The 57,671-nt window shown below is 38.4% G+C and carries 50 protein-coding genes and 1 pseudogene (2 of these 51 running past the window's edge); 24 read left to right on the plus strand and 27 right to left on the minus strand.

Annotated features, from left to right (window positions below; all coding sequences use genetic code 11):
• Nucleotides 1-380: the 3' portion of a GNAT family N-acetyltransferase gene (locus tag AC1M9A_RS05835; RefSeq protein WP_481609828.1), read on the plus strand. It extends 64 nt beyond the left edge of the window; the window shows 380 of its 444 coding nt (coding positions 65-444); its start codon lies off the left edge, out of view; it ends in the stop codon at nt 378-380.
• 15 nt (nt 381-395) lie between these two features.
• Nucleotides 396-923: a hypothetical protein gene (locus AC1M9A_RS05840; RefSeq protein ID WP_481609829.1), complete on the plus strand. Its 528-nt coding sequence runs from the start codon at nt 396-398 to the stop codon at nt 921-923.
• 48 nt (nt 924-971) lie between these two features.
• Here the strand turns inward: AC1M9A_RS05840 and AC1M9A_RS05845 are convergent, their stop codons facing one another.
• The gene (locus tag AC1M9A_RS05845; protein ID WP_481609830.1) at nt 972-2,423 is read right to left on the minus strand and encodes a capsule assembly Wzi family protein; all 1,452 of its coding nucleotides are present in this window, start codon (nt 2,421-2,423) and stop codon (nt 972-974) included.
• Between the two features lie 301 nt (nt 2,424-2,724).
• The gene (lysS, locus tag AC1M9A_RS05850; protein ID WP_092766879.1) at nt 2,725-4,254 is read right to left on the minus strand and encodes a lysine--tRNA ligase; all 1,530 of its coding nucleotides are present in this window, start codon (nt 4,252-4,254) and stop codon (nt 2,725-2,727) included.
• 249 nt (nt 4,255-4,503) lie between these two features.
• On the opposite strand from lysS, the gene AC1M9A_RS05855 reads away from it, so the two are divergent.
• Entirely contained in the window at nt 4,504-5,016 is a 513-nt protein-coding gene (locus AC1M9A_RS05855) for a YqiA/YcfP family alpha/beta fold hydrolase (protein WP_179997703.1), read from the plus strand.
• Nucleotides 5,017-5,047: 31 nt separating this feature from the next.
• Here the strand turns inward: AC1M9A_RS05855 and AC1M9A_RS05860 are convergent, their stop codons facing one another.
• Entirely contained in the window at nt 5,048-5,584 is a 537-nt protein-coding gene (locus AC1M9A_RS05860; RefSeq protein WP_481609831.1) for an adenine phosphoribosyltransferase, read from the minus strand.
• A 492-nt stretch (nt 5,585-6,076) separates the two neighbouring features.
• Between AC1M9A_RS05860 and rubA the strand changes: the two genes are divergently transcribed.
• From rubA to oxyR, 4 genes are all read left to right on the plus strand, one after another.
• Nucleotides 6,077-6,241, plus strand: a complete 165-nt coding sequence (gene rubA, locus AC1M9A_RS05865) for a rubredoxin RubA (RefSeq protein ID WP_000760495.1) — start codon at nt 6,077-6,079, stop codon at nt 6,239-6,241.
• 79 nt (nt 6,242-6,320) lie between these two features.
• Nucleotides 6,321-7,499 (plus strand): NAD(P)/FAD-dependent oxidoreductase, encoded by a 1,179-nt coding sequence (locus AC1M9A_RS05870; protein WP_481609832.1) that lies wholly within the window; start codon nt 6,321-6,323, stop codon nt 7,497-7,499.
• 61 nt (nt 7,500-7,560) lie between these two features.
• Nucleotides 7,561-8,496 carry an alpha/beta fold hydrolase gene (locus AC1M9A_RS05875; protein WP_092766881.1) on the plus strand — a complete coding sequence of 312 codons (936 nt, stop codon included), beginning with the start codon at nt 7,561-7,563 and terminating at the stop codon, nt 8,494-8,496.
• A gap of 16 nt (nt 8,497-8,512) precedes the next feature.
• The gene (gene oxyR / locus AC1M9A_RS05880; protein ID WP_035266662.1) at nt 8,513-9,418 is read left to right on the plus strand and encodes a LysR family transcriptional regulator OxyR; all 906 of its coding nucleotides are present in this window, start codon (nt 8,513-8,515) and stop codon (nt 9,416-9,418) included.
• A 51-nt stretch (nt 9,419-9,469) separates the two neighbouring features.
• Here oxyR and ppk1 read toward each other — a convergent pair whose 3' ends face one another.
• A complete protein-coding gene (gene ppk1, locus AC1M9A_RS05885; protein WP_035266707.1) occupies nt 9,470-11,548 on the minus strand; it encodes a polyphosphate kinase 1 in 2,079 nt (692 codons plus the stop codon).
• A gap of 124 nt (nt 11,549-11,672) precedes the next feature.
• A complete protein-coding gene (gene mtgA, locus AC1M9A_RS05890) occupies nt 11,673-12,347 on the minus strand; it encodes a monofunctional biosynthetic peptidoglycan transglycosylase (protein ID WP_035266660.1) in 675 nt (224 codons plus the stop codon).
• 76 nt (nt 12,348-12,423) lie between these two features.
• Here mtgA and AC1M9A_RS05895 point away from each other — a divergent pair, with 76 nt between their 5' ends.
• Complete coding sequence (locus AC1M9A_RS05895) at nt 12,424-13,236, plus strand: rhomboid family intramembrane serine protease (protein ID WP_481609833.1); 813 nt, start codon at nt 12,424-12,426, stop codon at nt 13,234-13,236.
• A gap of 31 nt (nt 13,237-13,267) precedes the next feature.
• Here AC1M9A_RS05895 and AC1M9A_RS05900 read toward each other — a convergent pair whose 3' ends face one another.
• A complete protein-coding gene (locus AC1M9A_RS05900; protein ID WP_481609834.1) occupies nt 13,268-15,754 on the minus strand; it encodes an ABC transporter permease in 2,487 nt (828 codons plus the stop codon).
• A complete protein-coding gene (locus AC1M9A_RS05905) occupies nt 15,751-16,464 on the minus strand; it encodes an ABC transporter ATP-binding protein (protein ID WP_416224319.1) in 714 nt (237 codons plus the stop codon). The genes AC1M9A_RS05900 and AC1M9A_RS05905 overlap by 4 nt, the downstream gene beginning before the upstream one ends.
• A gap of 41 nt (nt 16,465-16,505) precedes the next feature.
• On the opposite strand from AC1M9A_RS05905, the gene AC1M9A_RS05910 reads away from it, so the two are divergent.
• Nucleotides 16,506-17,150 (plus strand): arylesterase, encoded by a 645-nt coding sequence (locus tag AC1M9A_RS05910; protein WP_092766885.1) that lies wholly within the window; start codon nt 16,506-16,508, stop codon nt 17,148-17,150.
• A 76-nt stretch (nt 17,151-17,226) separates the two neighbouring features.
• Here the strand turns inward: AC1M9A_RS05910 and AC1M9A_RS05915 are convergent, their stop codons facing one another.
• Entirely contained in the window at nt 17,227-17,841 is a 615-nt protein-coding gene (locus AC1M9A_RS05915) for a carbonic anhydrase (protein WP_035266649.1), read from the minus strand.
• Nucleotides 17,842-18,162: 321 nt separating this feature from the next.
• Between AC1M9A_RS05915 and AC1M9A_RS05920 the strand changes: the two genes are divergently transcribed.
• Both AC1M9A_RS05920 and AC1M9A_RS05925 read left to right on the plus strand, forming a co-directional pair.
• Nucleotides 18,163-19,173, plus strand: coding sequence for an alpha/beta fold hydrolase (locus tag AC1M9A_RS05920; protein WP_481609835.1), 1,011 nt, complete (start codon nt 18,163-18,165; stop codon nt 19,171-19,173).
• A 17-nt stretch (nt 19,174-19,190) separates the two neighbouring features.
• On the plus strand, nt 19,191-20,192 hold the full coding sequence (locus tag AC1M9A_RS05925) for a hypothetical protein (RefSeq protein ID WP_481609836.1): 1,002 nt from the start codon (nt 19,191-19,193) through the stop codon (nt 20,190-20,192).
• 28 nt (nt 20,193-20,220) lie between these two features.
• On the opposite strand, the gene AC1M9A_RS05930 is transcribed toward AC1M9A_RS05925, so the two are convergent.
• The 3 genes from AC1M9A_RS05930 to nfuA all read right to left on the minus strand — a co-directional run bounded on the left by AC1M9A_RS05930 (nt 20,221) and on the right by nfuA (nt 24,681).
• Nucleotides 20,221-21,471: a class I SAM-dependent methyltransferase gene (locus AC1M9A_RS05930; protein ID WP_481609837.1), complete on the minus strand. Its 1,251-nt coding sequence runs from the start codon at nt 21,469-21,471 to the stop codon at nt 20,221-20,223.
• Between the two features lie 91 nt (nt 21,472-21,562).
• Nucleotides 21,563-23,821 (minus strand): TonB-dependent receptor domain-containing protein, encoded by a 2,259-nt coding sequence (locus AC1M9A_RS05935; RefSeq protein ID WP_481608769.1) that lies wholly within the window; start codon nt 23,819-23,821, stop codon nt 21,563-21,565.
• A gap of 221 nt (nt 23,822-24,042) precedes the next feature.
• Nucleotides 24,043-24,681: a Fe-S biogenesis protein NfuA gene (nfuA, locus tag AC1M9A_RS05940; protein WP_035269609.1), complete on the minus strand. Its 639-nt coding sequence runs from the start codon at nt 24,679-24,681 to the stop codon at nt 24,043-24,045.
• 159 nt (nt 24,682-24,840) lie between these two features.
• On the opposite strand from nfuA, the gene AC1M9A_RS05945 reads away from it, so the two are divergent.
• From AC1M9A_RS05945 to AC1M9A_RS05955, 3 genes are all read left to right on the plus strand, one after another.
• Nucleotides 24,841-25,458, plus strand: a complete 618-nt coding sequence (locus AC1M9A_RS05945) for a rhomboid family intramembrane serine protease (protein ID WP_035269610.1) — start codon at nt 24,841-24,843, stop codon at nt 25,456-25,458.
• A 156-nt stretch (nt 25,459-25,614) separates the two neighbouring features.
• Nucleotides 25,615-26,568: an ABC transporter substrate-binding protein gene (locus AC1M9A_RS05950; RefSeq protein ID WP_481609838.1), complete on the plus strand. Its 954-nt coding sequence runs from the start codon at nt 25,615-25,617 to the stop codon at nt 26,566-26,568.
• A 159-nt stretch (nt 26,569-26,727) separates the two neighbouring features.
• On the plus strand, nt 26,728-28,269 hold the full coding sequence (locus AC1M9A_RS05955; RefSeq protein WP_481609839.1) for a hypothetical protein: 1,542 nt from the start codon (nt 26,728-26,730) through the stop codon (nt 28,267-28,269).
• A gap of 74 nt (nt 28,270-28,343) precedes the next feature.
• Here AC1M9A_RS05955 and AC1M9A_RS05960 read toward each other — a convergent pair whose 3' ends face one another.
• The gene (locus AC1M9A_RS05960) at nt 28,344-29,966 is read right to left on the minus strand and encodes an inorganic phosphate transporter (protein WP_180027990.1); all 1,623 of its coding nucleotides are present in this window, start codon (nt 29,964-29,966) and stop codon (nt 28,344-28,346) included.
• A gap of 458 nt (nt 29,967-30,424) precedes the next feature.
• Here AC1M9A_RS05960 and metH point away from each other — a divergent pair, with 458 nt between their 5' ends.
• Nucleotides 30,425-34,111 (plus strand): methionine synthase, encoded by a 3,687-nt coding sequence (gene metH, locus AC1M9A_RS05965; RefSeq protein WP_481609840.1) that lies wholly within the window; start codon nt 30,425-30,427, stop codon nt 34,109-34,111.
• An 89-nt stretch (nt 34,112-34,200) separates the two neighbouring features.
• Here the strand turns inward: metH and AC1M9A_RS05970 are convergent, their stop codons facing one another.
• The 3 genes and pseudogenes from AC1M9A_RS05970 to AC1M9A_RS05980 form a co-directional block, all read right to left on the minus strand.
• On the minus strand, nt 34,201-34,845 hold the full coding sequence (locus AC1M9A_RS05970; protein ID WP_481609841.1) for an HNH endonuclease: 645 nt from the start codon (nt 34,843-34,845) through the stop codon (nt 34,201-34,203).
• Between the two features lie 3 nt (nt 34,846-34,848).
• Nucleotides 34,849-35,997, minus strand: a complete 1,149-nt coding sequence (locus tag AC1M9A_RS05975) for an AAA family ATPase (RefSeq protein ID WP_481609842.1) — start codon at nt 35,995-35,997, stop codon at nt 34,849-34,851.
• A 178-nt stretch (nt 35,998-36,175) separates the two neighbouring features.
• Nucleotides 36,176-36,411: pseudogene (locus AC1M9A_RS05980) on the minus strand (endonuclease domain-containing protein); the annotation flags it as partial.
• Nucleotides 36,412-36,600: 189 nt separating this feature from the next.
• Between AC1M9A_RS05980 and dhaK the strand changes: the two are divergent.
• Entirely contained in the window at nt 36,601-38,331 is a 1,731-nt protein-coding gene (gene dhaK / locus AC1M9A_RS05985) for a dihydroxyacetone kinase subunit DhaK (RefSeq protein WP_481609843.1), read from the plus strand.
• Nucleotides 38,332-38,403: 72 nt separating this feature from the next.
• Here the strand turns inward: dhaK and AC1M9A_RS05990 are convergent, their stop codons facing one another.
• The 8 genes from AC1M9A_RS05990 to pnuC form a co-directional block, all read right to left on the minus strand.
• Nucleotides 38,404-38,697: a cold shock domain-containing protein gene (locus AC1M9A_RS05990; protein WP_481586536.1), complete on the minus strand. Its 294-nt coding sequence runs from the start codon at nt 38,695-38,697 to the stop codon at nt 38,404-38,406.
• Between the two features lie 70 nt (nt 38,698-38,767).
• Nucleotides 38,768-40,027, minus strand: coding sequence for a glutaminase (locus AC1M9A_RS05995; RefSeq protein ID WP_481609844.1), 1,260 nt, complete (start codon nt 40,025-40,027; stop codon nt 38,768-38,770).
• Between the two features lie 41 nt (nt 40,028-40,068).
• On the minus strand, nt 40,069-41,289 hold the full coding sequence (locus AC1M9A_RS06000; RefSeq protein ID WP_481609845.1) for a GGDEF domain-containing protein: 1,221 nt from the start codon (nt 41,287-41,289) through the stop codon (nt 40,069-40,071).
• A gap of 224 nt (nt 41,290-41,513) precedes the next feature.
• Nucleotides 41,514-42,674, minus strand: a complete 1,161-nt coding sequence (locus AC1M9A_RS06005) for a GGDEF domain-containing protein (protein ID WP_179997681.1) — start codon at nt 42,672-42,674, stop codon at nt 41,514-41,516.
• 56 nt (nt 42,675-42,730) lie between these two features.
• Nucleotides 42,731-43,219 (minus strand): peptide deformylase, encoded by a 489-nt coding sequence (gene def, locus AC1M9A_RS06010; protein ID WP_155756994.1) that lies wholly within the window; start codon nt 43,217-43,219, stop codon nt 42,731-42,733.
• 151 nt (nt 43,220-43,370) lie between these two features.
• Nucleotides 43,371-44,504 (minus strand): GGDEF domain-containing protein, encoded by a 1,134-nt coding sequence (locus AC1M9A_RS06015; protein ID WP_481609846.1) that lies wholly within the window; start codon nt 44,502-44,504, stop codon nt 43,371-43,373.
• Between the two features lie 358 nt (nt 44,505-44,862).
• Nucleotides 44,863-45,129: a hypothetical protein gene (locus AC1M9A_RS06020; RefSeq protein ID WP_035269101.1), complete on the minus strand. Its 267-nt coding sequence runs from the start codon at nt 45,127-45,129 to the stop codon at nt 44,863-44,865.
• A 101-nt stretch (nt 45,130-45,230) separates the two neighbouring features.
• Nucleotides 45,231-45,812: a nicotinamide riboside transporter PnuC gene (gene pnuC / locus AC1M9A_RS06025; protein WP_481609847.1), complete on the minus strand. Its 582-nt coding sequence runs from the start codon at nt 45,810-45,812 to the stop codon at nt 45,231-45,233.
• Nucleotides 45,813-45,985: 173 nt separating this feature from the next.
• On the opposite strand from pnuC, the gene AC1M9A_RS06030 reads away from it, so the two are divergent.
• The gene (locus AC1M9A_RS06030) at nt 45,986-46,777 is read left to right on the plus strand and encodes a crotonase/enoyl-CoA hydratase family protein (protein ID WP_481588868.1); all 792 of its coding nucleotides are present in this window, start codon (nt 45,986-45,988) and stop codon (nt 46,775-46,777) included.
• 22 nt (nt 46,778-46,799) lie between these two features.
• The gene (locus tag AC1M9A_RS06035; RefSeq protein WP_481607520.1) at nt 46,800-47,699 is read left to right on the plus strand and encodes an alpha/beta hydrolase family protein; all 900 of its coding nucleotides are present in this window, start codon (nt 46,800-46,802) and stop codon (nt 47,697-47,699) included.
• A gap of 8 nt (nt 47,700-47,707) precedes the next feature.
• Here AC1M9A_RS06035 and AC1M9A_RS06040 read toward each other — a convergent pair whose 3' ends face one another.
• Nucleotides 47,708-48,157, minus strand: coding sequence for a hypothetical protein (locus AC1M9A_RS06040; RefSeq protein WP_051586611.1), 450 nt, complete (start codon nt 48,155-48,157; stop codon nt 47,708-47,710).
• Nucleotides 48,158-48,509: 352 nt separating this feature from the next.
• Here AC1M9A_RS06040 and AC1M9A_RS06045 point away from each other — a divergent pair, with 352 nt between their 5' ends.
• The 3 genes from AC1M9A_RS06045 (at nt 48,510) to AC1M9A_RS06055 (ending at nt 51,035) form a co-directional block, all read left to right on the plus strand.
• Entirely contained in the window at nt 48,510-48,710 is a 201-nt protein-coding gene (locus AC1M9A_RS06045; protein ID WP_035269110.1) for a hypothetical protein, read from the plus strand.
• A 267-nt stretch (nt 48,711-48,977) separates the two neighbouring features.
• A complete protein-coding gene (locus AC1M9A_RS06050; protein ID WP_035269112.1) occupies nt 48,978-50,042 on the plus strand; it encodes an aromatic ring-hydroxylating dioxygenase subunit alpha in 1,065 nt (354 codons plus the stop codon).
• Between the two features lie 51 nt (nt 50,043-50,093).
• Nucleotides 50,094-51,035 (plus strand): PDR/VanB family oxidoreductase, encoded by a 942-nt coding sequence (locus AC1M9A_RS06055; protein WP_481595800.1) that lies wholly within the window; start codon nt 50,094-50,096, stop codon nt 51,033-51,035.
• 50 nt (nt 51,036-51,085) lie between these two features.
• Here the strand turns inward: AC1M9A_RS06055 and AC1M9A_RS06060 are convergent, their stop codons facing one another.
• From AC1M9A_RS06060 to mhpT, 3 genes are all read right to left on the minus strand, one after another.
• Complete coding sequence (locus tag AC1M9A_RS06060) at nt 51,086-51,775, minus strand: GntR family transcriptional regulator (RefSeq protein ID WP_035269117.1); 690 nt, start codon at nt 51,773-51,775, stop codon at nt 51,086-51,088.
• A 126-nt stretch (nt 51,776-51,901) separates the two neighbouring features.
• Nucleotides 51,902-52,360 (minus strand): MarR family winged helix-turn-helix transcriptional regulator, encoded by a 459-nt coding sequence (locus AC1M9A_RS06065; protein WP_092766907.1) that lies wholly within the window; start codon nt 52,358-52,360, stop codon nt 51,902-51,904.
• 64 nt (nt 52,361-52,424) lie between these two features.
• Nucleotides 52,425-53,657, minus strand: a complete 1,233-nt coding sequence (gene mhpT / locus AC1M9A_RS06070) for a 3-(3-hydroxy-phenyl)propionate transporter MhpT (protein ID WP_481607516.1) — start codon at nt 53,655-53,657, stop codon at nt 52,425-52,427.
• A gap of 271 nt (nt 53,658-53,928) precedes the next feature.
• On the opposite strand from mhpT, the gene AC1M9A_RS06075 reads away from it, so the two are divergent.
• The 3 genes from AC1M9A_RS06075 to AC1M9A_RS06085 all read left to right on the plus strand — a co-directional run.
• The gene (locus tag AC1M9A_RS06075; protein WP_035270071.1) at nt 53,929-54,762 is read left to right on the plus strand and encodes a p-hydroxycinnamoyl CoA hydratase/lyase; all 834 of its coding nucleotides are present in this window, start codon (nt 53,929-53,931) and stop codon (nt 54,760-54,762) included.
• 49 nt (nt 54,763-54,811) lie between these two features.
• Nucleotides 54,812-56,263, plus strand: coding sequence for an aldehyde dehydrogenase (locus tag AC1M9A_RS06080; protein WP_481588861.1), 1,452 nt, complete (start codon nt 54,812-54,814; stop codon nt 56,261-56,263).
• A 78-nt stretch (nt 56,264-56,341) separates the two neighbouring features.
• On the plus strand, nt 56,342-57,671 hold the 5' portion of the coding sequence (locus AC1M9A_RS06085) for a feruloyl-CoA synthase (RefSeq protein WP_481609848.1). Its footprint extends 557 nt past the window's final position; the window shows 1,330 of its 1,887 coding nt (coding positions 1-1,330); it begins with the start codon at nt 56,342-56,344; the stop codon falls past the right edge of the window.

Raw genomic sequence — 57,671 nt, forward strand, 5'->3', positions numbered from 1 at the left:
ACCTTGAATTCTACAAGACCGAATTGAATCCTCAACAAGCGGCTCTGACTTTCAAACGATTATCTGATGCGTCGCAAACCGATATGTTTGGCTATGCCATTATAAAAAATCAAAATGTCGTCGGAATTGTACATCTCATTTCTCACGCAAGCACTTGGACTACACTCCCTTATTGTTATCTCCAAGATTTGTTTATTGATGCAAATTACAGGAATCAAGGCTTAGCCAGGAAATTAATAGAATTTAGCTATGATGAATGTAAAAATAATTATGATAGAATGTACTGGCTAACCCATAAAAGCAATGATAACGCTAGACTTTTGTATAATCGTGTTGCAACCGAGACAGGATTCATTCAATATAAAAAATCTCTAAATTAGTTATTTTTATCTCCCATGCTTAGCCTTGAATCTCTTAAACAACATTTAGAGCGAGCTCAAATTGCTGGTCATATTTATCAGCATCATCAAATTCTAGTGTTACAAGAACCGTTTACTGAAAATGGTTCTGCTTTAAATATTTTTGTTCAGCACGAGTTAACTGCTGATCAAATTGGCTTACAGTTTGCTGTTGAACATACTGATCAAAAACTAAAGTTCTTGATTGGCGTTACACATAGCAATCAAGATCATAGAAGTGAAATTAGTATTGGTCATTTAAAAGGCAATCAAAAAGCTTTTAATTTGTGCTACGCCTTTTACAATTATCCAAAACATTTTTTTGTAGTTGAAACAGATTTATATGCGAACGCTGAGCAATTTAAAGACTGCTTAGAAAAGCAATTATTCAGTCAGCCTGAGCTTAGTTTTTTAGACACAGCCATTAAAGTAAATCCAATGGGACAGAATTACCCATGGATGAAGGATTATATCGCGCAACTTAGCTTAGAAATGAAAGTTCGGATACAAACAAGTCTCATGTAAAAAAAGCCACCTTTTTAGGTGGCTTTTTCAATTGCTAATCTAAGAATATTAACGTCCCAGTTTTTTGACATCTAAAGGTATTTCAATACCAACAGAAGCACCTGCATCATTACCATGACGATCTGAATCTGCAATCCAACCATTAATCTTTAATGGCAAATTCGGCTTCACAAAATGCGTCCAAGTTAAATCCAATGCTTGAATATCATCATTTTCAGAAAATGCAGCATTGGTATCTCGATTTGATTGATTTACTTTTGCAAATAATACGCGACCTGAAAGTCTATTCATGGCATCAAAACGAATATTTCCACCCACAGAAATCATCTCACCATCTCCTCCAATCGCATGTGCAAGAGGATAGCCATGTTGATAATATCCATCTGTGTAAATATGATGATTATAAGATATCCCTCGCGCCTTACCATTTGTAGTGGTGTCTACCCACTCCGCATAAACCTGATAAGGCATTTTTTTTAAAGATGAAGAATAATCCACCCCAGCCTGATACATTTTCTTAGCAGGTAAGCCACCAGCTTCATCTTCCCCCACGTATTGCGCATAAACGCCGATTGGCTGGTTCAATAAATAGCTTAGATTCAAACGCGCATCAAATCCTGCAATCTGGTTAGATGGATCAGGCTCACCTGTACCGCCGTTATCCTTATTACCTAACCAAGCATCCCATAGGCTACTTAAACTTTCAGGGCGACCTTCACCACCCCATTGAATAATGCGTGATGCTCCGAACTCTAAATAAGGTAGTGGTTGTGCGGTCAAACGTAAACCAATAATTTTAGCATCAGGAACTGCTTTATAATCATCTACCTGGCCGCCAAAAGCTTGGTATTGCCAAGGCCCGATCCATGATAGCCATTTATGATCAAAAGCAGACTGTTCAGCACGCTGTAGAGTGAAACCATATACTGGTCGACTTGCATCTCCACGTATCAAACTACCATCGTGTCCAGGTCCCCAGTAGGTTGGAATCTGACCAGCAATGAGCCATTGATTCCAAAGTTTACCCGCAAGATATGAGCCTTCTAGGTTAACGTCTTGCCCATTGTCTATCTGAGGGTCTTTTTCACCTCTAACTTTGAGCTTCGCATCCCAATTTTGCCCCCCAAGATTTAACTCTGCACCAAGCGCATATTGTGCTTTTTGATGATCGGCAAAAGATTGTGGGATTTTCTTTTGATCACTCTCCGCGAAAGCATCAACTTTTAATGTTTCATTTTGCTGCTTAATAGCTCTTTCGACTTCCTGAATAACCTTTTGTTGTTCAATGGAGTTAATTTTAGCATTGGTGAGGGCACGTTGGACTTCATCACCACTTAGCGGCCATGTCGAGGTGCTTATTTGAATCACACCTTGTTGATTCAGCCAATTTAAATCATCTCTCAGGTTTTCATCGTTGAGGAGAATACCATTGGCAAACACCAGTGGACTAGAAAATAGTAAGCTCGATGATAGGATTTTTATAAGTCTATTCGGGTTCATCACAAATCAATTTAGGATTATATCTTATTGATTATTTGAATTTTTAATTTATAAATCCATTAACTTTACATTAAGCATTTAATTAGATACATTTAATAACATTGTATAAATATTTTGATAAACATACAGCTGGTTAAACAGATTAGCCTTAATGATAATTTTCTATATTTTTTATCACCTTAATTAAATATTTTGTGATTAAAATCTCAAAATACACTCACACTAAAAAACATTTAAATTTAATTTTATGTTAAGAAAAATTAAAAAAGCCCTTCAAAGAAGGGCTTTTTTAATTTCACTATTACGCATTTTTGTGACGCATATGTGGGAATAAGATCACATCGCGAATACTTGGCGCATTGGCAAATAGCATTACCAGACGATCAATACCAATCCCTTCACCTGCTGTAGGAGGTAATCCATATTCAAGCGCCTCAACGAAGTCGGCATCATAGTGCATTGCTTCATCATCACCCGCATCTTTTTCAGCTACCTGTGCTTGGAAACGCTCAGCCTGGTCAATTGGGTCATTTAACTCTGAGAAGCCATTTGCAAGCTCACGACCACCAATGAAGAATTCAAAACGGTCAGTAATGTGCGGGTTGTCATCGTTACGACGTGCCAATGGAGAGGTTTCCGCAGGATATTCAGTAATGAAGGTCGGTTGACGAAGTTTCGTTTCAACAGTTTCCTCAAATACAATCGTTTGAAGCTTACCTAGACCAAAACCTGGCTTCACTTGCTCTTTAAGTTCATTCTTAACAAACTCAGCTAAGAACTCGCGATCATTTACATTTTCAGGTGTAAATTGTGGGTTATGTTCAAGAATTGCATCAAACATTGAGATTTTCTTGAATGGACCTTTGAAGCTATACACTTCTTCGCCATAAGGTACATCTGTCGAACCTAAGATATCAATTGCTAGTTTTTCTAGCATTTGCTCTGTCAGTTCCATCAAGTCTTTGTAGTCTGCATAAGCTTGGTAGAATTCGATCATGGTGAATTCTGGGTTGTGACGTGTAGACACACCTTCATTACGGAAGTTACGGTTAATCTCAAACACACGTTCAAAACCACCTACAACCAAACGCTTTAAGTAAAGTTCTGGTGCAATACGTAAGAATAATGGCATGTCTAAGGCATTGTGATGCGTTTCAAATGGACGCGCAGAAGCACCACCTGGAATCACATGCATCATTGGCGTTTCAACTTCCATATAACGTTTTTCAGTCAAGAAGTTACGAATACCAGCAACTACTTTTGCTCGAATTTCAAAAGTCTTACGCGTTTCTTCGTTAACGATCAGATCAAGATAACGTTTACGGTATTTTACTTCTGTATCTGTTAGACCGTGGAACTTATCTGGAAGAGGACGGAGTGATTTAGTGAGGAGTTCAAAATGTTCAATATGCACATAAAGATCACCTTTGCCTGAACGTCCAATGTAACCTTCAACGGCAATAATATCACCTAGATCAAGACCTTTAATGGTGTCTAAAGTCTCTGCAGATAATTCTTTACGTGCAACATAAAGCTGAATACGGCCGGTCATGTCTTGGATCACCATGAACGAACCGCGGTTCAACATCACCCGACCCGCAACTTTGACATAAACTTTTTCACTGCCTTCAATTTCTTCTTTTGATTTATCAGCAAACTGATCCTGAAGGTCTTGTGCATAATGTTCACGCTTAAACGTGTTTGGCCAAGGGCTCGTACCCTGCTCTTGAGCCTTATCTTGAATCTGTTTTAACTTGGCATGACGCTGTGCGATTAAATCGTTTTCGGAAATGGCTTGTTCAGAAGTCGATTGAGCGTTTTGTTGCGTCATCTCTGCCTCGTAATTTTATTTAAAAAAGAAGTTGCATAGCATAGCAGAATTCAAAGTACTTGAGCATTAGAAAAAATAATCAGCCATTTGAAAAACGCTTAATTTCATCCACTAAAGTCTAGGTCTGAACATTTCTTAGACCAAAAGCTAAGTTGTACTTTGAATACAGCACTCTACAATCATCCTATAAATTGTGGAAAAGTATACTTTCAACAATCATAAAAAATAGAATGGATTTAATGATGACTTATGAACACTCAAGAGCCTAAAGTATTGTTTATGCATGGATTAGATTCTTCAAGAGAATCTACCAAGTTTCAGGCAATTCTTTCTAAAAATAAATATTGCATTAATGTTGATTATCGAAATTTAAAATACGCTGCTGTTGAACGTTTTTATATCGATATGATCGAAAAAATTAAACCAGACATTTTAGTAGGACATAGTCTAGGTGGTTACTGGGCATTAAAGATGTCAAATCGATTTCAACTTCCTGCTGTGATTGCAAATCCGAGCCTAATGCCATCTTTCGATCCAGATTATCCAGCGATTACAATTGAGGAGCTTCAATCCAAAACCTCATCTCAAATCGCTTATATCGAACTTGGTGATGAACTGATTGATATGCATAGTACCTCTGACTTATTAGAGCCATACATGTACGTTGAAAGTATTATTGGTGGCCGTCATCAACTGGAAAACCCTGATCGCCTGAATTACCTGATCGGATTAGTCAGCCACTCAAATCATCAATCACATTAAAAAAGCCTTGTGAATCACAAGGCTTTTCGACTTAAATTTGAGGTTTTGATTTATCGTCCAAAACTGACCAAATATTAATTCCTAAATCCGCGTGTAAGTCTGGTAAATCAAGGAAAATACTCGCCCCTAAAACAGTGTGCTGACATTTATCCATCAATTGCTTAACTGCTTTTAATGTACCACCTGTGGCCAATACATCATCAACAATAATCACTTTTTGAGCCTGTACATCCGCAGACATTTCTAAACGGTCCATGCCATACTCAAGGCTATAGCCCACACCAATTACTGGTGGTGGTAATTTTCCAGCTTTACGAACCAACAACAACCCCTTACCAGTACGTTGCGCCAACAAACTCGCCAAAACAAACCCACGTGCTTCAACCGCAACGAAACTCTCTACCTCTGCCAATTGCTCCGCAGGAATACTTTCGATTAAGGCGTCAGTTAAAGGTGCAATGCTCTGCATGAACAAAGGAGTTAAATCAAAGAAACAAATTCCTGGTTTTGGAAAATCTTGGACCGTACGAATGTGTGACCACAATGATGTAGACAAAGAAGTAGACATAGGAGATAAAAATTAGACAAAAGAATGCGTGAATTTTAACGAATTATTGACAAAAAATATAGCAAACATGAGCTAAGAAAAAATACCAACCAATATAACTTATTGATTTTTAATAAACCATTTTTTAATTAAATAACAAGTATAAAATACAAACAGTATAAATTTTATATGAATAGCTAGTAAATCAATACGCGACAAAAGTCTGACAATTTTTTTTAAATCATAATACATATAATTTTGGCAAATATTTCAAAGATTTAATGCTCAGTCCTATCATGCATTAGCATAATTAGCATGCGTTTTGTCCTAATCTGCCATTCAGCTTCTCTTTTAGTCAGCTAAACTCCGTTATTTACTTTACTTTCCACCTCGAACTGCGTAAAAATTTGCTTGAATATGAACGATAAAAATTCATATCACTCGAGTCTAGGTGTGAGAAAGATTTTGGCTGACACCAATAAATGGAATTGTCAGTATTTTTTGGAGAATCAAATGAAAAAATATCAATGCATCGTTTGTGGATGGATTTATGACGAAGCAGAAGGCTGGCCACAAGATGGCATTGCTGCAGGCACTAAATGGGAAGATATTCCAGATGATTGGACTTGCCCAGATTGCGGCGTATCAAAAGCAGATTTTGAAATGATTGAAATCTAATACAGATTTCCTTTAAAGACCATTTTGATATGGTCTTTTTTCTTATTTACTAAAAAAATTATCAGTATTGGAGAGTACTATGCAACCGATCATCATTGTTGGCTCTGGCATGGCAGGTTACACATTAGCGCGAGAGTTTCGCAAACTGAATGCTGAACAAGCACTTGTTATGATTTGCTCAGATGATGCGGTGAACTATGCAAAACCAACTTTATCTAATGCACTTGTAGGTAAAAAAGCGCCAGAGCAAATTGCCTTAGGTGATGCTGAGAAAATGTCTGCGCAATTGAATATGCAAATTATTCATCATGCGACTGTAACTTCAATTTCTGCAAATCAACATCAATTGACCTACACAAAAGATGGACAAGCTGAAAACCTTATATACAGCAAATTAATATTAGCTGTAGGTGCTAACCCTATTCGTTTAGCCATTTCAGGTGATGGCGCTGATGATATTCATGTAGTTAACTCACTGATTGATTATCGTGAATTTCGCTCTAAGCTCGACCTTAAACAAGACAAGCGTGTTGTCATTTTAGGTGCAGGCCTCATTGGGTGTGAGTTTGCCAACGATTTACAGAGCACTGGTCATCAAGCGACTGTGATTGATCTTGCCCCACAACCTTTGGGTCGCCTTCTACCAGAACACGTTGCACATGCTTTCCAGCAAAATCTTGAAGAAACAGGTATTCAGTTTGCATTAAGTACCACCGTAGATCGGGTAAGTAAAAACTCAGACGAAAGCTATACCGTAACGCTTGCAAATGGACAGAGCTTTACAGCTGACGTTGTTCTTTCTGCTGTTGGCCTGCAACCCAATACATCAGTTGCACAAGAAGCAGGAATCCATACCAGCCGTGGGATTGTGACTAACACTTTAATGGAAACCAATAAAACCGATATTTATGCATTAGGTGATTGTGCAGAAGTAAATGGTTTACTGCTTCCGTATGTCATGCCAATTATGCAACAAGCACGTGCTTTAGCTAAAACATTGTCTGGTGAAAATACACAAGTTCATTATCCAGCGATGCCAGTTGCAGTGAAAACTCCTGCTGCACCACTGACTGTATTACCTGTACCTCAAGGTGTAGAGGCAACTTGGGAAACTGAAGAACTCGATGACGGAATGATTGCTAAAGCACTTGACCAAGAATCAACGCTTCGTGGATTTGTGCTACTTGGACCAACAGCAGCGAAGCAACGTTTAACATTGACCAAACTGGTCCCAGATTTAATTCCAGCTGCCGTTTAATTATTCAAAGATTTAGGGTATTTTCAAATGAAAGTACCCTTTTAGTTTGGACACAATAAAAATGAATAACGCACTAGAATATCAAGTTTCACCTTATGCTCCATTCATGCAAGAAAGTAAAGTGAGTCTAGGCAATGGGATCGACCTTCATATTGAAGTTGGAGGCAAGGCTGAACATCCTACGATTATTCTCATCATGGGACTGGGTGCGCAGATGCTTTTTTGGCCAGATTTTTTTTGCAAATCTTTAATAGACCAAGGTTTCAGAGTCATTCGTTTCGATAACCGAGATATTGGCCTCTCAACAAAAATTAAGCACAAGGGACCTCGCCTCAATACATTTAAACTTATGGGTCGATTTGCTTTTGGTCTAGGAAATCAAGGCTCTCCTTACAATTTATATGATATGGCTGAAGATGTAGCGTTACTCATTGAACGATTAGGTCTTGAAAAAGCGCATATTATTGGTGCATCAATGGGGGGAATGATCGCTCAGATATTGGCAGCAAAATATCCAGAAAAAGTGGATAAACTAGGATTATTATTTACCAGTAATAATCAGCCATTTCTTCCGCCACCATTTCCAAAACAATTATTTAGTCTTATTGGTCGCCCTGCATCGAATGATGAAGATGGTATTGTAAATCATAGTATTAAAGTCATTCAGACGATTGGTTCACCTGGTTACGTCAATCAATTAGAAGTTATTCAAAACGCGCGTAAATTATATAAGCGTAGTTATCATCCAGCGGGTGTACTTCAACAGTTTTTAGCAATATTATGTACAGGCTCATTAGTTTCTATCGATAAGCAAATTCAAAAGCCAACACTGGTTGTACATGGCTCAAAGGATCGTCTACTCCCTTTTAGCCACGGCAAGGCAGTATCAAAAGCAATATCAGGCGCAAAGTTTGAATTAATCGAAGGAATGGGGCATGATATTCCTGCGCATTTCATCCCACAACTGAGTGGTTTGTTTGCAAAACATTTTAAATGATAAACACTAGGACACTATGGCTGCATTACCATCCCTAAGACAGCTGTCATATCTCGTGACTCTGTCTGAGACGTTGCATTTTACAGAAGCAGCACGTCGCTCATTCGTTACTCAGTCTACGCTTTCTGGCGGGATTATGGAGCTCGAGCGTTTATTGGGTGGCGTTCTCGTTGAACGTGATCGCCAAAATGTACGTTTAACCCCTCTCGGTGAGCAAGTGGTTGCACGAGCACGTGTCCTTCTTGCTGATGCTCAAGATCTCATGCGACTGAGCCGTGAGATGAGCGAACCACTTACTGGTGATCTTCATTTAGGAATTATTCCAACGATTGCACCATTTATTTTGTCGCAATTGTTAGAAGAAGTTCATAAAGAGCTGCCTAAAATTCAACTACATCTTCATGAAGCACAGAGTGAACATTTGGTTGAAAAGCTAGAACATGGCAATTTAGACATGATCATGTTAGCGCTCCCATTCGACACACGTGGCTTAAAAGTCGCTGAAGTTGCGAAAGAGAGTTTGTACTTAGTTGCAAACAAAGCTGACCACAAAACGGCGCAAGCTAAATCTCTAGAAGACCTTGATTTGACACACCTCATGTTGCTTGAAGAAGGTCATTGCTTAAGAGACCATACTTTAAGTGTATGCCCTATCGGTGAACGCAAGAATGATCATCGCCTTAAAGCGAGCTCATTACCAACCTTGGTTGAAATGGTGAGTTCTAATCTGGGCTTTACATTACTACCTCAGATTGCGGTAAATACACATATGCTGAAAAATAATGATCAATTGGTGATCCGACCAATTGAGAATGCCCCTTCACGCATTCTGTCATTAGTGACGCGTAAAAGTACGCCATTGCAAAGCGAATTTGATGTCCTTTTACAAATTCTACAGCGCATTACTGCTGATATTTGCTAATAAGTCATCACAAAAAAGGAGCCATTTGGCTCCTTTTTTTATAAAAATCATTTAAGATTTAAAGAGTTCAAGCAATTTATGTTGCGCATTATGAGGAGTCTCACCTTCATCGCATTGCGCACGTGACCAAGTTCCATCACCATTTAACAACCAAGCTTGTTGATTATCTTTCATATAATTCAATAAACCATGTTGATAAATGTGCTTTCTCAAAGTTGGATCCTCAACAGGGAAACAAACTTCAACACGATTAAATAAATTACGATCCATCCAGTCTGCGCTTGAACAATACAGTCGTGGTTGCCCTGCATTTCCAAAATAATACACACGTGTGTGCTCTAAGAATCGTCCAACGATAGAGCGCACACGGATATTCTCAGAAAGCCCTGGCAAACCTGGTCTTAAACAACAAATTGAACGTATGATTAAATCAATCTGCACACCAGCTTGTGATGCTTCATAAAGTTTATTAATCAGTTGCACTTCAGTCAGCGCATTCACTTTCACAATAATCTGAGCTGGCTTACCCGCTTTGGCGTGAGCAATCTCTTCATCAATATAACTAATTAACTGTGTATGCAACGTAAATGGCGCATGAAGTAATTTCTTCAATTTTGCCATTTTGCCCATTCCAGTCAACTCTTGGAATATACGATGCACATCTTCACAAAGCTCTTTGTCCGTTGTCATCAATCCGTAATCGGTATAGATCCGGGCATTGGTTGCATGATAATTCCCTGTACCTAAGTGCACATAACGAACCAATTTATTATTTTCACGGCGCACAACGAGAATCATTTTTGCATGTGTTTTATAGCCTACGATGCCATAAACCACCACAGCACCAGCCTCTTGCAAAACATTTGCTACCGCAATATTTGACTCTTCATCGAATCGCGCTCGAAGTTCAATGACAGCTGTGACTTCTTTACCATTACGTGCAGCTTCAGCCAACACTTGAACAATCTCAGAATCAGGCCCACTTCGATATAATGTTTGCTTAATCGCTAAAACTTGTGGATCTCGTGCTGCCTCACGTAATAAATTAATAACTGGAGCAAATGATTCGAATGGATGATGTAAAAGAATGTCCTGTTTCTTCATCGCAGAAAAAACATTTTCAGACTTCTTTAATACTTTAGGAATGACCGGCGTATGTGAGTCATATCTCAAATGCGGACGTTTAAAATTAGACACTAAACGTGCCAAGTTCACAGGTCCATCAACTTTATATAATTGTTCTTCATGCAAGTCGAATTCGTTGAGAAGGTAATCATAAATATGTTTTGGGCAATTTTCTGTCACTTCTAAACGGACAGCACGTCCAAATCGACGAGAGTTTAACTCCCCTTTTAATGCTTTTGCCAAATCTTCGACATCTTCATTAAGGGCTAAATCCGCATTTCGCGTCACACGGAATTGATAGCAACCTGTCGCAGTCATTCCTGGGAATAAATCAGAGACATGCTCATGAATAATCGCTGACAGCATCACGTGGTGTTCTTTACCATCGGTTAACTCGTCAGGTAAACGAACCACACGTGGTAAAGAACGTGGCGCAGGGACAACGGCTAAATCAATCTGTCGTCCAAAAGCATCTTTGCCTTCAAGCGTGACGATAAAGTTGAGTGATTTGTTGACTAAACGCGGGAATGGATGTGCTGGATCTAAACTAATTGGAGTAAGTACTGGCGCAACTTGTTCCTGAAAATATTTTTTAATCCATTGGGATTGAGCAGGTGTCAACTCTCCACGACGTAAGAAGCAGATATCTTCTTCACGTAATTTTGGAAAAATTTCATCATTCAAAATACGATATTGACGCTCTATTGCAGCATGCGCAGTCTGTGAAATTTTCTCAAGAACTTGCTTTGGTGTTAACCCATCTGGACTACGGCTTTCATTACCGAGCTCCAATTGCTCCATAACACCCGCAACACGAATTTCAAAGAATTCGTCCATATTTCTTGAAAAAATCAATAAGAAATTCATTCGCTCAAGCAATGGATGCAATGGATCAACCGCTTGTTCTAAAACACGAAGATGAAAATCTAAAATTGAAAGTTCACGATTGATATATCGTTCATTATAAGTATATTCAGTTGGAGTATTTGTCATCGCGGTATTCATACCACAAAACCTGCATGCTAAAGATCTGTCTTAAGTATGCTTCAAATTTATGACAATTTCATAAAAAATGCACATGATCACTGTGCATTTTTGATCTCACGAAAGTTTTTTAGACAATTACATTTCACGGAATTCTTGAAGCATTCATGTAACGCAAAATAATTCGCTGTTTATTTTTGAGTTTACGATCTTGACGGTGGTGTTGATAATAACGCGGATTCGGCAAGATCGCTGCCAAAAATGCGGCTTGCTCACGTGTTAGACTGCTTGCCGATTTTCCAAAATAATGACGTGCTGCAGCTTCCACACCAAAAATATGATCTCCAAATTCAATGGAGTTCATGTATACCTCAAGAATGCGTTGTTTTGACCACATACGCTCCATCATGACAGTAGCGACCGCCTCTTGTCCTTTACGTAAAAAAGAACGCTTATTAAATAAAAATAGATTTTTGGATAATTGTTGGGAAATGGTAGATCCACCCGCAACCACTTGTTCTTTTTCTTTATTTCTTTCCAAAGCATGTTTTATGCCGTCAAAATCAAAGCCATGATGTTGCATAAATTTAGCATCTTCAGCTGCAATAATCGCACGTTTCAGATGATCACTGATATTCTCATAATCACGCCATTGATGCTGAATAGGCTTCGAACTGTCGGTCCAATATGTCCAACGCATGAGCATCGTTGTATCAACAGCATTGGTTCTCCACCATGCAAGACTTGAAAAAATCCATAGTTGAATTACAAGGATGATACTGACAATGACCAATAAAGTTCGAACAATAAATGCTTTCATGTCAGTGTGTTGCTCCTTTTGTTAGCGTAGTACATGCTTGACCTTAATCCATATCATTATCACAGAATACAATGACATGACTGAAATGCAACCACCCCAATTTCAAAGCCAATCAAGTCTACCCTTAAGTCAGATTACGTTTTTAATCATTACACTGAATGTTGGACTTTTTATCTGGCAAATCTTTAGCGGGGTGGATATATCAAACCCAGCAACAATAGATGCTTTGCGCTGGGGTGCTGATTATGCACCGCTGACTTATTTAGAGGAACCCCTCCGAATCTTCAGCAGTACATTTTTTCATTTTGGTCTTATTCATTTAATGCTCAATATGTGGGCATTGTATATCTTTGGCAATGTCGCTGAGAAAACACTTGGACACGTTTATTTTTTAGGCTTGTATCTATTAGCAGGCATTATGGGAAGCTTGATCAGTGGACTGATTGATATTCGGAATAGTTACGAGTTATTGGAGCATGTCAACCATGATTTATTTCCACGTGTATCCGCAGGTGCATCAGGTGCCGTTATGGGTTTAGGTGGTGCTTTAACGCTCTTATCTCTTTTTCCCCCTTTACCACAACAACAATTTCTCTTTGATCGTAAATCGTTGCTGATCATCTTGGCATTAAATATTGGTATGGGATTCATGATCCCTGGAATAAATAATGCAGCGCATATTGGTGGAATGTTGATGGGTGCAGTCATGGCTTTATGTTGGTACATCGGTCAACGATCTAGACTAGGCTTCACCACCACCATCGTGGTACTTCCTCTAGGCATCTTCTTATGTTGGCTCATGTATCAATATAACTTAGGCTTAGTGAGCGGAATACAACCCATTTGGGCTGAAATGTTGCAGCAAATGAAAATGCAATTGGCGTATTAATTCCAATTGCATTTTTTAGACCTCATAAATTTTATGATTGATTGAGTTCGCGCAAGCTTTTTAATGGAGGAATCTCAGTTAAGTAGCTTAAACGATAACGACCAATCAGCGCACATAAGATCATCATGCTCATAGGTAGAATCACCCAGATTTCCCAATGCGGTTGTATTGCGAGATCCATTTTATAACTGGCGATCGCACTGATGACCTCAGCAAAAAAACACGATACTAAGCCAGCCATAAAGCCGATAAATCCAATTTCTAAACTCAGCATATTTTTCAAATTGGATTTTGAGCTGCCAAATGATCTTAAAATCGCGACTTCTCGCTTTCGCTCATCCATCAATAAATTAATGCAAGCAATCAACACCAAAAAACCTGAAACACTGACGAGAAGCGCAAGAATGGTAATAATCTGAACCAGAACAGATACTAAGTTTTTAATTTCCTCTAAAGTTAAGGAAACATCGATAAATACAGTATTTGCGAACTGCTGAATCAGATTGACCAACTTGGATTTTTCATCTTGAGGTACAAAAAAACTTCCTAAATAACTTCCAGCATTTTCATCCATCGTATTCGGTGCAAAAATGAAGAAAAAATTTGGACTGAAGCTTTCCCACTCGACTGTTCTTAAATTTACAACTTTGGCTTGAAGTTCACCTTCTGGCAAGCTAAAGCTGAGTTGATCACCCACTTTTATCCCTAACTCTTCAGCAAGATTTGCTTCAACAGAAACATCTCCCACCTGCTGCAATTGTGGCTGCCCACTGACAATGACATTATCTTCTGGATAGCCTTGAGCTTGAGTCAAATTCAACTCTCGTCTGAGTGAGTTATTTTGCGCTCTTAATGATTCCGAAAATGGCTGACCATTATGTTTAATTAGGCGTCCGCGGATATTCGTATACAAGGGTGTACTTGGCCAACCTTCTTTTTCGATCTGAGCTTTAAATTGCTCAACTTCAAATGGAGGAAGACCATAAATAAATTGATTTGGCGTACCTTCAGGTAACTGTTGCTGCCAACGATCTAATAGATCCGTCCTTAATACTACAAGAACTGTAATCAGGCTCAGACCTAATGCAAGTGCAGTAATTTGAAATGCTGTTTGATTAGGTACACGTACATAGGCTGACCATCTATTTTTCAAAGATTTGATCATCTTTAATAGCAACCAAACTATGCTGAACATACTTGCACACAATGCGAGGATCGTACCGATAACGAGCAATGAGAGCTGTATATTTTGAGTGAGCAAAATACAAAATAAAATAAGACTTACAGCTCCCGCTCCCAATAAGGTCAAGAGAGAACGCGTAGATTTAACATCCTCACGGATAACACGAATTGGAGGCGTATTTAAGAGCTGCATCAAACTTGGGACAATAAATCCAAACATCACAATGACACTGGTGAATATTGCAATCGGCAAAGGACCCAAAACCAAATCAAACAAGCTAAATTGGATGTCTAAATGCGGAATTAATTGCAACATAAACTGCAATAAAATATAGCCTAGACCAATCCCTAACCCAGTACCGATGAACATCGCAATTGCGACGGCAATCATAAGCAATGCAATATAGTTCTTAAGAATTTGGAACTTTGCAGCCCCCATACATCTCATTAAAGCAACATGATCTTGATTTTGTTGAACGTACCGTTGACTGGTCAACGCAATTGCAATACCGCACAGTAAAATTGTAAGAATGTTTGCAAGCTGTAAAAAAGTATCTAGATTTTCAATTGGACGCATCAAGCGGGTATTCGCCTCATCCGCAGTTCTCAAGCGAATTGAGCTTTGGGTTTCCATTGCTTGCTGATCATCTGCATTTGGTTCAATCATTTTTTTAGGATAGAGCTGATCAAAATAAGCCGTAAACTCATTAAGTCTATTCGGCTCACCAGACATAAGCAGACGATATTCGATACGACTTCCAGGCTGAATCGCATTGGTTGCCGCAACATCAGATTGTGAAATGATCACTGTAGGTGAAAAGGCTGAAAATCCGAGTTCTTGGTTAGAATCCTTTTCAATGACTCCTGTGACTGTAAAACTCGCATCTGCGATTTGAACCCTCTCCCCTATTTTGACATTTAATAAATCTAAAGCACGTTGACTCAGCCATACCTCTTCTGACCGAATAGCAGTCTGATCAGGTTGAATAATGAGTTCACCACGTAGCGGAAAATTGGACTCAATCGCTTTGACATTCACCATGACAAATTGTTCATCAGTATGTGCCATTGAGCCAAAAACCGTCACTAGGGACTGTTGTAGATTGAGTTGACTTGCCTTCTTTTTAAATTTTTCATCGAGCGGATATTGATCACTTAACACTAGATCTGCAGCTTGAAGCTTAGCAGCCTGCAATGAAACAGCTTGTTGAATCTGATCATTACTGAACTTTAAAGCGGTTGTCGCACTAATCGCGAGACTCAATGCAAAAATGAGCAAATAAATCCCTGTACTAGCAAAACTTTGCTTCAACAAAGGTTTAAATAGCGCACTCATACACGCTCTCCAGATCTTGAAGCACCTTGTACTTTTTGTAATTGACCATTGATCAATTCATAATGCGTCTCACATTTTTGTGCTAGCTGTTGATCATGGGTGACTAAAACCAATGTAGTGCCCAGCTCCCGATTCAAATCAAATAAAAGCTGTTCTATCTCCTGGGCTGTCGTCCCATCTAAATTTCCCGTTGGTTCATCCGCAAATACAATTTTGGGCTCAGCAATTAAAGCGCGTGCAATTGCTACACGTTGTTGTTCTCCCCCAGACAGTACTTTAGGTGTTTGAGTACTTTGACGATCTAAACCCACTTTGTTCAACCAATAAAGGGCTTGTTGTTCTGCTTTGGCATAATCAAAATTCTTTTGAATTCTCAGCGGTAACATGACATTTTCAAGCGCAGATAAAGAAGGTAAAAGCTGAAAGGATTGAAATACAAAACCAATATTTTCAAGTCTAATTTGAGCGCGTTGCTCTTCGCTTAATTGCTCAACTGCTATACCATTAATCGACAATGTTCCTGAACTTGGCTGATCTAATGTCGCCAGAATTCCCAACAGTGTAGATTTTCCAGAACCCGATCTGCCTGTGATTGCGACTTGCTCGCCAGGATAAATTTGTAGATTTAGATTCTCAAAAATCGTCAACTTTTTTTGTTGGATCTGTATCGTTTGTGTCAATTGCTGTGCAGAAATTAACGCTTGTGGCATGATTGAAGAAGTTGAGTCATTACGAACCATAGAAAGCCTTTATGCAAATCAGTCAAAGTTTAAATATTGTTACGTTGAGAAAAACTGCCTTTTTATTTATCTGCAGTTGTCTGTTTCTTTTACCGATCAATAGCTTTGCAAAAACTATCCTTATTCTTGGTGATAGTTTAAGTGCTGGTTACGGCGTGCCTACCGAGAAAGGTTGGGTCAATCTTTTACAAAAACGTCTTGATCAACAGTATCCGAAACAACATCGAGTGGTCAATGCAAGTGTCAGCGGTGAAACAACCAGTGGTGCATTAGCACGTTTGCCCAAATTGCTTCAAACACACAAACCAGATATTGTCGTAATTGAATTGGGAGGTAATGACGGTTTACGAGGTCAACCTCCAAAAATGATTCAACAAAACCTAACTCGATTAGTTCAATTGAGCCAAAAATCTAATGCCAAAGTCCTTATGTTTGGCATGAAGATTCCTCCAAATTACGGCTCAGCCTATAGCAAATCCTTTGAAAATAATTATAGGGTTGTGAGCCAGCAATTTAATGTGAAGTTGCTCCCTTTTTTTCTAGAAGGTGTTGCTGGAAATAATAAACTCATGCAAAAAGATCTGATTCATCCTAATGAACAAGCTCAACCTAAACTCTTAAATAATGCATATCCTTACATTAAAGGCGCTCTATAAAGTTATAGACATAGAGATCCATAAATCCCAATCAATAAAAAAGCCAGCTTAAGCTGGCTTTTTTAAAATGCTGATATTAGAAGTCAAAGAATGTAACTTCACCTGTTTCAAGTGAGTATTCTGCACCTACAACTTTTAATTTACCTTGTGCAATCAAGTTTTCCAACACCGCAGAACCATGGCGCAACTGGTTAACTGAAGCAAAAACATTTGAGCGAACCGCGTGTACTGAAAGCTTTTTCAAATCATCTTTTAACTCAGTTTGCATTAAAATTTCGACTGATGGACGTACGCGATTGACAATAGACATCAAATTAACAGATGGCGGTTGTTGAGGATTACGTAATGCTTCAATCGTTGAGTCGATTGCGCCGCAATGTGTATGACCCAATACAATCACTAAAGGACAATTAAAACTTTCGGCTGCAAACTCCACACTTCCAACTTGAGATGGAGCTACGATATTACCTGCTACACGAATAACAAATAAATCACCTAAGCCCTGATCAAAAACCATTTCAGCTGGAACACGTGAATCAGAACATCCTAATACAATCGCAAATGGCTCTTGAGTTTCAGCCATCTGAGCGCGCTCATGATGCGTCAATAATCGTTGATGCTTGGTTTGACCTTCAACAAAACGTTGATTACCAATTTTTAAACGTTCTAAAGCTTCTTGTGCAGTTAGCATCTTGTATCCATGGTTTATCAAGGTTTGAAGTAATTTTAATACTGTGCTTTTTGATTGTCACTGACAAAATTTAAACTCTGTTACAATTTTTGTTAATTGCTAAAAATATCTTCAATTTCTTCAAATCTGATGATTATGATCATTCCTTACTGAATCACTTTAGCAGCTGATTCAGCGCTTAAATTTATGTTTATGAAGTAAAACTTATTTAAATCGAGAACCAATTATCACAAAAATAGGATTTATTTTTTTACTTTTAACTACTACTTTATAAAAGTCACTTGATTATAATGTCGCCCTGTTTTAAGGGATTTCACCTGCATGTTTGTTCATCTTCCTTTACCCATATTAAAGCATCAACATTTATTTTCCATTTTACTCGCGTTAATGCTCAGCCTCGGTACCTCATCTACCCGAGCAAATACTGTTGAATTTATCGACTATCAAAAAGTTTTAAATGAAGAACGTGCTTGGTCAGGATTATCCAATAAAACGATTCGCGTCGGAGATGTTGTGTGGTCTTATAGCGAAGGTGGTCCTGCTGATCGACCTGCCTTATTGCTCATTCATGGTATAGGCATGAATCGAGACAGTTGGAATCATGTCGCTCGGAATCTCACACAGCAATATCGTGTCATTATTGTTGACTTGCCTGGAAGTGGACAAACGCTAACGCCTAAGGGGTTTGACTTATCACTTCCTCATCTGACTGAACAGTTACGTCGTTTTGCAGAAGCATTACGCATTGAAAACCAGCTTAATCTAGCGGGTCACTCTGTCGGTGGATCAATCGGACTGATGTATGCTGCTAAATATCCTCAAGAAATGAAAAGTTTATTTCTGATCAGTGCCGGTGGATTATTCAGAAGCAACAAAACATTCTTCCTCAATAACCCAATTTATTTAAAGCAGCTTTTAATCTCACAACCTGGAGACTTGAATTATGTTTCTAGGAGAGTCATGCATAAAGCTCCCTTCATACCCAGTTTAATCAAGAAACAACAAGAGCAAGCACTTATTCAACGCGCGGCGGATACATCTGAGCTGATTCATCAGCTTGTAAAACTCAATCAACAGTACACCGTTGAATCATTTGCTCAATTGTTAAAAAATATTGAGGTTGAAACATTGATTTTGTGGGGAAAACAAGATCAGATAGTAAATGTTGAAGTTGCACATGAATTAGGGACCGCCTTAAAAAAAGCACATCCCCCTATTTTATTAGATCAAATTGGTCATACACCTATCGTAGAAACACCTGATCTTGTGGCGCAACATTACTTAAGTTTTTTAAATAAGATGAATACCGTTAAAACGTCATCATCAAATTAAGGATATTGAGAATTTTCATGGAAAAAAATCCTAAAATCGAACAGTTGATTGAGGCACATTTGGCATTTCTTGATCATGAATTTTCTCAAGATGACACCATTGAAAATGAATTTTTATATTTTTATCAATGGTTTAGAAAACAACCTTTAAAGCAAATTTGGTCTTTCGAGGCGATTAGTGCACTGCTTCAAAAACAAATTCTAAATACACCTACAACTGATTCTCTCGTTCAACAGATTGCGGAGCATATTCGATTTGCGTTAGTTCACCCGCTTAATGAAACGACTCAAATCGAAGATATTATCTCGGTTCACACCATTGATCGAATTGCACTTTATATTTCATCTAAAAGTGCTCACCGCCAAGCTCTAATTAAACGTATTGTGAACAATCCCGCATTTTCGAGCATGCTCACCGAGTTAATCCATCATTCTATTCAGGATTATATTGATAATTCAGTGATGAATAAAAAAGTACCCGGTGTCGGCCGCTTTATGAAAATGGGGAAATCAGTTCTTGAAAGTGTCACTGATTCCAATCTTGATGATACGGTCAAACATTATCTTCAAAAAAATATTATCAAGATCAGTCAAATTAGCGAACAAGTGATTAACCAACACTTTGATGACAATAAGCTATACCACTTCCAAGCCAATCTTTGGCACAAAATAAAGCAAGTCCCACTCTCTGCTGTTAAAAACTATGTTGAAATCAATGATCTACCAAATACTGTGGCAATGGGACATGATATTTGGGACAACCTCCGTCAAACTGAATATTTAAAGCAACAAGTACACGATGGTATTTACACGTGGTATTGCCATAATCAAGACCGCTCTTTTGATCTGATCATGCAAGATATCAATATCAACGAAAGCCTTGTTCAAAATGAATTAAGTGCTCTACTCTGCCCCGTAATTAAGCATATGATTTCTAGTGAACACCTTAAACAACGTGCACGTGTATATCTTGAAAAATTCTACTATTCTGAACCAGCACTAAGTATTCTCACATCTTAATTATAAAACCGCTCCTTAGAGCGGTTTATTAGAAATATGTCGTCGGTATTTGAATCTGAATTTGATGCTCACTCAGCCATGAATTGAGACGTTCTATTTTACGTACGTCCTTTGATTCTCTATGCTCGCTTATAGGATAGATATAATGGCAATTCATCAATAAAAATATACTCTCAACAAGTAGTTTTAAATTTTGCTGAAAACAAGGAAGGTGATGTAACTGTTGAAAAGTTTTAGAACCAGTTCTTAAACTTTCAATAATGGCACTGATCACCTCCTTCGGAGCTTGAATTGGGCCAATTGATGTTTTTAAATTAATATTATCCAATCGCTGATTGTTAAGAATAAGATCTAATCTAATCTTATGTAAAATTCCTAAATGGTCTTCAAAACGGTAATTCACTGATTTTTTTTGAAACAAATCCATACGTTGCTTTGAATCCCGAGCAATATCTTTTAGATACTCTTTTGTATTCGAAATATTCACATCTGATATCAACTGTTGCAAGTCGATTGGAATGCTAAGCGAATCTAAGTTTTCAGTTGGAACTGCACTCCCAATATATGATAGATCAGCTTCGATCTTTAAAATCTCATGTACATCTACACTATAAAGGGGTTGCCAATAATCAGTTAAAAGTTCGTGAGCGAGATAATTGGTATCATTTTTTAATGTATTCACAATTCCTTGTATTTTGTCATATCCAATAAAAGCGCCTCTCCGATTTAATTCACTCACTAGTGCTGTAGACAATTCAATACTTTGAGCAGATTGCTGAGACGTATTTTTATCAACCAAGTTAAAGATTTTTTGAATAGGCTGTAAAGTAGCGGATCCAGGAAAGCACATATAGTGTAAATAGAATAGTCCTTGGTCCTTTAAAGATTTATCTAGAATCTGCCTAATAAAATATTGATTGTGTTCAGAAACCCAAGAATACACTCCATGACAGACAATGAAATCAAACACTTCATTATTATTTTTGTTAAATTTTTCAAAGTCTATATTTAAGAATCTTATATTGCTTAACTGTAAGAATTGAGCAAGCTCTGTAGCTCGTTGTATGTGTTTGTCATTAAAATCCACTCCGACAAACTCAGCGTACGGATTTGCAATTGCTGCCACAATCAAGTTAAGACCACAACCACAACCTAACTCTAAATATCGAAAATTTTGAGATATATCTGGCGCTATATAACCTTGAAATTGGCTGATTGTACTCAACCAAATTGGCTGCATCTCTGGATAAAAAAACATAGGATAGATAGTGTCAACCACATAGCCATCGACGCGCTTCATTATTTTCCTTCTAAACTCGACTATTCAAAGCTTGGAGTGAGATTCTCGCTCTCACTCCATGCACAAGACATTAAAACTTATAATTCAAGGCAAAGCTGTAACGTCGACCATCAAGCACCCAATCATTTCCATCTTTCAGTACATTTTTGTTTGCAACATTATATACACCAGTAGATAGCTGGAATTGGTCACTATACTTATACACAGCTCCAACATCTACAAATGTATAAGCTGGTGTTTTATCTCCATCGGTATCACCCACTGTTTTGCCACGATAATTCAATTGAGTCCATAAATACAATTGATCATTAAAGTCCCAATCCAAGCCTGCATTAAACATATGTTTAGGCAAATTATTCAATGGTTTACCTTCATACTGTCCAGATTTTTGCTCACTATCTGTGAATGTATAAGAGTGTCTATATTTTAAGTAATCTGTAATGTTGTAATCTGTGGTCAGTTCAAGCCCTCTAATTTCGGCCTTATCAATGTTATAGTTGAGTGTATAACCATTTGCGTTATATGGCAGATTAGGGTTGGACTGATAGAAAGCACTGCTATTAACGAAATCATTAATTTCAGATTGAGTGTAAGGCGGCTCACCGTCATTTTTTGGGGGAAGTCGACTACCATCTAAACGACCAGATCGAGTAATTTTATCGTTAAAGTCAGTTTGATAGACCATAAGACTTGCAGATAAACCCAATTCAGGATGAGTGAATGCAAAACCTGTTTCATACGTTAAACTGGTTTCTGGCTTTAAATTTGGGTTTGGCATAATTGCCCCGCCCATTGAGTTCAGCATGTAATCTGGAGAAGAATTACGTAAGCTCGGCGCTTTATAGCCTGAAATTACACCTCCTTTTAAAGTCACGTTGTCTGTAGCTTTATAAACTGCATATGCCTTTGGACTGAAATTATCACCAAAAAACTCATTTTCATCGAAACGACCACTTAAGGTTAGTGCTAACTTATCACTGACATTCCAAGTATCTTCTGCAAAAATAGACCATTGATATCGATCCATTTTAGTGACTTTACCAGCCATCGCTGCATTTTGGTTACTTGTACCATCCTCAAGATTTTCTTTTAAATATCGCCCGCCAATGGTCAGACTATGATCTTCGAAAAAGTAAGTTCCTTGGGTATTGGCTGTGATAGTCTCAAATAAAATCCCCCCTGGATTTTGAACTTTACCCACAGTACGCCCTGTAATTGCATTATTTTTATCTTTATCATATTGCAAGTAAGAAGTGAGTTTTAGATTGTCGTACTCACCATCATGAGTAAGGCTAAAATTATTTTTTTCTAATTCTGAGTAAGTCCCTGTATTCGGTACGACATCTGAACGATAGATTAGCTCACCATCATCATTACGATTATTCGTATTATATGCTGGATAATAATTTCCATTAGATAGAACGAAATCTTTACCATCAATATCAACTTTAGGACCCGTTACTGAAACATACTGGGTATAACTTTTACCTGGGTTGTGTGTACGCTCTTGTTGAGTTCTTACATATTCAGCAGTGAGTGTGTTTTTTTCATCTGGTGTAAAAACAAACTTTGTACCTAGATTTGTTTTTTGAAAATCTGGTTCACTCTCACCTGTTTCGGCTGTATTTTTTTGTAATGAACTTTCTTCAATCGTTTGAAGACCAGCTGTAACTTGAACCGAAAGAAGCTTATCAATTAATGGTGCATTTACATACAAGCTGGTATTGGTTGCGTCGTTGTTAACGTCATTCGATTTACCAGCTTTGATATATTCTGTTCGAATACTTGCAGTCAAACGATCTTGATGCTTTTTAGTAATGATGTTAATTACACCACCCATTGCATCAGAACCATATAGAGAGGATGACGGGCCTCGAATCACTTCAATACGTTCAATCGATTCTATTGGCGGTAAGAAGTTTACTGATGCTCCTTGAACCCCCCCATTTGTTGTTAAAAGACTACCATCATTCATTGGACGTCCATCTACTAAAAATAGGGTATAAGCTGATCCCATACCCCGAATGGAGATCGTCTGGTTCGTTCCACCGCCTTGTACAAATACACCTGGAACATTTTTCAATGCATCAGTTACATCACTATAAGATTTTTTTTCTAATTCTTCGGCAGTAATCACTGAAATCGTAGCAGCAGCATCCGCTATATTTTGCTCATAACCACTCGCTGAAGTTACGACAATTGTTTTTAACTTAGTTGTATCTTGTTTTGCATTAGTATCTTGACCAATTTGCTCTTGTGCAAAACTTGAAACCGACATGGTGGTTAAGACAGCAAACGCTAACTTAGATTTTAAAAATGTCTTTTGCATTGTGTAATTACCAAAGAATGTGTGGAGAGATCTTGTTCGAATTGTGTCGCATTGTAACAAATGATAATCACTTTGCAATAGATTATGATAACCATTCTCATTTATAGTTTTGTTTTTACATTTCAATTTTATTGATATTACTCATTTTGTTCAGTTTTCATAAAAAAAGCCCCCTTTTAATGGGAGCTTTTCAAATCAACTTTTGTAAATTTAAAGGCAACTTATTTCATATAAGCGCCTTCTGATTGGCTGTGGTCTGTCTGGTCCACAACACGTTGTAACTCTGGGATATGCTGTTTTAGCGTAACTTCAACACCTTGTTTAAGTGTCACATCAATTGCTGAACACCCTTGACAGCCACCACCAAATTTCAAGACCGCTGTTAAACCATGCTCAGCATCTTCAACCACTTCAACCAATGCACAGTTTCCACCATGCCCTGCTAAACCAGGGTTAATTTCTGACTGTAATACATAGGTTATACGTTCTTCAATCGATGCATCTGGACCTACACGTGGCACTTTCGAGTTAGGTGCACGGAAAGTCAACTGACCACCAAAGCGATCTTTGTTGTAATCAATCACTGCATCCAATAAGTATGGGATTGATGGTGTATCAATATATGCAGCAAATTTTGGATATTCTTGTTTATAGTCGGTTGGAACGACTTCATCTGGTGCACTATACGCCATGCAGCATTCAGCACGTGGTGTACCCGGATGTTCTACGAAAACACGTACCGCGATACCAGGAGTATTTTGCTTCTCTAAAAGTTCAAACAAATACTCTTGCGCAGTTGGTGTAATTAATAAATTTGGAATTTCTTCAGCAACTGCAGTGCTGGTGTTCTCAGTCGACATAACAATTTTTCCTCAAGCTGAAGACTCTATTTTAACTGAAGATCGGGGATAATATTTAAAATTCAACTAAATTTGTCAGAATTATTATATTAATAACAATTAAATTTAAAAAAATGGCATGATGAATAGAATTAAAGCAATTTATTCAATCTTATCCATATGCTTGATTTACCTTTTAATCATACTGTCACCATCGTTTTAATTACGGTTGCCATTTCACTGGTTGCATTTTCCAATCAAAATATTATGAATCGTTTGATTTTTTGGCCTCCAGCCATGCAGAAAGGTCAATACGATCGATTTATCACGCATGGTTTTATACATGCAGATGGAACACATCTACTGTTCAATATGATCACACTCTTTTTCTTTGGAAGTGTAATTGAGAGTTTTTATCGACAATACTTATATGAACTCGGATTTGTTCTGTTCTATTTAGGCGGTTTAATCGCGGCAATTATTCCAAGCTATTTAAAACATAAAAATGATCACCGCTGGGCAAGTCTAGGTGCCTCTGGAGCAGTATCAGCAGTCTTGTTTGCTTATATTTTATTTCAACCATGGAAACTGATATTTGTCTTCTTTATTCCAGTTCCAGCCATTATTTTTGCCGTGCTTTATGTTGCTTATAGTATTTGGTCAGGTAAACGTGGAAACAGTAACATCAACCACAGTGCACATTTATGGGGTGCAGCCTACGGTGTCGTGGTTACGATATTGATTGAACCTCAAATTATTCCACATTTCTTCAGCAAGTTGCTTCAACTACCGCTCTAATTCTTTGATCATTGCGGGGGCTTAAAACACTCCGCACAAATACCCTTAAATTCAAAGTTGATGCTGGTAAATAAATCAAAAACACAAATTCAACAATGATAATGATTATCATTTATATATTCATGTTAAGCTTTTATCAAACCTCGAGGTATTGATATGACTTACATTAAACTTCCATTGGCACTCATTCTTTCATTCAGCGCCTTTGTTTCATATGCTCAACCTGTTCAATTCACTTATCAAGATCAAACTATTCAACTTCAAAATACGCCACAGAAGCTGGCTGTTTACGAACTATCCGCGTTGGATACACTGAATGCTTTAGGTATTCAAGCATCAATCGTACCCGAAACTACTTTTGTTGGTGCTTTGAAAAAATTTAATGACAAACAATATGTAAAAGCTGGATCTTTATTTGAACCCAACCAAACCTTATTAAAAGAACAAAAGCCAGATCTCATCATTGTCGGCGGGCGTTCTGCTGCAAAATTAAATGAGGTCAAAAAAATTGCACCTGCAATCAACCTCTGGCCTGATACTCAAAACTTCAATCAAGACCTGAAAAATCGCACACTTTTTTTAGCAAAAATGTTTAATAAGGAACAACTCGCACAATCTAAATTAGATCATGTCTATGCCCTTCAAGCACAACTTAAACAACTCACTAAAGGCAAATCCGGCCTGATGCTTTTTGCCATGGGTAATAATTTTATACCGCATGCAAAGAATGAAAGATTTGGATTTACCTATGATATTTCTGGCTTAAAGTCAGTGGTGCCGCCTGCAGCACCTCAAGCATCAAGTGCTCGACCTGCTCCAAACTCACCAGAAGCTCTTGCTGCCGCGCAACGCAATTTAGAGTGTCTAGTACAAGCAATAAAACAAAATCCTGATTTCATCATTGTGTTAGACCGTGGTGGTGTAAACACGCAAAACTATGCTGCGAAACAACATATTCAATCACATCCATTACTCAAGAATAGTCAAGCAGTCAAAGAGAATCGTGTCATCTTTGTTGATGCCGATGCCTGGTATTTAACGGGCGCTGGCTTAGATAACACTGCATTTATGTTAGAAGAATTGATCAATGGTATAAAAAATACTAAATAATTGATTTTGTTTATAAAGGAAGTCTTCGGCTTCCTTTTTTTAGAAATATCTCGTAATAATTCAATCAATATCTGGTAATTAATGCCACCTAGATCATTAATTTTGTCAGGATAATGTAGGCATCCGCGAATTTATTCATTTTTTTTTGAGATTTTTTGCATGTCTAATCAACCTGATGGTTTACAATTTTCCTCTAACACGTCCTCTAAACCCAGCAGTTCAAAATCAGGCCAACGCATCGTCAGTGCGGCATTACAACAGATTCAGCCAGAATACGCTGATGCAGTTATCAATGAAAAGAATTGGCGAAAATCCTATCCGATTCATTTTAAACGGTTGGTAGAATGTGGACTCTCATCACCTGAAGCTGCGCTGCGCATCGCTCAAGATGGACTTCAACAAGCTTATGAAGAGTTTAGTTTTCAACGTGATCAACATACACATGCATTGAATGAAGTGATGAATCTTAAATCAAAAGATTTAAATACCTACACACTTCAAGGAAACTCTAATGCTGAGCCGCAATGGTTTGTACCTTATCAGGGTAAAAATTTAGAAGGTCAAGCCCTACTCGACCAAATTCAACTTTGGTTAGACCGAGGTATTATAGAAGCATCACATGCTCAGGCACTACAAGCGTGTGTGCAGCATCCAGAGTGGTTTGACCTTTCGGATCGAACAATGGTGCTGTTTGGTGCAGCTTCTGAAGCAGGACCTTTACCTTGGCTGGCGAAATGGAAAGCCAATATCGTGGCGCTTGATTTGAATCATGAACGAGTATGGACAAAGATTTTGAATACTGTTCTGCAAGGCAATGCGACCTTATACGCTCCAAGTGTCGAATCAATAGATTCATCTGCATCTATACGTGAAGCTGCAGAGCGTTTAGGCGTTAACTTATTAACAGATACCCCTGAGATTGCACATTGGCTCACCCAGTTTGATCAAGACTTAGATCTTGCCGCAATTGCGTATTTAGATGGCGAAAAGCACGTTCGTGTTTCTATGGCGATGGACGCCATTATGCAACATGTCAGCCAACAAAAATCCAATACCAGTTTAATGTATATGTGTACGCCCACTGACGTCTACGCTGTACCACAGGAAGTGATTCAAGGTGGATTAGATAAGTTTAAATCACGCTCTAAACTTGAAAATATTCTGTCCAAGAGTATTTCGACTGTCTCTCGTGATTATTTTTTCAAACAAAACGAAGAACGCTTATTCCAATGTCATGATAAACAGTATGGGATCTGCGACTGTCTTGTGGTTGAACAAGGTCCAAATTATGCGTTGGCGAAAAGGATTCAACAATGGCGCGCTACGTTAGCACGGTCACAAGGTCAACGTGTCAGCATTAATATTGCTCCATCGACCACTACACATTCGGTAACCAAAAACCCATTATTAAAAGCTGCTTTCAATGGTGCCAATTTGTTTGATGTTGAAGCATTTGAACCCGCGACGACCAATGCGATTATGGCTGCGTTGTGGATTCATGATTTGAGAAACCCACAGTCGGTTGCCAATCCTGACATCGCCCTCAATCATCCATTAGACTTAATCATGCATGGTGCTAATCATGGTGGATTATGGCGTGTAGCATATCTCGCACGCACCGCCCTACCATTTGCCGCATTATATGGTTTTGCTGAGGAAAAACTCCCCTTGAAAAAACTTTGGTCTAAATTCCAAAAATAAGTGTCATAAACAATTGATCATAAAAAAAGCGCTGATTGTTCAGCGCTTTTTTAGTCTTTAAGTATTGAATTCAATCAGGTGAACTGAAGGAACAACCAGAATAAACCACCTGACAAACAGATTGTTGCTGGCAGTGTGAAAATCCACGCTGATAAGATTGTGCGAACCATTTGGAAGTTTAAGCCCGACTTATTCGCAACCATCGTACCTGCTACAGCAGAGTTTAAAACGTGTGTTGTTGACACTGGCATACCAAAGCCATCAGCAGCAGCAATCGTTGACATTGCAACTAACTCTGCAGACATCCCCTGACCATAAGTCATGTGTTGTTTACCAATACGTTCACCAACGGTAACAACAATACGTTTCCAGCCTACCATCGTCCCTAGACCTAATGCCAATGCAGTCGCAACTTTCACCCATGTTGGAATGTATTGAAGGAATGAATCTAAGTTATCACGGTAGTTGTCCACTGTTTTTTCTTGCGCTTCAGTCATGGCAGGTAAAGCTTCTGCTTTATCTAAACGCTTGAATGCAGTCGTGCTGAGGTACATATCATTACGGAATTCAGCCACTTGATCTTCAGGAACATCTTTAATGGATGTGTAGCTTCCTACTTTTTCACCTAAATGATCCGTCAAGCTTGCCAAAGCTGGCACAACTTCAGGTGTGATTTCTTTGGTTTGGATATATGACGTGATAATTTGACGTGCTTTTTCATCTGGAATATCTTGGTGATTTGGATAAATCAAATCAGCAGTTTGAGCAGATAACTGACCAAATGTTTGGATATGTTGTTGATCTAGACTCTTGTTTAAAGAGTAAGCCAATGGCACGATCCCGATCAGAATCAACATAATCAGACCCATACCTTTTTGACCATCATTTGAGCCGTGTGCAAAACTTACACCGGTACACGTGAAAATCAAAATGGCACGAATAAGTGGCGGCGGCGGTTTATTCCCTTCTGGTGGTTGGAATAATTCCACTTGTTTCTTAAAGATTTTTTTAACCAATAAGAACAATACAGCCGCAAATGCAAAACCGATTAATGGTGAGAATAAAAGTGCTTTACCCACTTTCATCACCTGTTCCATGTCTACACCTGACGCACCATTACCTGCGTTTAAGATGTAGTTCATGATGCCCACACCTAAAATCGAACCGATCAGTGTATGAGAGCTAGAAGCAGGGATACCGAGGAACCAAGTTCCTAAGTTCCATACGATTGCGGCAATCAACATGGCAAAGACCATGGCAAAACCAGCACCTGAACCGACGTTCATAATCAATTCAACAGGCAATAGCGCGATAATACCGTAGGCAACTGCACCACTTGCGACCATTACGCCAAGGAAGTTACAGAAGCCTGCCCACATTACAGCGACAGGTGCAGATAAAGCGTTGGTATAAATAACTGTTGCCACAGCATTGGCCGTGTCATGGAAACCGTTAACGAACTCGAAACCCAATGCGATAAACAATGCCGTGGCCAACATGATCACAGCATAAAGATTTAAAGCAGGCACATGAGATAAATCAGCAGCCAACTGAAAACCAATGTAAATCAAGGTTGAAACAATCAGTGTAAGGAACACTGGCATAAAGAATTTCGGCGTTGGCACGTGAACATTCGTCGACTGCATAGGCGTTGACGATTGTGCTGAATCTGAAACTGGAGTTTGATTAGAATTCATGCAAGCAGAGAAAGAGGATAAATATCCCCTCTATTGTTCAATTTAATTATTACAATTATATGACAAAGAGCTGTCATATAAGTCATCCAAACGACACTTATTTAAGAAAATTAAACTTTAAAAACAAACAATATTCAAAATTTAACAATAATAATCAGATAGTTAATACAAAAGCCTCATCTTTAATCTTTATTTCAATCGGTAATTAAATAGATGAAATAAAGATGACATCACTGTCACATTTGTTACAACGGCAGTTATTATTACATTAGATTATGACAACATGATGAAATATAGACAGTTTCAGTTTTGATAGATTGATCATCGTAGTTGATGGATGAAATTCATCCTTAATTTTTTGGGAATAGGTTCATAAATTTTTATTTATCAGAAAAGTGGACGTAACTCTGCTAAAATATTGCACCATTATTTGTGCAGATTTTTGTGAGAGTCATTTGATGTCTACCCTCGCCACCTTAAAAGCGCTTCTTGCCAAACGTATCCTGATTATTGATGGTGCAATGGGTACCATGATCCAACGCCACAAATTGGAAGAAGCTGATTACCGTGGTGAACGTTTTGAGGATTGGGCCTACGACCTTAAGGGTAATAACGACTTATTGGTTCTAACTCAGCCACAGATTATTCAAGGCATTCATGAAGCTTATCTTGAAGCTGGTGCAGATATTATTGAAACCAACTCGTTCAATGGAACGCGTGTTTCAATGTCTGACTACCATATGGAAGATTTGGTTCCTGAGATTAACCGTGAAGCAGCTCGAATTGCCAAAGAAGCATGTAAAAAATACTCAACACCTGAAAAGCCACGTTTTGTCGCGGGCGTATTAGGACCAACGTCACGTACCACTTCAATTTCACCAAATGTAAATGATCCGGCATTCCGTAACATCACCTTTGATGAGTTAAAAGTTAACTACATTGAAGCGACTAAAGCATTGATTGAAGGTGGTGCAGACATCATCTTGATTGAAACGGTCTTCGATACCCTAAATGCCAAAGCTGCGATCTTTGCAGTGAAAGAAGTGTTTAAAGAAATTGGTTACGAACTGCCAATTATGATTTCGGGCACCATTACCGATGCATCTGGCCGTACACTCACAGGTCAAACCGCAGAAGCATTCTGGAACTCAATGCGCCATGCAGAGCCTTTATCGATTGGCTTTAACTGTGCACTGGGTGCAGATGCGATGCGTCCACACGTCAAAACCGTGTCTGACGTTGCGGATACTTTTGTATCAGCGCATCCAAACGCTGGCTTACCAAATGCCTTCGGTGGTTATGATGAAACTCCTGAAGAAACTGCAGCATTTATTAAAGAATTTGCTGAAAGTGGCTTAATTAACATTACGGGTGGTTGTTGTGGTACGACGCCAGATCATATTCGTGCGATTGCGCAAGCAGTTGAAGGTATTGCACCGCGTCAAATTCCTGAAATTGAGCCTGCATGTCGTTTAAGTGGTTTAGAACCATTTAACATTACTAAAGATTCTTTATTTGTGAACGTCGGTGAACGTACCAACGTGACAGGTTCTAAAAAATTCCTTCGTTTAATTAAAGAAGGTAACTTCACCGAAGCTTTAGATGTTGCTCGCCAACAAGTTGAAGCCGGTGCGCAAATCATCGACATCAACATGGATGAAGGGATGCTGGATTCGCAAGAAGCGATGGTACATTTCCTGAATCTGATCGCGTCTGAGCCTGATATTTCACGTGTGCCAATCATGCTTGACTCTTCTAAATGGGAGATCATTGAAGCAGGTTTGAAATGCGTCCAAGGTAAAGCAGTTGTTAACTCGATTTCCTTAAAAGAAGGTTATGACGAGTTTGTAGAACGTGCTCGCCTATGCCGTCAATACGGTGCGGCAGTGATTGTCATGGCGTTTGATGAAAACGGTCAGGCGGATACTGCTGAACGTAAAAAAGAAATCTGTAAGCGCTCTTATGATGTCTTAGTCAACGAAGTGGGTTTCCCATCTGAAGATATTATTTTTGACCCGAACGTGTTTGCGGTCGCAACAGGTATTGAAGAACACAACAACTACGGTGTGGACTTCATTGAAGCCACCGGTTGGATTAAACAAAACCTGCCAAATGCGATGGTGTCAGGCGGGATCTCAAACGTATCGTTCTCATTCCGTGGGAATGAGCCTGTTCGTGAAGCGATTCATGCGGTGTTCTTATATCACGGCATTCAACAAGGCTTAACCATGGGTATCGTCAACGCAGGTCAGCTTGCGATTTATGATGATATCGATGCTGAGCTGAAAGAAGCTGTTGAAGATGTGGTGCTGAACCGTAACCAAGGCGCAAGCGGTCAAGAAGCGACTGAAAAATTACTCGCTGTTGCGGAAAAATATCGTGGTCAAGCGGGTGCGCAAAAAGCCGAAGAAAACCTTGAATGGCGTAATGAACCTGTAGAAAAACGTCTTGAATACGCGTTAGTTAAAGGTATTACGACTTATATTGATGAAGATACCGAAGAAGCACGTTTAAAATCAGCGCGTCCACTTGATGTGATCGAAGGTCCACTCATGGCAGGTATGAACGTGGTGGGTGACCTGTTCGGTGCCGGCAAAATGTTCTTACCACAAGTGGTGAAATCTGCACGTGTGATGAAACAAGCCGTGGCTTGGTTGAATCCGTTCATTGAAGCAGAAAAAACCCAAGGCGAAGCCAAAGGTAAAATCTTGCTTGCTACTGTTAAAGGCGACGTACACGACATCGGTAAAAACATCGTGGGTGTGGTACTTGGCTGTAACGGTTATGACATCGTTGACCTTGGCGTGATGGTACCTTGTGAGAAGATTCTACAAACTGCGATTGATGAGAAAGTTGATATCATCGGTTTATCAGGTTTGATCACACCATCTTTGGATGAAATGGTCTTTGTTGCGAAAGAAATGCAACGTAAAGGTTTTAACATTCCATTGATGATTGGTGGTGCAACAACATCGAAAGCGCATACTGCCGTGAAAATTGCGCCGCAATATCACAATGATGGCGTGTACTACACTGCTGATGCCTCTCGTGCAGTCGGTGTTGCAACGCAACTTTTATCTGCTGATATGAAGCCCCAATTGGCAGCTGACTATGCAGCGGATTATGAAAAAATCCGTACACGTCTAGCGAATAAGCAACCAAAAGCTGCAAAACTTTCTTATGCTGAATCGATTGAAAATGGTTTCAAAATTGACTTTGAAAAGCATGCACCTGTAAAACCAAACTTTATTGGTTCTGAAACATTCACCAACTATCCTTTAGAAACTTTGGTGGAATACTTCGACTGGACACCATTCTTTATTTCTTGGAGTTTGGCGGGTAAATACCCGAAAATCCTTGAAGATGAAGTGGTGGGTGAAGCCGCACGTGATTTGTTTGAACAAGCACAAGCGATGCTCAAAGACATCATCGAAAATAAACGTTTCGATGCGCGCGCTACTTTTAGTCTTTACCCTGCCAATCGTGTTGCAGCGGATACTGTTGCGGTAACGGATGAAAATGGCAATGTGACGCATACCTTTGAGCATATTCGTCAGCAGTCTGACAAAGTGACAGGCAAAGCGAATTTCTCACTAGCTGACTTTGTTGCACCGAAAGACGTGGCGCAAGATTATTTGGGTGGTTTCACTGTATCGATCTTTGGTGCGGAAGAACTTTCGCAAGAATACAAAGCGAAAGGTGATGACTATAACGCAATTATGGTTCAAGCCTTGGGCGACCGTTTTGCAGAAGCTTTTGCTGAGCATTTACATGAGCGTATTCGTAAAGAGTTCTGGGGCTACCAAGCTGATGAACAGCTTTCAAATGAAGAGTTGATCAAAGAGAAGTATGTGGGTATTCGTCCTGCACCGGGCTACCCTGCTTGTCCTGAACATTCTGAAAAAGCGCCGTTGTTTGATTGGTTAGGTACGACCGATAAGATCGGAACTTACTTAACCAGTAGCTTTGCAATGTGGCCGCCTTCATCAGTCAGCGGTTTCTACTATGCAAACCCTGAAACTGAATACTTTAACGTGGGTAAAATCTCTGGTGATCAGTTGGAAGATTATGCGAAGCGTAAAGGTTGGACGTTAGATGAGGCGAAACGTTGGTTAGCGCCGAATTTGGATGATTCGATTGTTTAATTGATGCGAGAATCCTCTTTACGAAGCAATGCTTCTCACCTCCTTTAATAAAGGAGGGAACTAAAAATCCCCTCACTCGAGGGGATTTTTTATATTTGAGCTGGAATTTTGAGATATTTATGTTTTATTCGATCTATATGGAGTCTTGGCGTACCCATACAGCTATCGAGACTACCAACTTCTATTTTCTTTAGATTAAAAAACTTAAATGTATATCGTAGCTTAGAATGATAATGAATAATTTTATAGCGCCTAAAAACCTCACCATCGATATCTAAATCAACTAGTGTGTAAAAATTACTATTTTTTTCAAGTTTTGGATGAATAAACTTATAATTATCCAAAGAAAAATCGATATTTTCATCATAAGAATTTGCTACTAAGGGAGTATTAATAAAATCAATTCTAGTACCTTTTTGTGATCCCGTATTACATCTTGGGCATGATAAAGCTAAATTTCTGGGTTCAAACGTATATTTTTTATATATATCTTTTGGTAAAACATGTTCGATATGTATAATAATATCCTCATCATCAGAGAACTTTCTCAAGCAATAAGAACATCTCAAATCAAATTCAATCTTTAAACTATTTTTAATTAACCCTTTTTGCTTTTTAAATGACTTGCAATCCCAAGGCGTATCATTACATCCACATTGATATTTCCTCGGCGTTCCTTTTTTAGTTAACTTAGGATATATACACTGATAATTTGAGAAATCTATAGAGTTCACTTTTCAACCTCTTACAAATTCATCAAAGATTTTATTTAGTGTATTTTTTTGAATTTCAAGATCACATGCCTCCTTAAGTTCATTAAATTTATTTTCAATTTCATTCTGGCTAATTTTTCCTAAATCGTATTTATCTAGTAGTTCTATACAATATCTAGATAAGAAAGAATTATCTGGTGTCAAAATTCCAAAAACTTCCCAATTCAAAGATTCAATACTATAATCGTTATCCTCCTCAATTAATTGAAGTTTTTCATTATTTACTTTGAAAATACAATATTTAATTTTCTTAAGAAAATCTTGATAAATTTCCTTATTGGATGATTGAACTTTAGATATTATTAAAGATGAGTGCGTAGCAATAAATAATTTAATGTCATTCTTATAAAAATAATCATAAATTTTTAAAACATATTCACGTTGCCATTTCGGATGCAAACTTATTTCTGGTTCATCGATTAAAATTATATTTTGTTTATGATAAACCAAGTTATTTAGCAAAAATAACATATTAGATAGAAAATGTGCCTCCCCGGAACTAGTTCCTTTCAAAGAAAACTCATCATTATTCTTTAACAAAAGAATATCAATATTAACTATCTTATTTATAGACTTAAATTTCAAAATCTTGTCTAAAAAGTAATTATACTTTGTTTTATTTCTTACATCAAAATCATTTAATGACAAACAAAATCTGCCTTCTCCTTGATCATCCATCTGATCAAGAAAAATATTACAAATATCATCAATTTCATAAATATCAACTGTATTATTTTCAGATGAATTTATGACTAGAAGCTTATCCACCAAATGATTAAATAAATTTTTTTTACCAATACCTCTAGGAAACTTAAATAAAATTTTAACCTCTCTTTTAAAACCAAGATAATGAATGATGTCAAATGCTCCTACTGACTTATCATCGTTCATCAATGATTCAAGAAAAGTCTTTTTAAGCATATATCTTCCACGATTAGCACTTATTTTTTTACAATATTTAGAATCAATTTTATCAAATACGGTATTTGAAATTGCTAAGACATTGTATTTATAGTTTTTATACTTTTTAGCAATTTTATTCAAATATCTACTTTTCCCGCTACCATTTACACCTACAAGAAAGTTGATATCTTCATATTCGTTTATAATCATAAATTGGCAGAAACCTTAGAATATTAATTAAATTATAAGCTTACTTAAAAATCTAGTAAATTAGTTTAAGTTTTTTTCAAATAGAGATCCCAACTAATCACCCTTTAATAAGGGAGGATCAACACTAATCTACAATGGCAATCAAATTCGCGGAAAGTCCCTCTTTTCCAAAAGGGATTTAGTGAAATTCTTTTGAAAACTCTTTCAAACAATATTGATAAACCACTTCTACCACATCATCAATTCGCCCCATCACTTGCCTATTATCAAACCTTAAAACTTTCAACTCCAACTGAGCGAGAGCTTCATCCCGAATCCGATCTGCTTCTAAGCCTTCACCTGTAAAGTGCTGACTAACATCACACTCAATCAACAAATTTGCAGCAGGCAGTAAAAATCCACAATGTAGCTCATTCCCTTCCCCCCTTGCGAAGCAGTGCTTCTCATCCCATAAGGAGAGGGTTAGGGAGAGGTAAAAAACTACCCCTTTTCTAACCCATCATACCCAAATCATCCGTTTTAACATTTTTAGATCAGCAAATATTTCAACTTTAGTGAATAATTAATACTTATTAATGAAATTACCAAAAGTTTGATATTTCCATGAAAAAACTCATCAACCACCCTGAAAACTTGGTTGTCGACATGTGCAAAGGCTTTGTCTTGGCACACCCAGAACTTGCATTCACTGAATCACACAAAATCATTTCAAGAAAAGAAAAACATAACAATGTTGCCCTGATCAGTGGTGGTGGTAGCGGTCACGAACCTGCACATGCGGGCTTTGTCGGTCAAGGCATGTTAGACGCAGCCGTATGTGGCGATGTCTTTGCATCACCTTCGCAAATTCAGGTCTATAAAGCACTACAACACGTCGCAACTGACAAAGGCGTGCTGATGATCATCAAAAACTATTCTGGTGATATGATGAATTTCCAGAACGGTGCAGCCTTAGCCATGGAAGATGGCATCAAGGTTGACTACGTCAAAGTGGCAGATGATATTGCAGTCAAAGATAGTTTATATACCGTCGGACGTCGTGGTGTCGCAGGCACAATCTTTGTTCATAAGATTGCAGGGGCTGCCGCATCAAAAGGCTTAGAGCTGAGTGAAGTTAAAGCGGTGGCACAGAAAGCCGCAGCCAATGTCATCAGTTTAGGTTTTGCCTATAGCTCATGTACTGTTCCCGCCAAAGGTACACCTACTTTTACCCTTGCCGATGATGAAATGGAATACGGCGTCGGTATTCATGGTGAACCAGGCATCCGTCGTGAAAAAATCTTGCCAGCAAAAGAACTGGCACAACGTATGGTCGATGACCTGTTTTTAGATCGTCCAGACATGAAAGAAGTTGCAGTATTGATCAATGGCTTTGGTTCTACCCCAATGCAAGAACTGTATCTGTTTAACCATGATGTATGCGCACACCTTGCACATAAGGGCATCAAAATTTACCGTAACTTTGTCGGCAACTACATGACCAGTATCGACATGAATGGCGCATCCATTTCATTACTTGAATTGGATGATGAACTCAAAACATACTTAGATGCAGAAGCTAACACCCCTGCCTTTAAACTTGATGGTTCACCTGCTTTAGCCATTGAGTTTGCGATAAAAGATACGGCTACCCAACTTCAAGGCAATGGCGAAGTTGAAACTGCAGCAGAACATGCTGAAATTCAAAATGAGCAATTCACCATTAAAAACATGCGCTATGTGGTCGATGTCATGGCAGCATGTATCATCAAAAATGAAGTGCCATTCTGTGAACTTGATGCGCATGCCGGTGATGGTGACTTTGGTATGAGCGTAGCCAAAGGCTTTAAACAACTCAAGAAAGAATGGCAAAGCTTGATCCAAGTACAGCAGATGGATGAATTCTTGCTCAATAGCTCCATGATCATTATGGAACATTGTGGCGGTGCATCAGGTCCAATCTGGGGTTCAGCATTCCGTGCCGCAAGTAAAGCCATTCAAGGTAAAACCACGTTAAGCGTGGCGGATTTTGCCGATATGCTGCAAGCCGCAGTAAAAGGTATTCAAACCACAGGCGAACGTTCATTTGGACGTGGCGCTGTTGTCGGTGATAAAACGTTGATCGATGCTTTAGTGCCATGCGCAGATTCATGGTCAAACAACACCGACAAAAGCTTTAAGGAAAACTTTATCTTAGGTGCTCAAGCTGCTGTTCAAGGCGCACAATCGACCAAAGAGATTGTTGCACGTATGGGTCGTGCAGGTACTGTCGGGGATCGTAGCTTAGGCTATCCTGATGCAGGTGCATATGGTTTAGGCGTGATTTTTACCGATATTGCTGATCATCTAAAATAACATCTAAACATGACATAAATGATTGATTAGTTATGTAAAAAAGCCCTGATGATTCAGGGCTTTTTTTGCTTTTTATTTTTTAAAACTTGATAATAATGCGCTGGTAATCGCCTGATTATGTGATGCCACACGAGACTTCTTCGCTTTCGCTGACTGGTCAGCTACACGTTGAATTTTGACTGCTTTTAATTTACCTTGATTTTCAACAACCTGAAATTTGACTCGGTCATTGCGTTTTGGCTCACCTTCATCTGCAGGAAAGTCAGAAATGTGGAAAAAAATATCCTCACCTGCACCACCAATAAAACCAAAACCTTTATCGGCATGATAAATTTTAATTTTTCCTTGCTGGACTTCAGACTTCATAACATTCCCAAAAAACGGTATACAATTTTCAATATTATACACGCATCTTAAAGTGCATCATCTTTGCTGATCACTTTAAATAATCATGCAAGTGCTGTTGGACAATGACGCGTTTGTGTCCTTTACTTTGTTGTTCCGATAACAATGATTCCGCATCTAAAACCACCACTTTGTGACCATCATCCTGTAGACGTTTCACACCTTCAAATAACATTCGAGCACCGACATCATGGATTAAAGTCAGATGTGTAAGATCAAGCACTACTTTATTTTTACCTACAGGCTCATTCTGTAACTCACGCAAGAACATTTCAGTCTCTGTAAATTGCAAGACACCACGTAGCTCATACACCACCATGCCATCATCATACTCACGGCGACTTTGGATAATGGTTTGTGCTGAAGGGGTTCCCTCCATTAAATGTAATCCCATATCACTTGATAGACGTTCAAAGATTTCCACACCTCGAACACTATTGCCGTGGCTGTCTAATTTAGGCGAAAAAACCGCAATTCCAACCTGACCTGGCAAGACACCAATGATCCCCCCTGCCACACCACTTTTGGCAGGAATACCAACGGTGGTCAACCAATCACCAGCTGCATCGTACATACCACACGTCATCATGACACTAAGTACCTGACGACATACCTGACGATCTAAAATACATTTTCCCGTAACAGGGTCTTTTCCACCATTCGCTAATACACTGCCCATTCGTGCTAAATCTTTCACCGTGACTTTAATCGCACACTGTTGAATATAACCATGAACAATATGTTCTGGGTCTTCTTCTAGCACGCCGACGGTACGCAACATATATCCAATCGAAAGATTACGAAATGCTGTTTTGAGCTCAGATTGATAGACTTGCTCATCAAAGGTTAACTCACGCCCACACAGTTCACTCAGGAAACGCCGTAAATGTTCTGCACGAGAAACAGTCTTTTTATGAGGCAATAAGGAATGTGTCGTAATCGCACCCGAGTTAATCATTGGGTTCTTGGGAATCGATCGTTCTTTTTCTAATGAGATTTGATTAAATGCTTCCCCCGAAGGTTCAACACCAACTTTTTCTGATACCTGAGCCAAACCATGTTCTTGAATCGCTAACGCATAAGCAAATGGTTTAGACATTGATTGAATCGTGAACTCAACTTCATCATCCCCTGAAGAATAAATCGTACCATCAATGGTTGAAAGTGCTAAAGCGATACGATTTGGATTGGCAGCTGCCAGTTCTGGAATATAGTCAGCTAATGCTCCTTCGGTATTCGCCTGACATTGGTCCAATACATGGGCAAGATAATCAGGTACAGGTGTCTTCATTTTTATTCTCTTGGTGATCAATGGAGACCCAAAATAAGATCTCAAATTTCAAATTCAGCTGTCGATATCGTGTCACATTTGACTTGATTACGACCATTTTGCTTTGCAAGATATAGTGCTCTATCCGCTGCACTATAAATCCTTTGCTTTACTTCGTCTGTGTGTAGATGTGGTAAATTTTGTGACATCGCCACGCCAAAGCTTGCCGTCATTTGAATAAAAGTCTCTGAGCTAATCTCAATTTTTTCACTTTCGATCGTTTGACGGCAACGTTCTGCGATGATTAATGCTTCGTCGATATCACCATCTTTAAGTACTAGAACAAACTCTTCACCACCGAGTCGTCCCACTATATCCTCTTCTCGTGTTTGCTGTTTTAAAATGAGAGCAATACGTTTAAGTACAAGATCACCAACATCATGACCATAATTGTCATTAATCTGCTTGAAGAAATCGAGATCTAAGATGATGAAAGCAAAGCTGCGATTTTGTTGAATTAACTTACTAGTAAACTGATTGATGTAACGACGGTTATAAAGGTTGGTTAACGCATCTTTCTGACTTAGTATTTCAATCTTACGCTCACGTCGTCTCCACTGCGACAAGATCAACTCAAAAAAAACTGCTGAGCACAACAGTATGGGTAAATATAGTACCGCCATACTTTTCAGCCAAAAAGGATTGGCATACAAATTAGATTGATTCAGTGCATCACTAAATAATGGTGCATAAGTCAGTTGACCATTGGCCGTCAGTACTGCCAACCACAAGATAATACAAGCAATAATAAAAGAGACGCTATAGATGATGCGCTGTTCATATAACACAAAACCAATTAATACAATATTGACCGTTCCCGCCATCACCGCAGGACTATAAATCCCAACAGTGTATCCTGAAAAAATGACAATCAATCCATAAAATAAGGGGATTAAATAGCCCAAGATTCGGCGAGCAGTAGCATTTTTACGAAGCATTAAAGCGATTATCAGAAAACACATGGTCAAAATCACTTGTAAACATGTGGTCAATGTCCGATGAGGATAATATTCTGGATCTAACCAAATTTGATATTCTGAATGGAAAGTTAGGTAGTACCACAACCAATGACCGATGAGCATCAACAGCCCAAATATAAGTAACAGAATCCCTTTATTAAAGTTGGACCAGTTAATAATAGAACGATCAGATTCTAACAAGACATATTTGATAGCTTGCAATAAACTGCGCTGTTGTTGTACTTCATTCTCTCGAGTCATCATCTAATTGTATTATCGAATATTCATATTTATTTTTATTAAAATTTGGATGTATTCAGCGATCATGTCAATGCGCTTTAAGCATTAAAAAGACTGCTTTATCGTTCAGATCAATTTATGGTATGAATTTGATGATCACTGACCAAAACAAAAGCATTGCTATAAAAAAACCTAAACGTATGTTTCTCTATAGTTAGTAGTACCAAAACCGAAATTTAATCATTGAATTAAGCTGACTGATATAACTGTACCTGATTTCGTCCGCTTTCTTTGGCAATATATAAAGCGTGATCTGCACAATGCGTAATGACATCTTGATCAGATAACTCATGGGATAGTGCAATACCAAAGCTTGCCGTCACATTTAACGAGGTTCCATCATCCAGCACAATTGGCTGCTGTGCAATCGCGTTACGGCAACGTTCTGCGATATCAACCGCTTGATCACGACTGAGATTGTCCAGAATTAATATAAATTCTTCACCGCCATAACGTCCAACCGTATCACCAATACGAACATGATATTCCAAACGCGTCGCCACCTGTTTCAGGACTTCATCTCCTGCTGCATGACCATATTGATCATTAATTTGTTTAAAATGATCCAAATCCAATAAGATCACAGCATAATCAGCACGATCCTGCTGAAAATGTGATAACACTTCATTGATTTGACGACGGTTATAAACGTTCGTTAGTGCATCAAATTTACTGCTGGTTTCGAATTGTTTTTCACGACTGCGCCATTGGGTGAGTAAAATCTCAAAGAATAAAACACTCATAAGTAAAATGGGCACGTAGAGCTGTACCATGCTCATGACCCAAAAATCATTTTGGTAAACGATACTTTTATTCAACTCATCACTAAACATAGGTGCATAACGAATTCGATCGATATGCGTCAAGTAACACGTTAATAACGTGTATATCGTAATTGGAATTGCAATCCCATAAATAATTTTACGGCTATAAAATACCAACCCGACCAATACAATACTAATGAACCCTGCCATTGTTGCAGGACTATAAATTCCAATCGAATACCCTGAATAAATCATGGTCATTCCAAAGAAACTAGGGGCAAAGTAAGCAATGAAGGTTTGAAACTTAGCGATATGCTGAAACTTGAAACAACTCCAAAACAGGACGAGATAAATCACGGAGGTCACCAACAATTGGGTAACACGTAATTCAAAATAGTCAGGATTTAACCACTGTGCTTTTTCAGGGGTATAAAAAGCCACAATTAACCAGCGAGCGACCTCAAGTTGGCTTAGAATTCCAAAAAAGAGGATAAGCCGTCCCTTTTTAAAATCACTCCAATTGATCAGCATATTTTGAGGATCAAGGATGTACGTATTGGCCATACGATACAATCGCTTAATCATATGTTGAATCTTCCTGATTAACTTCATTCTGTCCTTTTATCTTTTATATTGTCTTTTTAAGCAGCGTGAACTCGCTCTAGAAACAAGATCCCATCAAGATGGTCAATTTCGTGTTGAATAATTCGTGCAGAGAATCCTGAAAAAGTCTCAGTAATTTCCTGTCCTTGCATATTACGATAACGGACACGGATTGATGAAGCTCGAGCTACTTCCGCACGTCGATTCTCTACACTTAAACATCCCTCTTCTCCTAAAACAACATGATCAGAACGCTCCAATATTTCAGGATTAATCATGTAAATAGGCTCCATCTCAGGCGCATCGGGATACCGTATATTTGGTTTTGAAGCGACGATAATAATCCTTTTAGAGACATAAACTTGTGGTGCAGCAATACCGACACCATTGCGCTGTTGCATCGTAAAATTCATTGCTTCAACCAGATGCGTTAACCAGCTACTACTAAACTCAAGTTCACTTACCGGCGATGCAACCAATTCAAGGATCACTTCACCTTTTTGAGCAACGGGTAGTATCGTCATAATACGTTCATCTCAATTATGATAAGAATTTGATCTTCATAATTTTTTAAATTTTAAATCAAATATTTGATTAATAGTCAACCAATCTTAAAGCATTTCAAGATGAAGTAAAACTGATTTAAATGACGAATTTGTGACCTGATAATTTTACGGCTCAATTTTCACTTTTTTGTATGACATCAGCATCCTGAAGTTCGTAGTAGTGTCTAACCTGATTACGACCACGTTTTTTTGCTAGATATAATGCTTGATCTGCATGACGAATCACCGCTTCTTTATTTAAATTAAATTCAGAAATGGCTATACCAAAGCTTGCTGTCACTCTGATCGTCGTACGTTCATCGATATAAAAGAGCTCATTTTCAATTTCTTTGCGACACCGCTCTGCGACCTCCATCGCAGCTCTGAGGTTTTTATTCTGCAACAGCATCACAAACTCTTCACCACCAAATCGCCCGACAATATCTGTATCACGTATATTTTGACGTAGTACATTGGCAACACGCTTTAAGACGTTGTCTCCGATATCATGACCATAGTTATCATTAATACTCTTAAAATGATCAAGATCTAACAGAATGAGAGCAAATTTTCGTTCTTGTAATTGAATTTCATTGAGTTCTAAACCTATTTTTCGACGGTTATAAATCCCCGTAAGCGGGTCCATTTGACTCATTAAATTAATTTGTTTTTCTCGATTTCTCCATTGTGTCAACAAAATCTCAAACAATACAAAAGTCGCAAAAAAAATAGGCACGTAAAAATAAAGTTGTGAATAAACCCAGAATTCATTAAATACCATGACTGAATAATTGAGCTGATCACTAAAGACCGGTGCGTAGGTCATATAACCCAATGCACTACTGACAATTGCAATGAGCATATATACAGTGACTGGTAAAAAAAGCAGATATACAATCTTGCGTTCAAATAAAACCAGACCAACTGTTAAAATACTGATAAATCCCGCAACGGTAGCAGGACTACTGATACCAACCGAATAGCCACCATAAATAAAGCTTACGGAAAATACCAAAATAATAAAGTAAGGTAAATATTGTCTCACCCATTCTTTATGACGCCATATGACACAAGGAATAATCAGTAAGAACTGTAATACACAGCACAGCAACATCCGTGATAGGTGAAAATAATAATAATCAGGATTGAGCCAATGATGTAATGCAGGATGATGAAATGAAAATAAATACCATGCAATCCAGGTGATATGTGCAAGTCCGCCCAATACCATGACCAGAATACATTTATTTAAGGTACTCCAATTCATCAACACACTTTGATTCATAAATGAATGAAGTGTATAGGGGCGAAAAATTCGATTGAATAGTCTTAACATAATGAACTAACTCAATTGAAACAGCTCATCAAAATAAACTATATTTTCATTTAACTCTGTAATCATTAAATCTATTTCACCCCTACAAAATATAGTGAATAAAATCACATATTTTTTATTATAATTGCACTTATTATCACAATCTAACCTTAAGATTAGGATTTATCAAGGTTTTTTTTACCATTTATTCTATTTTTTTTTAAAGCTTTTTTTGCTTAAATCCAGCTAGCGATACGCTCAAGCATTTTAATTTGACTCAGCTAAAAATTGCTAAGTACACTCCTAACTCTTAGAGATCGAGTTCTCGATAAATAACTTTAATTTCTTGTGCAATGTGAATACTGACTCGATGATGCAAATATTGAATCAAAATATCAAACTGCTCTGCACCATCGTCTAATCCAGTACAAAAATATTCAGTATGAGGAGGAAGCGTTTTTAACCACTGACATTGATAAAAATCGGCAACGGATTCAAAACTAAGATAGCGGTGCGGATGCTGTTGTAATGCTTTTACAAATTGCAGAAATCTAGCTTCCCAAAAGTGGATAATCATACATTCAAGGTCTATTGGTTAAATTCAATTTCATTGTTATGTCAATCTGCTTTAATTTGCAGATCGAATCATTCAAATCAATGTCCATGGATGCAAATGCTTTAGATTGAGTAGACGGTTTGCTGTTGAAGTTGATATTTTTTCTTCCACTGAAGATAACCTAAGAATGCTAAAACAGTAAATGCGGTATAAAGCCCAGCCGTCAAATATAGATCTTTATACATAAACATCATGATATAGATGATATCCACCGCGATCCAAGCAGGCCAAATTTCCAAATATCGTTTTGACGTCCAATATGTAATGAGCAGACTTAAACTTGCCAATTGAGCATCTAAATAAGGAATGGAAGCATCCGTAAAATAATCCAGACCTAAACCAAAAATAAATCCTGCCAACATTGTAAAAAACACATGTTTGATAATTCTCAACCCTTGAATACGATTGATGGCAAGTTGCTCTTGTTGTTTAAACTGAGCTTTCCATATCCACCACCCATACACACCTAAACCGATAAACACGCATTGCAATATCGTTTCACCATAGAGTTGATAATCATAAAATAACTTTGCATATAAGCCATAAGCCACGAGATTCACAGGCCAACACCAAATATTACGGCGAATAGTGAGGGTTACACCCAATACACTAATCAATACTGAAATAATTTCTAAAAGGCTCATACACTACTTAAAATGATCGTGGTTTATTTGATACGCCTATCCTAACGCATATTGAATGGCACCATACATGATTCTTAACGAACACGACTTAGCGCTGTTCAATTTGAACTGCACAGTTTTGACCTAACCATTAAACTCCTCTAAAAATAGAATATCCTCAATGGAAAATAATAATGATGAATACAACTCAAACGACTAGAATAACCATTGAAATTCGCAATCATCTGATGTTGATTGGTTTAAACCGTGCTGCGAAGCGCAATGCATTCGACAGTCATATGATTGATGAACTTTCACAAGCACTTACCACCTATGAAGACCAGTCTGATTTACGCTGTGCTGTGATTTATGCACATGGAGAGCACTTCACGGCAGGATTAGATCTGCTTGAGCTTCAGCCGCGTATGTCAGATGGTATATTTTCGGAAGATATGAATCTGATTAACCCATGGGGCACGACTGGTCGTAAACGAAAAAAACCAGTCGTTGTCGCTGTGAAGGGGTATTGTTTTACTGCTGGAATAGAATTGATGTTGAATGCCGATATCTGTATTGCCCATCAAAATACCCAATTTACTCAACTTGAAGTGCAACGTGGCATCCTCCCCTTTGGCGGAGCAACTTCACGCTTCGTTAAAACTGCAGGTTGGTCTAATGCAATGCGCTACTTATTGACGGGGGATTTTTTTGATGCTGCAACTGCATATCGACTTCATTTGATTACTGAAGTAACAGAACAAGATCCGCTTGACCGTGCCATTGAACTTGCCGAATCCATCGCTTCAGCTGCTCCACTCGCTGTTCAAGCCACCTTGACGGCTGCTCACGAAGCGATTTCACATGATGAGCAGTACGCTTTTAATCAGTTAAAGACTCATCTTCTTCCACTAATACAATCTGAAGATGCAGTCGAAGGTATGCGAGCAATGAGCGAAAAACGTCAACCTCGCTTTAAAGGTCAATAGTTCAATATCGGGAAATATAGACATGCAAGCTATTCCAAATGTGAACCAGATGCCAAGAAGCATCAATAAAACTCAAGTTCAGTTTCCTGCCTTAGATAACTATATGCTCACCGGCACTCGCTACCTATCATCTGGTGTGAAGACTGTTGCACGTATTATTGTGGCTTCAGCGACAGCGGTTCCCCAACCTTTTTATCGCAGATTTGCAGAGTATGCTGCAGAACGTGGTTTTGAAGTGCTAACCTTTGATTATCGTGGTGTGGGGGCATCATCTCCAGCACAACTCAAAGGTTTTAAAATGAGTTATTTGGATTGGGGGAAACTTGATCTCGCTGGTGCCATTGAATACTTTTCTAGCGATACTTTCCCCTTATTTGTGACTGCACACTCTTATGGTGGTCAAGCCTTGGGACTTACCCCTAATCATCATCAAGTCAGTGCCATGTGTTGCTACGGTACAGGTGCAGGTTGGGCAGGATATATGCCGTTCAAAGAAAGATTCAAAGTATCCGTGATGTGGAGTATTGTGTTTCCACCCATTGTCGCAGTCACAGGTTATTTACCTTGGAGTAAATTCAATATGGGCTCTGATCTGCCTTTAGGGGTATATCAACAGTGGCGTCGTTGGTGCAAAAATCCGTTATATTTTTTCGCTGACCCCGAGCAACAAGATTTAAAAGCACAATATGCAAGTGTTAAAACCAAAATTTATGCTGTTTCAGCATTAGATGATGATTGGGCTCTCCCAAATTCGAGGCAAGCCTTTATGCAACATTATCGTTCTGCTGATATGCGCTACATTGATATCACAGCCAAACAGTATCAAATGCCTGCAATTGGACACATGGGATATTTCAAAAAAGGCGCAGAAAAAATTTGGGATGACATGCTCCAAAATTATCTCAATTTAGTTAATGATTAAATTCTAAATTACTGAATAAAGTCAGATTGATGCTCTACCCCTTGTGCGTCAGTATGTCGATACATGATGCCATATTGACTCACATAGTATTCAAGGGATTGATTACGATATTCCCATAAAATCGACCACTCACCTAAATCAAATTGATTGATCTGACATAAAGTTCGTGATGGCATCTTGTTCAAAAACTCATATTGAATTTGCTGAGCAAACTTGATATCACGATGATTTACACGTTTCTCAAACAGTAATTTTGCAACCTCATCAAACATACGAATATCTTCGACAGAATCCGTATCATACACCAAGCGCGCCGGCTGGCTGAGATCAGTAGGCTTGAGGAGTTTTGTTAAATCAAAGTGCCTCTGCGTATTCCCCATAATCAATTTAGGTTGTAATAATAGTCGCCATACGGCATAGCAACTGACCAAAGCAAAACACACCACGATTAGCATCATATTTTTTACTCATTCCGATGATTATTCATTGAATCGTTCATTACAGAAATGATTATTTCTTTATTTTTATTGTTAATTTTCTTGGTGTTATTAAGTTTTAACTTTTAAAATATTAACTTAAAAACCAGTAGAGCGATGGCACGAAACGTAACAACTCATTTCAAAATCCACATGTTATGTAAACCGTGTAAATCTAGGTAATTTTACTTAATCAATATCACTTAAAAGCATATTAAAAGGTCTCATTAAAATAGGGTTTAAAATCTTAGTGTTCTAAATCATTACGACATGTTTTGTCGTTTAACTTGATACGCATCTACACTATTCATATCTCAAATTTTATAATTTAACCATGAACTATTCCCGTAAACGCAAACCCATTACCAGTGCATGGCCAGTTGAGCATGATTGCTTCCTCATTGAAAACAGTCATCTTCAACTCGAAGCATTGCAACAGACGCTTCCTTATTCTGCTCAAGAAATTCAAGATCGCCAAGAAATCTTGGGGCTCACGAGACGTCGTCGTCAAATGAAAAAATTAGGTCAATTTTAATTTTCTAATGAAGCTAAAAATAAAATCCCAATAATCCATCAAGTTTAAGTATTTTTTGTTTAATAAATTAACCCTCGTGCCCTCTCTGACAATGAATCAATTTCGCCATATTCTTGGATGGTGATTTGCCATCATTTTTGCTCAACAATAATTATTATTTAAATGCTCTCTCAAAAATGGATCCAAAATATTTATTTTTAAAGATCATTATTGACTTTTTATCTAAAAAATAGAATTATTGGATCCAATTGATAAGGAGATCAACTCATGTTTGTAAAAAATGCTTGGTATGTGGCGGCACGACCTGAAGAAGTACAAGATAAGCCTCTAGGAAGACAAATTTGCGGTGAAAAAATGGTTTTTTATCGTGGTAAAGAAAACCAAATACATGCCGTTGAAGATTTTTGCCCACATCGCGGTGCACCTTTGTCATTAGGCTTTGTTGAAGATGGTCAACTGGTCTGTGGTTATCATGGGTTAGTGATGGGATGTGACGGTAAAACGGTTTCAATGCCTGGGCAACGTGTACGTGGCTTTCCTTGCAATAAAAGCTATCGCGCAATTGAAAAATTTGGCTTTATTTGGGTATGGCCAGGAGACCAATCGCTTGCAAGTGAAGATCAACTCCCAACTTTAGAGTGGGCTGAAAATCCAGAATGGGCCTATGGTGGTGGACTATTCCACATCAATTGTGATTACCGTTTGATGATTGATAACTTAATGGATCTTACCCATGAAACATATGTTCATGCAAACAGCATTGGTCAAAAAGAAATTGATGAAGCTGCACCAACCACTCGTGTTGATGGTGACCACGTTGTGACTGAACGTCATATGGAAAACATTTATGCACCTCCATTTTGGCAAATGGCTCTAAAAGGTAATAATCTCGCTGCAGATGTTCTAGTAGACCGTTGGCAAATTTGTCACTTTCATGCACCTAGCAATGTTCATATTGAAGTTGGTGTTGCCCACGCAGGACATGGTGGTTACAACGCACCGGAAAATAAAAAAGTGTCTTCAATCGTTGTAGATTTTATTACCCCCGAAACGGAAACGTCTCACTGGTATTTCTGGGGAATGGCTCGACACTTCCAACCCGACAACATCGAATTAACTAACCAAATTCGTGAGGGACAGGGCAAAATTTTCTCGGAAGATTTAGATATGCTTGAACAACAGCAACAGAATTTATTGAGACATCCTGATCGTAAATTGCTGATGCTGAATATTGATGCAGGCGGTGTTCAATCTCGAAAAGTAATAGACCGCTTGATCAGCTTAGAGCAAACGAATGATGAGCAGAAAATTACAACTTTAAATGTTGTTTAAAGTAAACCCACATTTTATCAGTTTTTCATTTTACCAAGGAGCGATACTCACATGGATGTGACTATTCAGAAGATTTATCGTCATAATGAACACATTTTATCTTTCGAACTGGTAAACACCCATGGTGAATTATTACCAGCTTTTCAAGCCGGTGCACATATTGATGTGCACTTAGGTAATCAATTAATTAGACAGTATTCTTTGGCAAATTGTAGTTCAGAGCAGCACCGTTACGTCATTGGTGTCCTGAATGATCCTTTATCACGTGGTGGTTCTAAATTTATTCATGAACAACTTCGTGAGGGTCAGCAGCTCAAGATTAGTGAACCACGAAATTTGTTTGCCTTGGTTCCTGAGACAGAATATGCATATTTGTGTGCAGGTGGAATCGGTATCACTCCTATCTTAGCAATGGCTAAAGAGCTTAAACGCAATAATCAGCCCTTCCAATTACTGTATTTTGTGAAAACGAGAGCTTCTATTGCATTCCAACAAGATTTAGAGGCTCTAGGAGATTCCGTCCACATCCATATTGATGATGAACCTGAAACACATATTCTTTTGAATACAGTCTTTGCCTCTCCTCATATCGATCATCATATTTATGTATGTGGCCCAGATGGTTTTATGAACTATGTGATCCATACCGCAGATACGCTCTCTTGGCCTAGTCATCAAGTACATAAAGAGCATTTCAGCGCACAAGCTATTGATACCAGTCAAGATGGCAGTTTTGAAATTGAGATTTTAAAAACAGGGCAACGTATTCATGTCGCAGCTGATCAATCTGCAGCACAAGCTTTAGAACATGCTGGAATCTGTATCCCTTTATCTTGTGAACAAGGTATTTGTGGCACTTGCTTAGTAGATGTAGTTGAAGGTGAAATTGATCACAGAGATATGTATTTAACTGAAGAGGAACAAGCTGCAAATGATCAATTCACACCTTGTTGCTCAAGAGCCAAATCTCAACGAATTATCATTGATGTTTAATTTGGATCGATAGATTTTCAAGTGTAGCCCTTCATTAATTGAAGGGTTTTTTATATAGACCCATCTGTATGAAATATTGAACGCATAGTCTCCCCTAAAGTAACCACATGACTATGCTCACGCATTAAACTTTCAGCGCGTGCTGAGTCTTGTTGCTTTAATGCATTGAATATTGAGCAGTGTTGGATATGCGCATATTGCAAACGACGAATTTCAGACAGCGCATTATTTTTATCATAAGTCAGTGCTTGTGCAGATGCCATAGGTAACTGATTGTTTTTACTGAGTGCTTGCACAATTGCGACATTATCCGAGCCTTGAATAATAGTATTGTGAAAAATAGTGTTGTAATGATGGTAGGTTTCTAAATCATCGCTTGTTAATTCTGGTTTATTGAATATGGAATCAATTTGCGTAATACAATTCAAAAGTGTTTGATGTTGATCTAACGTCATGCCTTTTTCAGCAAGCGTTTTTGCAGCAAGACCTTCTAAAACGCCACGTACATGCAACGCATCATGAACTAATTTGGATGAAATTTCTCGAACAGTATAGCCTCGAGTTGGATTTTTAACGAGTAAGCCTTCTTGCTCTAAAAGCCGAAAAGCCATTCGAATAGGTTGACGCGATACACCTAGCATTTCAGCAGTCGGAATTTCAGCCAAACGAGAACCTCCTGCAATCTCCCCAGAAATAATCATTTTTCGAAGTTCAATTAACACTTGCTGCCCTGAAGACATATAACTACTCAATTTTTTTGATCATGATTGATCCTAACGAGTCAGATTTGGAATATCAATCTCTGTTGACTTAAAGGACTCTTTTAGGCCGGAAATTCACTATTCTATTTTTGATAACTGAGGTGATTATGAGTTCGTATCATCAATATTTATTTTTTGAAGATTGGTTGCCATTAACTCTAGATTGTTTCGAATTAAATAAGCTAAATGGATATCTACCCCATCTAACATTTTTTGTTCTATCTCATTAACAATGTTTCGACATTGTTCGAGTTTTTCAAATCCTTTAGGCGTTACATTAATTAAAATTCTTCGTCCATGTGAGGGATCTGAAGCTCTACTGATCCAATCCTGGTTTTGTAAATCTTGTAGAATTTTATTGGTAGATTGCGGTTTAATAAATGAACGTTCTGCAAGTTTTGCATTAGATAGATTGCCTTTCGCAGCGATAACTGACAATGCTGTAAACTGAGATAAGGTGATATCTAAGTCTTTTAAACGTTCAGTTAACAGTTTACTCACAATACGATCAACCCTTGCAATTATATAGCTCAGTGTCGGAATCGAATGATTAACTTCTGACATTTTATATTCCTTAATAGATGAACAAAAGTATGACTACTGTCGTAATCATACTTTTAACATATGTTTAACGTGTAGTTATATTTAGAACAGCATCAGACTGCTCTGGACGTGGTTTGCGTACAAGCATTAATGCCGCAATAGCTGCAAATAAAATCAGTGGAATACTTGCACCAATGACCATTGCTGAACTAGAACCTAACGACAGTAGCATGCCAGCAAATAGGGGCCCTGCAAAAGATCCTATACGCCCTACTGCGACTGCAGCGCCTACACCCGTGCCACGCATTTCTGTTGGATAGAACATCGCTGCCAATCCGTAGAGCGCTGATTGGCCACCTACAATAAATAGACCACAACCCACAGCAGACAATACAAGTAAGGCAACAGTTGGTGAGATTGCAAGACAGCACAGTGATAACAAGATACCAATATATATAAATTTAATTACAGTACTCATGCGAATCTTATCAAGTAAAGTTCCCATGAGAATCGACCCGAAGATACCACCGATGTTGTAACCAATTTGAACATAGTTCGCCTCTGTTTTTCCTAAACCTTGTGCACCCATCAATAGTGGCAACCAGTTGAGTAAAAAATATAAAACAACTAACGTAAAGAAAAAACTGATCCAAATTTGAATCGTGGAAAAACGCCGTTCTTTTGCAAACAACACTTCAAAGAATGGGGTAGAAGTTTTATTCTTCGTCGCTGTTAAATAGTCTTTAGACTCTGGCAAATATTTCATTAGCAAAGGGATTAAAAGAATTGGCGCGAAGCCACCAATGTAGAAGATATGTCTCCATTGCGCATCACCAGCTAAACCCATTGCCACGAATGATGTCAACATTCCACCAAATGGAATACCGCTATACATAATACTGACTGCAATGCCTTTATGTTTCTCTGATACTGCCTCAGATGCCATGGTGATCATCATTGGTAAAGCGCCACCCATCCCTAAGCCAGTCAAGAAACGAATGATTAAAAGCAGTGTATAATCAGAAGCATATGCCGTTAGAACTGACATCACTCCAAAAATTAAAATACTGGTCAATAGAACTGCCTTACGCCCAATTTTATCAGCGAAACGACCTCCTAATAATGCACCAGGTAAAGTACCCAAGATTGCCGCGCTAAATGCCCATGCCATTTGAGTATTATCTAAGCCAAACTCTGCTCGCATCCGTGGTGCTGCTACGCCCATTGATTGAAGATCGAAACCTTCAAATACAGCGATAGCGAAACACAGTACGAGTGTAAGCGTAGCTTTAGTCTTACTACTTACACTTTGTTCCATTTTTTATTGTCCCTTTTAGAGCTTTTAAAATACTTTTAAAAAAATACACATCCTATGTATTGCCTCCGTCCAGGCAACTCAAAAAATATCACCTAAACTTATAAAATAATCAATATTTTTTTTTAAATAAAATTCATTTAAAATATTATTTTATTAAATATCAATAGATTATAAAAATTCTATAAAAAATTCAAAAAAACACTTGTATGTAAGTTTAACTGATATTATCTTAATTTCATCAGGACATAAAACAAACACTAAGGAGCTTATCATGTCTTATCAAAATCGCTGGTCCACTGTAGATGTAAAAGTTGAAGCTGGCATTGCTTGGGTCACTTTAAATCGCCCAGAAAAGAAAAATGCGATGAGTCCAACCTTAAATAAAGAAATGATTGATGTACTTGAAACGCTTGAACTCGATCCAGAAGCAGGTGTTTTGGTACTCACTGGTGCTGGGGATTCTTGGACAGCAGGTATGGACTTGAAAGAGTACTTCCGTGAGGTTGACAGCCAGCCAGAAATTTTCCAAGAACGAATTCGTCGTGATGCATCACGTTGGCAATGGCATTTACTTCGTTTTTATTCAAAACCAACGATTGCAATGGTAAACGGCTGGTGCTTCGGTGGTGGATTCTCACCACTAGTCGCATGTGATCTAGCCATTGCAGCAGATGAAGCTACATTTGGCTTGTCTGAAGTGAATTGGGGAATTCCTCCAGGTAACTTAGTGAGCAAAGCTATGGCTGATACAGTTGGTCATCGTGCTTCTATGTACTACATCATGACAGGCAAAACCTTCTCTGGTGTTGAAGCTGCAAATATGGGCTTAGTAAACAAGAGCGTTCCACTTGCACAATTACGTGCAGAAGTAACTGAATTGGCAAATAATTTGCTTGAAAAGAATCCAGTTGTACTGCGTACTGCGAAGAATGGTTTTAAACGCTGTCGTGAGCTGACTTGGGAGCAAAACGAAGATTACTTATACGCCAAACTGGATCAATGCAACTACCGTGATGATGAAGGTGGTCGTGCACAAGGTATGAAGCAATTCTTGGATGACAAAACAATCAAACCAGGTCTTCAAACTTATAAACGTCCTGCTTAAGCAGAATCTACTTTTTTCGTCATGATGGACATGTAAGGAAACATTCACCATGCAAAACGTACAGTTACTTATTCACGGCCAATCTGTTGCAGCAAGTTCAGGACAAACTTTTGAAAGAATCAGTCCAATTAATGGCTCAATCGCATCAACGAGTGCAGCAGCGACTTTAAGCGATGTTGATCGTGCAATTGAGTCAGCGCATGAAGCATTCAAAACTTGGTCTGCTCTATCACCAACAGACCGACGTTTAAAATTGCTTAAAGCTGCAGATTTGATGGATCAAAAAACTGAACAGTTTATTCAAACTGCAATACATGAAATAGGTTCAACTGCGACGTGGTATGGCTTTAATGTCCATCTTGCTGCCAATATGCTGAGAGAAGCGGCAGCCATGACTACACAAATTGATGGAAATATTATTCCATCAGATGTTCCTGGCAATATCGCTATGGGTGTTCGCGTTCCATGTGGTGTCATCGTTGGTATGGCGCCGTGGAATGCTCCTGTTATCTTAGCCACTCGTGCCTTAGCGATGCCTCTGGCTTGTGGGAATACAGTCGTACTTAAAGCATCTGAAGCTTGCCCTGCAACACATCGATTAATTGGGGAAGTACTTCATGAAGCAGGTATTGGCGATGGTGTTGTCAATGTCATTACTCATGCTCCGCAAGATGCTCCACAGATTGTAGAGCGTTTAATCAGTCATCCATTGACTAAAAGAATTAATTTTACAGGTTCAACGCATGTAGGACGAATAATTGCACAAACTGCAGCGAAATACCTCAAACCAGTGTTGCTGGAACTTGGTGGCAAAGCACCGGTCATTGTATTGGAGCAAGCGGACCTGGACGAAGCCGTTAATGCCATCAGTTTCGGCGCTTTTTTCAATCAGGGACAGATCTGTATGTCGACAGAGCGTGTTCTTGTGGATGAAAAAATTGCAGACCAATTCATCGAAAAATTGATCAATAAAGTTCAGAATATCAGAGCAGGAAATCCACTTGAGAGTCAAGAACCCCTGGGCGTTCTAGAAAGTTTAAAAGCTGCAACAAGAATCAAAAATTTAATTGAAGATGCACGTGAAAAAGGTGCATATTTACCACTAGGTTTAAGCATTGATGGTGCTATGATGCAACCTACTATCGTAGTTGACGTCACTAAAGATATGCAGATTTATGCCGAAGAGTCTTTTGGTCCTGTGTGCACCGTTCAACGTTTTAAAACTGTTGATGAAGCAATCGATTTAGCAAATGACTCAGAATTTGGATTATCTGCAGCAGTTTTTAGTCAAGATTTATCCCTAGCTCTAGATGTTGCTAAACGTATCGAATCAGGTATTTGTCATATTAATGGTGCAACCGTTCATGATGAAGCGCAAATGCCTTTTGGTGGCGTGAAACAAAGTGGTTATGGACGATTTGGAAGTAAAGTCTCAGTTGCAGAGTTCACTGAGCTGCGTTGGATCACCATGCAAACCAAAACTCGTCACTACCCTATTTAACGAATATTTCAAAGAGTTGACATGAAGTCAGCTCTTTTCGTTGGAAAAGAATAGCTAAAAATACATGGAGTGAAAACAATGTCGAATATGACGGTTCATACGCATAAATATCCTGAGCGATTTGTTAAATTAGGCAGTCACGAGATTGAGTTTCAATCTAAAAATGGCACTTTGTATATTTCCCCAAAAGAACAACTTAAACCATACCCACAAAAAATTACTGACCGTTTAATTCAATATGCTCAAACACATCCCGATCGTGTATTCGCAGCAAAACGTGGTCATGATGATGAATGGATTAAGCTTACATACGCAGAAACATTAGATCGAGCATGGCGTATTGCACAAAGTTTGAAACAATATTCACATCTTTCAACTGAACGTCCTATTGTCATTCTATCTGGAAATGATCTAGAGCATCTTACTTTGTCAATGGGAGCAATGCTTGCAGGAATTCCATTCTCTGCAATTTCTCCTGCCTATTCACTTATTTCTAAGGATTTTGGCAAGCTCAAACATGTGTTTGATATTCTAACACCAGGTTTGGTTTTTGCTAATGATGGTCAAGCTTTTGCTAAAGCGATTGAACATTGCTGTGATACAGATGATATTGTGATCGTTACGAATTCTGGAAAATTTGGTGAGAAAAATTGCCTTGCTTTCTCTTCACTCCTCTGCTCTGAAATTAGTGATATTAAAGATCATTATGAAACCATTGATGAACATCAAATAGCGAAATTTCTATTTACATCTGGCTCAACTAAAATGCCGAAAGCGGTACCTACAACGCATCTAATGCTATGTACCAATCAACAGATGCTGCTTCAGACCTTCCCTGAGTTTGAAGAGACCCCCCCAGTATTAGTTGATTGGTTAGCATGGCATCATACTTTTGGTGGCAGTCATAATGTAGGAATCGCACTATATAACGGCGGCACAATTTATATTGATGACGGCAAGCCAGTTCCAGGAAAGATGCAAGAAACCATCAGGAATCTTAAGGAAATTGCACCTACTGTGTATTTAAACGTTCCTAAAGGATGGGAAGAAATAACCGTAGCACTTGAACAAGATGCTGAGTTACGTGAAAAATTTTTTAGTCGAGTTAAAATTTTGTTTTTTGCTGGTGCTGCACTATCAGAAGCTGGTTGGAACAGACTTGACCAAATCGCGCAGTCACACTGTGGAGAACGTATTCGTATCATGAGCGGTTTGGGGATGACTGAGACTGCACCATCATGTGTGTTTACAACTGGTCCCAAAGTAATGGCTGGGTTCATTGGATATCCAGCTCCAGGTTGCGAAGTTAAATTAGTTCCCTATGGTGACAAACTTGAGTTTTGTGTTCGTGGTAAAAATGTCATGAAACATTACTGGCGTCTACCTATGGAACAACAAGCTAATATCT

The organism is Acinetobacter sp. ANC_7634 (assembly GCF_056779875.1).

Coding starts and splice junctions, on each gene's coding strand:
- AC1M9A_RS05840 (WP_481609829.1), top strand. CDS start 396: ATGCTTAGCCTTGAATCTCTTAAACAACATTTAGAGCGAGCTCAAATT.
- AC1M9A_RS05845 (WP_481609830.1), bottom strand. CDS start 2,423: ATGAACCCGAATAGACTTATAAAAATCCTATCATCGAGCTTACTATTT.
- lysS (WP_092766879.1), bottom strand. CDS start 4,254: ATGACGCAACAAAACGCTCAATCGACTTCTGAACAAGCCATTTCCGAA.
- AC1M9A_RS05855 (WP_179997703.1), top strand. CDS start 4,504: ATGAACACTCAAGAGCCTAAAGTATTGTTTATGCATGGATTAGATTCT.
- AC1M9A_RS05860 (WP_481609831.1), bottom strand. CDS start 5,584: ATGTCTACTTCTTTGTCTACATCATTGTGGTCACACATTCGTACGGTC.
- rubA (WP_000760495.1), top strand. CDS start 6,077: ATGAAAAAATATCAATGCATCGTTTGTGGATGGATTTATGACGAAGCA.
- AC1M9A_RS05870 (WP_481609832.1), top strand. CDS start 6,321: ATGCAACCGATCATCATTGTTGGCTCTGGCATGGCAGGTTACACATTA.
- AC1M9A_RS05875 (WP_092766881.1), top strand. CDS start 7,561: ATGAATAACGCACTAGAATATCAAGTTTCACCTTATGCTCCATTCATG.
- oxyR (WP_035266662.1), top strand. CDS start 8,513: ATGGCTGCATTACCATCCCTAAGACAGCTGTCATATCTCGTGACTCTG.
- ppk1 (WP_035266707.1), bottom strand. CDS start 11,548: ATGAATACCGCGATGACAAATACTCCAACTGAATATACTTATAATGAA.
- mtgA (WP_035266660.1), bottom strand. CDS start 12,347: ATGAAAGCATTTATTGTTCGAACTTTATTGGTCATTGTCAGTATCATC.
- AC1M9A_RS05895 (WP_481609833.1), top strand. CDS start 12,424: ATGACTGAAATGCAACCACCCCAATTTCAAAGCCAATCAAGTCTACCC.
- AC1M9A_RS05900 (WP_481609834.1), bottom strand. CDS start 15,754: ATGAGTGCGCTATTTAAACCTTTGTTGAAGCAAAGTTTTGCTAGTACA.
- AC1M9A_RS05905 (WP_416224319.1), bottom strand. CDS start 16,464: ATGCCACAAGCGTTAATTTCTGCACAGCAATTGACACAAACGATACAG.
- AC1M9A_RS05910 (WP_092766885.1), top strand. CDS start 16,506: ATGCAAATCAGTCAAAGTTTAAATATTGTTACGTTGAGAAAAACTGCC.
- AC1M9A_RS05915 (WP_035266649.1), bottom strand. CDS start 17,841: ATGCTAACTGCACAAGAAGCTTTAGAACGTTTAAAAATTGGTAATCAA.
- AC1M9A_RS05920 (WP_481609835.1), top strand. CDS start 18,163: ATGTTTGTTCATCTTCCTTTACCCATATTAAAGCATCAACATTTATTT.
- AC1M9A_RS05925 (WP_481609836.1), top strand. CDS start 19,191: ATGGAAAAAAATCCTAAAATCGAACAGTTGATTGAGGCACATTTGGCA.
- AC1M9A_RS05935 (WP_481608769.1), bottom strand. CDS start 23,821: ATGCAAAAGACATTTTTAAAATCTAAGTTAGCGTTTGCTGTCTTAACC.
- nfuA (WP_035269609.1), bottom strand. CDS start 24,681: ATGTCGACTGAGAACACCAGCACTGCAGTTGCTGAAGAAATTCCAAAT.
- AC1M9A_RS05945 (WP_035269610.1), top strand. CDS start 24,841: ATGCTTGATTTACCTTTTAATCATACTGTCACCATCGTTTTAATTACG.
- AC1M9A_RS05950 (WP_481609838.1), top strand. CDS start 25,615: ATGACTTACATTAAACTTCCATTGGCACTCATTCTTTCATTCAGCGCC.
- AC1M9A_RS05955 (WP_481609839.1), top strand. CDS start 26,728: ATGTCTAATCAACCTGATGGTTTACAATTTTCCTCTAACACGTCCTCT.
- AC1M9A_RS05960 (WP_180027990.1), bottom strand. CDS start 29,966: ATGAATTCTAATCAAACTCCAGTTTCAGATTCAGCACAATCGTCAACG.
- metH (WP_481609840.1), top strand. CDS start 30,425: ATGTCTACCCTCGCCACCTTAAAAGCGCTTCTTGCCAAACGTATCCTG.
- AC1M9A_RS05975 (WP_481609842.1), bottom strand. CDS start 35,997: ATGATTATAAACGAATATGAAGATATCAACTTTCTTGTAGGTGTAAAT.
- dhaK (WP_481609843.1), top strand. CDS start 36,601: ATGAAAAAACTCATCAACCACCCTGAAAACTTGGTTGTCGACATGTGC.
- AC1M9A_RS05990 (WP_481586536.1), bottom strand. CDS start 38,697: ATGAAGTCTGAAGTCCAGCAAGGAAAAATTAAAATTTATCATGCCGAT.
- AC1M9A_RS05995 (WP_481609844.1), bottom strand. CDS start 40,027: ATGAAGACACCTGTACCTGATTATCTTGCCCATGTATTGGACCAATGT.
- AC1M9A_RS06000 (WP_481609845.1), bottom strand. CDS start 41,289: ATGATGACTCGAGAGAATGAAGTACAACAACAGCGCAGTTTATTGCAA.
- AC1M9A_RS06005 (WP_179997681.1), bottom strand. CDS start 42,674: ATGATTAAGCGATTGTATCGTATGGCCAATACGTACATCCTTGATCCT.
- AC1M9A_RS06015 (WP_481609846.1), bottom strand. CDS start 44,504: ATGAATTGGAGTACCTTAAATAAATGTATTCTGGTCATGGTATTGGGC.
- AC1M9A_RS06020 (WP_035269101.1), bottom strand. CDS start 45,129: ATGATTATCCACTTTTGGGAAGCTAGATTTCTGCAATTTGTAAAAGCA.
- pnuC (WP_481609847.1), bottom strand. CDS start 45,812: ATGAGCCTTTTAGAAATTATTTCAGTATTGATTAGTGTATTGGGTGTA.
- AC1M9A_RS06030 (WP_481588868.1), top strand. CDS start 45,986: ATGATGAATACAACTCAAACGACTAGAATAACCATTGAAATTCGCAAT.
- AC1M9A_RS06035 (WP_481607520.1), top strand. CDS start 46,800: ATGCAAGCTATTCCAAATGTGAACCAGATGCCAAGAAGCATCAATAAA.
- AC1M9A_RS06040 (WP_051586611.1), bottom strand. CDS start 48,157: ATGATGCTAATCGTGGTGTGTTTTGCTTTGGTCAGTTGCTATGCCGTA.
- AC1M9A_RS06045 (WP_035269110.1), top strand. CDS start 48,510: ATGAACTATTCCCGTAAACGCAAACCCATTACCAGTGCATGGCCAGTT.
- AC1M9A_RS06050 (WP_035269112.1), top strand. CDS start 48,978: ATGTTTGTAAAAAATGCTTGGTATGTGGCGGCACGACCTGAAGAAGTA.
- AC1M9A_RS06055 (WP_481595800.1), top strand. CDS start 50,094: ATGGATGTGACTATTCAGAAGATTTATCGTCATAATGAACACATTTTA.
- AC1M9A_RS06060 (WP_035269117.1), bottom strand. CDS start 51,775: ATGTCTTCAGGGCAGCAAGTGTTAATTGAACTTCGAAAAATGATTATT.
- AC1M9A_RS06065 (WP_092766907.1), bottom strand. CDS start 52,360: ATGTCAGAAGTTAATCATTCGATTCCGACACTGAGCTATATAATTGCA.
- mhpT (WP_481607516.1), bottom strand. CDS start 53,657: ATGGAACAAAGTGTAAGTAGTAAGACTAAAGCTACGCTTACACTCGTA.
- AC1M9A_RS06075 (WP_035270071.1), top strand. CDS start 53,929: ATGTCTTATCAAAATCGCTGGTCCACTGTAGATGTAAAAGTTGAAGCT.
- AC1M9A_RS06080 (WP_481588861.1), top strand. CDS start 54,812: ATGCAAAACGTACAGTTACTTATTCACGGCCAATCTGTTGCAGCAAGT.